The organism is Kitasatospora sp. NPDC101155 (assembly GCF_044768305.1).
Classification (GTDB): Bacteria; Actinomycetota; Actinomycetes; order Streptomycetales; family Streptomycetaceae; genus Kitasatospora.
In genome coordinates this window covers 1-57,671 of the sequence record NZ_JBIWPN010000017.1, presented here as the reverse complement: position 1 = coordinate 57,671, position 57,671 = coordinate 1, and the positions used below count along the sequence as shown (strand labels likewise).

Annotated in this window: 21 protein-coding genes (1 of these 21 running past the window's edge); 11 read left to right on the top strand and 10 right to left on the bottom strand. The window is 71.8% G+C overall.

Annotated elements, in window-relative coordinates; translation table 11 throughout:
- Positions 1 to 1,641: the 5' portion of a tetratricopeptide repeat protein gene (locus tag ACIRYZ_RS25120; RefSeq protein WP_402947890.1), read on the bottom strand. It extends 996 nt beyond the left edge of the window; the window shows 1,641 of its 2,637 coding nt (coding positions 1–1,641); it begins with the start codon at positions 1,639 to 1,641; its stop codon lies beyond the left edge, outside the window.
- Between the two features lie 142 nt (positions 1,642 to 1,783).
- Positions 1,784 to 4,867: an AAA domain-containing protein gene (locus ACIRYZ_RS25115; RefSeq protein ID WP_402947887.1), complete on the bottom strand. Its 3,084-nt coding sequence runs from the start codon at positions 4,865 to 4,867 to the stop codon at positions 1,784 to 1,786.
- 212 nt (positions 4,868 to 5,079) lie between these two features.
- On the opposite strand from ACIRYZ_RS25115, the gene ACIRYZ_RS25110 reads away from it, so the two are divergent.
- From ACIRYZ_RS25110 to ACIRYZ_RS25085, 6 genes are all read left to right on the top strand, one after another.
- On the top strand, positions 5,080 to 6,270 hold the full coding sequence (locus ACIRYZ_RS25110; protein WP_402947884.1) for a protein kinase: 1,191 nt from the start codon (positions 5,080 to 5,082) through the stop codon (positions 6,268 to 6,270).
- Between the two features lie 110 nt (positions 6,271 to 6,380).
- The gene (locus tag ACIRYZ_RS25105) at positions 6,381 to 9,221 is read left to right on the top strand and encodes a helicase-related protein (protein ID WP_402947881.1); all 2,841 of its coding nucleotides are present in this window, start codon (positions 6,381 to 6,383) and stop codon (positions 9,219 to 9,221) included.
- An 18-nt stretch (positions 9,222 to 9,239) separates the two neighbouring features.
- The gene (locus ACIRYZ_RS25100; protein WP_402947879.1) at positions 9,240 to 14,330 is read left to right on the top strand and encodes a class I SAM-dependent DNA methyltransferase; all 5,091 of its coding nucleotides are present in this window, start codon (positions 9,240 to 9,242) and stop codon (positions 14,328 to 14,330) included.
- Positions 14,327 to 15,547, top strand: coding sequence for a DUF262 domain-containing protein (locus tag ACIRYZ_RS25095; protein WP_402947876.1), 1,221 nt, complete (start codon positions 14,327 to 14,329; stop codon positions 15,545 to 15,547). Before ACIRYZ_RS25100 ends, ACIRYZ_RS25095 begins: the two co-directional genes overlap by 4 nt.
- Complete coding sequence (locus ACIRYZ_RS25090) at positions 15,540 to 16,673, top strand: DUF3696 domain-containing protein (protein WP_402947873.1); 1,134 nt, start codon at positions 15,540 to 15,542, stop codon at positions 16,671 to 16,673. The genes ACIRYZ_RS25095 and ACIRYZ_RS25090 overlap by 8 nt, the downstream gene beginning before the upstream one ends.
- Before the next feature lie 126 nt (positions 16,674 to 16,799).
- Positions 16,800 to 17,651, top strand: coding sequence for a hypothetical protein (locus tag ACIRYZ_RS25085; protein WP_402947871.1), 852 nt, complete (start codon positions 16,800 to 16,802; stop codon positions 17,649 to 17,651).
- 43 nt (positions 17,652 to 17,694) lie between these two features.
- Here the strand turns inward: ACIRYZ_RS25085 and ACIRYZ_RS25080 are convergent, their stop codons facing one another.
- From ACIRYZ_RS25080 to ACIRYZ_RS25065, 4 genes are all read right to left on the bottom strand, one after another.
- On the bottom strand, positions 17,695 to 17,907 hold the full coding sequence (locus ACIRYZ_RS25080) for a DUF397 domain-containing protein (RefSeq protein WP_402947869.1): 213 nt from the start codon (positions 17,905 to 17,907) through the stop codon (positions 17,695 to 17,697).
- Complete coding sequence (locus ACIRYZ_RS25075) at positions 17,904 to 18,716, bottom strand: Scr1 family TA system antitoxin-like transcriptional regulator (RefSeq protein ID WP_402947866.1); 813 nt, start codon at positions 18,714 to 18,716, stop codon at positions 17,904 to 17,906. The genes ACIRYZ_RS25080 and ACIRYZ_RS25075 overlap by 4 nt, the downstream gene beginning before the upstream one ends.
- Positions 18,717 to 18,848: 132 nt before the next feature.
- Complete coding sequence (locus ACIRYZ_RS25070; RefSeq protein WP_402947863.1) at positions 18,849 to 19,760, bottom strand: hypothetical protein; 912 nt, start codon at positions 19,758 to 19,760, stop codon at positions 18,849 to 18,851.
- Between the two features lie 130 nt (positions 19,761 to 19,890).
- On the bottom strand, positions 19,891 to 20,742 hold the full coding sequence (locus ACIRYZ_RS25065; RefSeq protein ID WP_402947860.1) for a hypothetical protein: 852 nt from the start codon (positions 20,740 to 20,742) through the stop codon (positions 19,891 to 19,893).
- An 809-nt stretch (positions 20,743 to 21,551) separates the two neighbouring features.
- Between ACIRYZ_RS25065 and ACIRYZ_RS25060 the strand changes: the two genes are divergently transcribed.
- The 5 genes from ACIRYZ_RS25060 to ACIRYZ_RS25040 all read left to right on the top strand — a co-directional run bounded on the left by ACIRYZ_RS25060 (position 21,552) and on the right by ACIRYZ_RS25040 (position 32,569).
- On the top strand, positions 21,552 to 22,001 hold the full coding sequence (locus ACIRYZ_RS25060; protein ID WP_402947857.1) for an ATP-binding protein: 450 nt from the start codon (positions 21,552 to 21,554) through the stop codon (positions 21,999 to 22,001).
- Positions 22,002 to 22,214: 213 nt separating this feature from the next.
- Positions 22,215 to 22,547 (top strand): metalloregulator ArsR/SmtB family transcription factor, encoded by a 333-nt coding sequence (locus tag ACIRYZ_RS25055; RefSeq protein WP_399867651.1) that lies wholly within the window; start codon positions 22,215 to 22,217, stop codon positions 22,545 to 22,547.
- The gene (locus ACIRYZ_RS25050) at positions 22,544 to 23,290 is read left to right on the top strand and encodes a DUF2071 domain-containing protein (protein ID WP_402947854.1); all 747 of its coding nucleotides are present in this window, start codon (positions 22,544 to 22,546) and stop codon (positions 23,288 to 23,290) included. The genes ACIRYZ_RS25055 and ACIRYZ_RS25050 overlap by 4 nt, the downstream gene beginning before the upstream one ends.
- Positions 23,291 to 23,396: 106 nt before the next feature.
- Positions 23,397 to 30,326 (top strand): DEAD/DEAH box helicase, encoded by a 6,930-nt coding sequence (locus ACIRYZ_RS25045; RefSeq protein ID WP_402947851.1) that lies wholly within the window; start codon positions 23,397 to 23,399, stop codon positions 30,324 to 30,326.
- Positions 30,323 to 32,569 carry a UvrD-helicase domain-containing protein gene (locus ACIRYZ_RS25040; protein ID WP_402947848.1) on the top strand — a complete coding sequence of 749 codons (2,247 nt, stop codon included), beginning with the start codon at positions 30,323 to 30,325 and terminating at the stop codon, positions 32,567 to 32,569. The genes ACIRYZ_RS25045 and ACIRYZ_RS25040 overlap by 4 nt, the downstream gene beginning before the upstream one ends.
- An 82-nt stretch (positions 32,570 to 32,651) precedes the next feature.
- Here ACIRYZ_RS25040 and ACIRYZ_RS25035 read toward each other — a convergent pair whose 3' ends face one another.
- The 4 genes from ACIRYZ_RS25035 to ACIRYZ_RS25020 are packed head-to-tail and all read right to left on the bottom strand — an operon-like array spanning position 32,652 to position 57,665.
- Complete coding sequence (locus tag ACIRYZ_RS25035) at positions 32,652 to 33,098, bottom strand: hypothetical protein (protein ID WP_402947846.1); 447 nt, start codon at positions 33,096 to 33,098, stop codon at positions 32,652 to 32,654.
- Complete coding sequence (locus tag ACIRYZ_RS25030) at positions 33,095 to 34,318, bottom strand: cytochrome P450 (RefSeq protein ID WP_402947843.1); 1,224 nt, start codon at positions 34,316 to 34,318, stop codon at positions 33,095 to 33,097. The genes ACIRYZ_RS25035 and ACIRYZ_RS25030 overlap by 4 nt, the downstream gene beginning before the upstream one ends.
- The gene (fabD, locus tag ACIRYZ_RS25025; protein ID WP_402947840.1) at positions 34,315 to 37,638 is read right to left on the bottom strand and encodes an ACP S-malonyltransferase; all 3,324 of its coding nucleotides are present in this window, start codon (positions 37,636 to 37,638) and stop codon (positions 34,315 to 34,317) included. Before fabD ends, ACIRYZ_RS25030 begins: the two co-directional genes overlap by 4 nt.
- Positions 37,635 to 57,665, bottom strand: coding sequence for an amino acid adenylation domain-containing protein (locus ACIRYZ_RS25020; RefSeq protein ID WP_402947837.1), 20,031 nt, complete (start codon positions 57,663 to 57,665; stop codon positions 37,635 to 37,637). The genes fabD and ACIRYZ_RS25020 overlap by 4 nt, the downstream gene beginning before the upstream one ends.
- Between the last annotated feature and the right edge of the window lie 6 nt (positions 57,666 to 57,671).

Sequence of the window (57,671 nt, the reverse complement as noted above, 5' to 3'; positions counted from 1 at the left end):
GAGGCGTTGCGTGGCGCGGGCCATCCAGTCGGCGAAGACCCCGTGCTCCGCCGAGAGCTTGAGGCCGGACTCAAGAGCCTGGGCGATGGCGGCCCGGCCGGAGGACGGTCCGAGACGCTCGCCGAGCCAGGCGAGCAGCCGGGCCGCGGCCTCGCTGCGGTCGCGGTCGGACCAGCCGTCCGGGAGTGTCCGGTCCGCCTCGCCGATGGCGTGGCGAAGCGCCGCGTGCAGCGCGTACGGCAGGACGTAGGCGTCGTCGTGTGTCAGGAACGGTCGGCGTAGGAACCGGGCCACGCTGCCGTCGGAGACGTTGGGTTGTCCGGCCCGCAGCAGATCGGCGCCGACCCGGTCGGTGAGCGCCGCGGTGCGGACGAGGTCGCGTTCCTCCCGTGGCAGGTCGCGGATCGACCGGGTGGCCACCGCGGTGAACGATCCGCCGAAGTCTGCCGCTGACGGCTGCCCGCCGCGGGCGAGGAGCGCGGCGAAGTGCGACACCGACAGGTCCAGATACAGGGGCAGACCCTGGCCGCCCGCGATGATCCGCCGACGGACCTCGGCGGGCATGGCGGGCTCGCCGTCCCTGGTGAGCGCCTCGCTGAGGTAGCTGTTGGCGTCGGACTCCGAAAGGTAGCCGACAAGGTGCTGGCGGGGCTCGACGGTGTCGTTGCTGAAGTGCAGGTTCGGCCAGTGCTGCGGACCAGTGAAGTCCAGCTCACCGCCCACGCCCGCGTCGGCCCAGTCGATGCGGTTTCGGCCGGTGATCACGAACAGTACGTTGGGCATCAGGTAGACACAGCGCTGGATCAGGCGCTCCACCGCGCGATCGGCGCTGCCGTTGACCACCTCGAAGGTGTCGAGGAACACGCACACCGTGGGTCGCCGGGCCGGTCGGCCCCGCAAGGACAGGTGGTCCAGGTCCCAGGCCAGCAGGTACGGGAAGTACGAGAGCGTCTCGTAGTCGGCATCGGCCTCGATCAGTTCGGGGAACAGCTCACAGTCGGCGAGCAGGCGTCCCTCGCGGACCCGGTCCCGGACGGCGCGATAGGTGGCCAGGGCCGCGCGCTGCGCCAACCCGGTCAGACCGCCGATCCCTGCGGGGTCGACCTCCCTCACGGTCTCCGAGATCTGCTCGCCGAGCCCGATGCTGCGGGAGGCTCGGCGCAGGGCCGGTGAGGCATCGAGGAAGTCCTGGAGGGCCTCCCCGGGGTGGGCACGGGCCCAGTACGAGGCGAGCGCCAGGTCGAAGGCGGGCCAGCGGCTGCCCAGTTGTCCCAGTCCGGACCGAAGACGCAGCAGCAGGCCCTCGATGTCGCAGGCGCCGTCCTCCGAGACATCGACCCGTACGGTCACGACGTCGTCGCGCCCTTCGGCCGCAGCATCGGCGAGCAGTCGGCGCTCAAGCTCGTGGGAAAGCGTCGTCTTTCCTATGCCGCCGACCCCGTAGAGGGTCAGAACGTTGCGGCGCCCCTGCGCCCGGTCCACGACCGGCGAGACATCGGCCTCGTCCAGGATCCGGCGCAGGCCCTCCACCGACCGCTTGAAGGCAGCCACTTCGTCGACCCGGTTGGTGAAGACCTGTTGCGCCGTGACGGTGGACGACAGCCCGCTCATGAACGCGGCCCGCAGGTTCACCCGTGCCATCCCGTCCCCTCTCCGTGCCTCCCCGGCGATGTCCTGTCCGCAACGCCCGGAGGGATGCCTGACTGAAATCGTGTCAGCTCTCAGTAAGGTGCCACAAGTTGCCCTGGCAGGACGGGAACGCCCAGATGCTCGTGTCCTGTTCTCACGGCAGCCAGCGGGCTGCCTGCTCCCGGGTGACCCGCGCGGCGTCGACGTGCCAGAGCCGGTTCAGCCCGTCCCACTGGGCCTTGAGGAGTGACTTGGCCTCGTTCTTCTCCCCGAAAGGGACCTTGAGGTAGAGCCGTCCGTTGACGGTGTCCCCGGGCCGGATCCTCGCCGCATCGGTCGCACCGGGCTCAGTGGGCTCGGACGAAGCGGGCCTCGTGCTGTTGGTGCTTCCGCCGGCAGCTCGCGGGTTCCATGCTGCCCGCTCCTTGCGGGCCCGGTCGATGACCCGGCTGACCCGTTCGCAGGATGCGGGGTCCGTGAAGCGCATCATCAGGTCGGTCGGCCCGCTGCCCGCGAGCAGGTTGAGCGAGCCGTGCCAGAGCACGCTGCTGTCGAGGATGAGGACCTTCTCGTGCATCCGTTCACGGAAACCCACCTGGCAGCCGGCCGCCCGGAGAATGTCGATCTGCTTCTGGTGACGGGCCGCTCCGGCCGCCTCCCGTTGCTCCTCCGGTGACCGGGTGTGGACGACGACACGCACACCGTCGGCCACGCGGGCGCCCAGCAGCGCCGACCAGCGGCGCACCGGCGCCGGATCGAGGAAGGCGCAGTAGACCTCGATACTGGTCCGGGCCCGCGCGATGTCCCACTCCACGGCCTTCTGCACCTCATCGGCAGGGAAGAAGGCCGGCCGCGCCAACTCCTCCTCGGACAGAACCGAGAGCTGAGCCGCGTCCCGCGTCGGGATCAGCTGGTCGGCCGAGATCACCTGGGCATGGCGCTCCAGGTGGTCGAGCATGGCCCGGGCCTCGCTGTGCACGCTGAGGTGCTTCCGCAGATGCTCGACGTCAGCGACGACGATGAGGTGGTCCTGGGCCCGACTGAGCGCAACGTTCAGCAGGCGACAGGTCTGGGAGGAGAGACCGGTCCCGGCGTAGAAGATGCCCGGGTCCTTTCCGGCACCGACGGCGGTGTCGAAGATGACGATCGGGCGCTGACTGCCCTGGAACCGGTGAATGGTGTCGACCAGCCCCTCATAGTCCTCTCCGAACCGGTACTTCAGGCTTCCCTTCAGCGCTTTGACCTGCGCGCGATAGGGCGCGATGACCGCCAGCCGGTCGGTCGCCCGCTCCCCCGCGCCGCTCTCGCCCCTTTCCCACTTACGGCCGGGGAGCACCCCCTCGTACTGGAGGCCGCGGACGAGCTCGTGGACGACGGCCTCGTTGACGGTGTTGGCCCGGTAGTCAGGGCCCGGGATGCGCTGCTTGGAGGTGTCGATGAGGATCACGGGGACGTCGACCAACGGGTTGGACGGGATCCGGCTGCCGTCAGCGCGGCCGGTGGCAAGCGGGGCGTCGGGATAGGCGACGGCGTTGACCAGTCGGCAGATCGGCTCGCGCATGCGGTACTGGGTGTCCAGCGCCACCAGGCGTGAATCCTGACGAACGGAGCCGTTCCCGCCCACCAGGCCGGCCGCATGGAAGGCGTCCCGGGCGGCCCAGTGCCGCGCATGCATGCGCTCATCCTCCGTGGCCTTCCGATCGCCGTCCCCCTTGGTGACTGCGGGCAACTGCCGGAAGTCGCCCGCCACGACGATCCGCTTGCCCGCCAGACCGGCGGCCAGCCAGGCCGAGGGCAGATCCACCATGCCCGCCTCATCGACCACCACGACGTCCACCCGGTCGAGCAGCTTGCGCGACTGAACCGCCTTGGCCACCGTTGCCCCCATGACCCGGCACCGGGACCGTACGGTGTGCTGGATGCGGGCGAGCTGCCGGTCGAGCTCCTGGATGGCCTCCTGCAGGTTTGCGGCCTCGCGAACCAGTGCCGCGTGCGCAGGAAGACCTTCGAGTCGGGGCCGGAGACCCGCGAGGCGCCCACTGGTCGTGCTGATCCGGGCGGCCAGTTCCTCTGCCTGCTTCCGGGCGGCCGCTCCGATGTACTGAGATGTGAAGGCGGCCTCAGTAGCCTGGGCGAGTTCCTCCCGCAGTACAGCGAGCTGCTTCTCCTTTCGCCCGGCGCGGAAGCCCTTCGGTTCCCCCACCTCGCCGATGGCCAACCGCAGCCGAGCCGCTTCGGCCTCCGCCCGCAGGGCGTCCCGTTCCGCGTTCCCGGCCGCATCTACCGCGCCCTGGTGGGCTTTCCGATCGTCGGCGAGGTGCTGCTCCAGTTCCCGGGCTTCGTCGTGCAGGGCGACACCGGCGCGGGCCCGCTGGAGGGCCTCCCGCGCCTCCCGCGCCGCCGCGTCCAGCTGCGCCGAGAGCCGACCCGCGATCCGGGCCGGGGCGACGAAATCTCCGTACCGCTCGCGCAGCGACGGCAGTTCGATCTCCCCGGCCCGCTGGACGAGGCCCTCGGCGAAGCCCGCCTCCGCCTTCAGGAGGTCGCAGATCCGCTCCAGGGCTTGGTCGACGGCGACCTTCGTCGGCGCCAGGAACAGGACGTTGTGCCCTTGGCGGACGTTGCCCTCCACGATGTGGCCGACGACGTCCGTCTTCCCGGTTCCCGGCGGCCCCCAGAGGAACAGCACCTCGCTCGCGAGGGCCTGCGCAACGGCGGTCCGCTGGCGGGGGTTGAGCTTCAGCCCGTGCCAGTCGGCCACCCACCGTTCGGGGTCCGCTGCCCGGCCCACCGCCGGTGTTCCTTGTCCGACGATCCACCCGGCGCTCTCGACCCGGATGCCACCGTCGTCCGAACCTGCCGCCTCCAGGCGCTCCGCAAGTACCAGCAGGCCTGCCGAATCGTCCTTCCGCACCTGCACGTTGCGCACTCCGGCTGCCAGGCCCTCGGCCAGTACCAGCCTGACCTTCCCGTCCGGCATCGGGGACGCCTCGCCGGGAATCCAGGCACCGCGCGCCTGGGAGGGGCGTACGAGGACGGGACTGCCGTCAAAGGATGCCGGCCACCTGCGGCAGCCGAAGAGGTACTCGTACCGCCCTTCCGATACGGATACCTGCCGCCCGTCCGACAGCGCCGCCTTCTCCGCGTCCTTGGCGTCGTCGCGACGTTCTGCCCGGATCTCCGCCTGCACGGCGGCCAGGAGTTCGGAAACCGGGTACGGCTGCTCGGTCTGCGTCATAGGTGCGCGCTCCCCCGTGGCGTGTGCGTTCTGCTTCGCCCACTGTACGGAGCGCAACCGACACCGTGGCCCGCTTCCGCCAACCGCTGCGCTGAAGGGCTTCGGAAGAGAACAGGACCCGAGACCACGTCTTCCGATCCACCCGCTTGACCGAGCAGGGTCCACTACGGTGGCCACGTAGGTCTCCGATCAGCACCACGACGAGGACGGGCGTGCACACGACGACTCCCCTGAGCCCCGAGGACCCGCCCGAGATCGGCGGTTTCGAACTCCTCGCCCGGATCGGTCAGGGCGGCATGGGCCAGGTGTACCTCGGTGAGTCCCCTGGCGGGGAGCAGGCCGCAGTCAAGGTGATCAAACCCTCCCTGGTCGACTCGGAGACCCGGCTGCGCTTCGCCCAGGAGATCGAAATCCTCAAGACCGTCTGGGGAAACCGGGTCGCGGCCTTCCTGGACGCGGATCCCGAGGCGGAACCACCGTGGCTGGCCACGGAGTACGTCGAGGGCGCCGATCTCCGCAAGCACCTGGACACGTACGGCCCGCTCCCCGCCGTCCTGGTGGCCTCGCTCGGCGCGACCCTCGCCGAGGCCCTCGCCCTGGTGCACAAGCAGGGACTGCTGCACCGGGACCTCAAGCCGGCGAACGTCCTGCTGGGGCCCAACGGCCCCAAGATCATCGATTTCGGCCTCGCGGTGTTCGCCGAGTCGGGTTCCTCCCTCACCGCCCCGAACACGGTCGTCGGCACACCCATGTGCATGGCGCCGGAACAGGCCAACGGCGTGAAGCCGCTCACGGAGGCGGTCGACGCGTACGCGCTGGGCGCGGTCCTCCTCTTCGCGTTGACCGGCCGGTACCCGTACCAGGCGGCCAACGTCCATGTGCTGTTCCACATGGTCACCGACCCGGACACGCCCCCGGACCTGACCGGCGTCCCGGCCGAGCTGTCACCGATCCTGGCCTCGATGCTGGCCCACGAGGCCAAGGACCGGCCGTCTCTGCCGTCCGTAGTCAAGGAGTTCCGTGCCGTCATCGAGGCCCAGGGCCTCAAGGTCGCCCAGGCCCGCCGACGGCTGACAGCTCTGACCGCAGGACATCCGGCTCCCGGGTCTGAGTCGACGGCCCGAACCGTGCAGCTCCTCCCGCCTGCCCCGGCCGACGCAACCACGGTTCCTGTCCCGGCTCTGGCCGTCGCCCCACCGCCGGGTCCCACACCGAACGAAAGCCCCGGCTACACCCCGACGCTCAAGGACGTCCCCGCAGCGGCAGCCGCACCCGCCGACGCCCCCGGACCGGCGTCTGCCCCGCCCTCGGCGTCAGCGCCTCGCGCACCCCGGCGATCGCTGCAGGCCCGTCGCACAGCTCAACAGCTGCGCGAGGTCTACGCGGCCAAGGCCCCGTTCTGAACGAGGCCCGATCCTCTCCCCTCACTCGCCGTAAGCTCTTCACCTGGTGCGCTGTCTCTTGGAGGACGGCCGCTACCACCGCACAGCACGATGAACACAGGAGGCAGCGGGTGACCCCCGAGCTGAGCAGCGCCGAACCGACCGGGACCGTGGAGGACCCGTATCCGGCGGGCGCGCAGGTCTTCGTTCGGGACGAAGTGTGGCTCGTGCGGAACAGCTCGCTCACCGAACACGACGGCGCCCGGGTCGAAGTGGTCGGCGTCTCGGACTTCGTCCGAGACCAGGAGGCGGTCTTCTTCACCGCCCTTGACGAGATCGAGCTGGTCGACCCCCGGCAGACGAAGCTGGTCGCCGACGACTCGCCGAACTTCCGCCGCTCCCGCCTCTTCCTGGAGGCCGTGCTGCGGCGGACCGCCCTGCCCCAGTCCGAGCGCGGCCTCGCCCTGGCCGACTCCTTCCTGCTGGATCCCCTCCCCTACCAGCAGCGCCCGGCCGAACTCGCGCTGTCCGGGCGCAACCTGCGGCCCCGGATGCTGATCGCCGACGTGGTGGGGCTCGGCAAGACCCTGGAGATCGGGCTCACCCTCGCCGAGCTGATCCGGCGCGGCCGCGGGGACCGCATCCTCGTCGTCACCCCGCAGCACGTGCTGGAGCAGTTCCAGCACGAGCTGTGGACGCGCTTCGCGATCCCGCTGATCCGGCTGGACTCGGTCGGCATCGAACGGATCCAGCGCGAGATCCCGGCCGGCCGCAACCCCTTCACCTACTTCAAGCGCGTGATCGTCTCGATCGACACCCTGAAGAACACCGACCAGTACAAGCACCACCTGGAACGGATCAGCTGGGACGCGGTCGTCATCGACGAATCGCACAACCTGATCAACCGCGGCTCGCTGCGCAACCAGCTCGCCCAGATCCTGGCCCCGCGCACGGACGCCCTGATCCTCGCCTCCGCCACCCCGCACAACGGCGACGCGAAGTCCTTCGCCGAGCTCATCGGCCTGCTCGACCCGGCGGCCATCCGCGACCCGGAGAACTACCGGGCGGACGACATCAAGCACCTCTTCATCCGCCGCACCAAGATCAGCCAAGAGGTGCGCGAGCAGATGAAGGGGCAGTGGGCGGACCGCGGCCCCTCCCGATCGGTCCGCTGCGCGGCCACACCGGCCGAGGAGAAGGTCTTCGAGGAGCTGGCCGAGGTCTGGCTGCCCTCCGACGGCCGGAAGTCGGTCAGCGACGTACCGCTCTTCCCCTACACCCTGCTCAAGTCCTTCCTCTCCTCGCCCGCAGCTCTCAAGGCGACGGTCGAGACGCGCATCAAGACCCTTGAGAAGAAGGAGATCCAGTCCGCGGTGGCCGCTGAGCGGGAGGCCCTGCTCCGGCTGCGCGACCTCGCGGGCGCGATGTCCGACACCGACTCGGCGAAGTTCGGCGCGCTCGTCTCCGAGCTGCGGGCGATCGGTGTGAAGCCCGGCTCCGACACCCGCGTCGTCGTCTTCTCCGAGCGCGTACAGACCCTGGAATGGCTGCACTCCGTCCTCCCTGCCGCCCTCGGCTTCAAGGGCCGGGCCGCCGAAGGCGCCGTCCGCCTCATGCACGGCGGCCTCAGCGACGAGCAGCAGATGCAGTGCGTCGAGGACTTCGGCCTCGCCGACACCCCCGTGCGCGTCCTGCTCACCGGCGACGTCGCGTCCGAAGGCGTCAACCTCCACCGCCAGTGCAGCCAGCTGGTGCACTACGACGTGCCCTGGTCGCTGATCCGCATCGAACAGCGCAACGGCCGCATCGACCGCTACGGCCAGGCCAGCCCGCCGGAGTTCCGCGCGCTGATCCTCACCAGCGAGGTCGAGGGAGCCAAGGACGACACGCTCGTCGCCGAGCGCCTGCTCGACCGCGAGCGCGAGGCCCACCAGAAGCTCGGCACGGCGGAGGCCGTCACCGGCCTCTACCGCGCGGAGGCGGAGGAGAAGTCGCTCATCCAGGACCTGCTGCGCGGCCGCACCGTGGAGGAGTCCCTGGCAGCGCACCGCCCGCAGGCCGACGAGGCCGACGGCATGGACGACTTCCTCGCCGACTTCTTCGACTCGGTCGGCGAGGAGCCCACCGGCGAGGACACCTCCGTGCCGCGCGCCGACGTCCCCCGTCTGTTCGCCTCCACCCGGGAGTTCCTGGACGAGGCCCTGCGCGAGGTCTTCCCGGACGCCCAGAGCAGCCTGGAGATGGACCGCGACGAGACCTCCGGCCTGATCTCCTTCCGCCCGCCGGCCGACCTCGTCCACCGGCTCAAGGCGCTCCCGCTCGACTACGTCCGAGAGCAACGGCTGCGCGAGCGCCTGCTCGTCACCCTCAACCGCCGCCTCGCCGAGCACTCCCTCCAGCGGGCCCGCGAGTCCTCCACCTCCAGCTGGCCGGAGATCTCGCTGCTCACCGACCTCCACCCGGTGGTGGAGTGGCTGACCGACAAGGTGCTGGTACGCCTCGGGCGCCAGGAGGCCCTGGTGGTCACCGCGGACGTCGCCGAACCCACGTACCTGATCCAGGGCGTCTACTCCAACGCCCTCGGCCGGCCGACGGTGGTCAAGTGGATGGCGGTCACGCGGGACGGCGCCGTCGACGACGACATGGTGGCGATACTCCGCCGCTCCGGCGTGGGCCCCACCATGGCCAACCCGCTGAAGCACTGGCCCGTCGACCGGCTGCAGGACGGCATCCCCGCCGCGCTGGAACGGGCGGAGGCCTTCCTGGAGCACCACCGGGAGGCCTGGGACGAGCCGCTGCGCGAACCGATCGAGAGCTACCGGCTCCGCCTCGGCGAGTGGGAGCAGCCGACCCTGGCCGGCGAGCGCACCAAGCAGCGGCTCGCCGGCATCGCCGACTCGCTGCTCACCACCGGCCGCCCGCTCCTGCGCGTCCTCGCCGTCCTCGCCCCCACGCCGCTCCAGGCCGTCTGACCCCGGAGAGAAGCAGTAATGACGTACGACTCCCTGGTGAACCGCGGCGACTACTTCTCCGCCCACTACCTGGCCGAAGTTCTGCCCAAGGACCTCAAGTCCGGGCTGCTGAGCGTGTGGAAGGAGCGCGAGGAGGCGGCAAAGGCCGCGGCCTCCTCCGACGATGCGGAGCAGGACCCGGACGCGCTGCCGGTCACGCCGAGGGCCGGTCTGCGGGCGCTGCGCCGCCCCTACTTCCGCTCGCGGGCCGGCTTCGCCGTGTCGGAGGCGGCGGATGACGGCCAGATCCTGGCGGACGACGACACCGCCACCTACGGCTCCCCTGCCTGGCGCGAGGGGGTGCGCACACTCAACGCGCGGGTGCTGCTGGCCCTCGGCTACGACGCCAAGCCCGGCACCATCACGGTCGAGCGGGCCGACCAGGCGCACCAGGTGCGGGTCGCGCACAGCGAGAAGGGCCTCATCGCGCTGGACTGCGGCTGGGCGGCCGAGCCGGACGCGGCCCTGGACCCTGACGGCCCGGGGCGCCTGCTCGAACCGCTGGCGCTCGACGGGCAGCACACCGTCGCCACCGGGTCGAAGCTCGCCTCGTTCCTGTTCGCCTGCGAGGACGCGCCCCGGTACGTGCTGCTGCTGGTGGGCGGTGTCGTCATCCTCGCCGACCGGATGACCTGGGGCGAGGGCCGCTACCTCGCGGTCTCGCTCGACGGTGCGCTGGAGCGCAACGACACCAAGGCCGGCGGCGAACTCGACACGGTGGCCGCGCTGTTCGGCGCGGACTCGCTGCGCACGCCGGAGGCGGGCGGCGAGAACCCGCTCGCGGAGCTGGTCGACAAGTCCACCAAGCATGCGGTGGGTGTGTCGAGCGACCTGCGGGACGGCCTGCGGCTGAGCGTCGAGCTGATCGCCAACGAGGTGCTGGAGCGCATCCGCGAGAACGAGGGCGTGCGGCCCGAGGACGTCATGGAGCTCCCCGAGTTGGGGAAGCAGCTGACGCGGGAGTCGTTGCGGTATCTGTACCGGATCCTGTTCCTTCTGTACGCGGAGGCCCGGCCGGAGCTGGGCATCCTGCCGGCGGACTACCCCGAGTACCAGCAGGGGTACGGGCTCGGGCGGCTCGGTGAACTCGTCGCCGAGCGGGACCTGGTGGACGAGAAGTCGCGGCGCGGGTTCTACCTGTACGAGTCGCTGGACCTGCTGTTCGGCAGGGTCCAGGACGGCTACCGGCCTCGGCGGACGCATGGGGTCGTGGAGGAGAAGGCCTCGGAGGATGTGGGGCTGCGGTTCGAGCCGCTGCACTCCAAGTTGTTCGAGCCCGAGTCCATCAAGCTGATCGGCAAGGACTCCGTCCCCGACCCGCGCTTCGACGCCGACGAGACGGGCGAGGAGCGCTACCTCGACACACGTCTGCGCAACGCGACGCTGTACAAGGTGCTGCGCCTGCTGATGCTCACCAAGGGCCGGAAGGGCGAGCGCGGCGGCTTCATCTCGTACGCACAGCTGGGCATCAACCAGCTCGGGGCGGTGTACGAAGGGCTGATGTCGTACAGCGGCTTCGTGTCGGACAAGGAGCTGTACGAGGTCGCGAAGGGCGGGGACCCGAAGGACGGGTCGTGGCTGATCCCGAGGTCGAAGGTCGACGAGTACCCCGACAACGTGTTCGTGCGCACCCGGGACGAGGACACCGGCGAGGAGGTGCCGGCCAAGTACGCCCCGGGCGAGTTCGTCTACCGCCTGTCGGGCCGCGACCGGCAGACCTCGGCGTCGTACTACACGCCCGAGTCGCTGACCAAGGTCACCGTGCAACTCACCCTCCAGCACCGCCTGGACCAGGACGGGACGACCACGGAGGCCCGCGAGCTGCTGGACTGGAAGATCTGCGAACCGGCCCTCGGGTCGGGCGCGTTCCTCAACGAGGCGATCAACCAGGTAGCGGCCGAGTACCTGCGGCGGCGGCAGGACGAGCTGGGCGTCGCCATCGACACGGAGAAGTACCCGGTCGAGTTGCAGAAGGTGAAGGCCTACATCGCCCTGCACAACTCGTACGGTGTCGACCTCAACGAGACTGCGGTCGAGCTGGCCGAGGTATCGCTGTGGCTGAACACCATGCACCCGGGCATGGAGGCCCCCTGGTTCGGCCTGCACCTGCGAAGGGGCAACTCGCTCATCGGCGGGCGGCGTGAGGTGTACCCGGCCGAGAAGCTCAAGAAGGGCGGATGGCTGGGCACAACGCCCGAGCGCTTCCCGTTGGCAGACGCAATGAACGGGACTCCGTTCCCGGAGGGTTCGGTCCACCACTTCCTGCTGCCGGCGAAGGAGTGGGGCGCGGTCGCGGCCGAGAAGGAGGCCAAGACACTCGCACCCGAGGCCGCAAAGGCGCTGGGCGCATGGCGCCGAGCGATCACCAAGTCTCCCAATGCCAAGCAGACCAGCCGTCTTCAGGGCCTCGCCCGACGAGCCGAGTACCTGTGGAGTTTGGTGGTGCGACGCCTGGAGATCTCCGAGCGCGACATTTCCCGCCGCATTGATGTGTGGGGCGCCGAGGCCGACTGGCTGCGCAGCCCCGAGGTTGCTGTACAGCGAGAAGAGGTGCTGGCAGATCTACTCGCTGTCGACACCCCGTACTGGCGTCTCAAGACGCTGATGGACGCATGGTGCGCACTGTGGTTCTGGCCAGTCCAGGAGGCATCTTTGCTGGACGGCACCGCAGACCGGTACCAGCGGGCCCCAGAGGCTCCAGTAGCTGTGGCAATCGAAGGAGACTCGTCCGAGATCCTCCTGTCCTGGGAGGCGGAGGACCTCTTCGGAGGCGTCAGTCAGTCCGGTGAACTGACCAGGCAGGCAGCCGAACGCCGCCGTAACACTGGCCGTCGCAAAGAGGCGATCCGCGAGGTACGCCGTTCGGTGATCGCCCTCGCGTCGTTCGACGATTGGCTCGACTTCGCTGAGGCACTGCTCGGCACGCACGAGGTGCCGCCCGAGTCTCTAGTGTCGGCGTTCGAGACCCTTGAGGAGCTGACCCCGTACGAGGACGGGCTGCCCGACCTCATGGGTATGGACCGCGCTCACTGGCTGGAGTCCCGCTTCCCGTGGACGTCAGTTGCCCGGGACGTGGCGGAGAATCAGGGATTCTTCCACTGGGACCTGGAGTTTGCGCAGGTATTCAAGCAAGGCGGATACGACATTCAGGTGGGAAACCCGCCATGGGTTCGACCCGACTGGCAGGAGGGCGCGGTTTTGGCGGAGCTTGAACCGTGGTTCAAGCTCACCGAGAAGCCAGCGCCCGACAAATGGAGCCAGCAGAAGCAGGCGACACTAGATGGGCCATCCGAGGGCCAGATTTATCTTCTGAACGAACTGGCCTCCAACTCCGGGCTAATGTCGTTCCTTGGCTCAAGGGCAACATATTCCCTACTGGAAGGAACGCAACCCGACCTGTATCGGGCGTTCATGTGCCGCATCTGGAGAGGTTTGGGCAGGGCCGGAACAGCTGGCCTAATCCACCCGGATACCCACCTGAGCGGAAGGCAAGAAGCACATCTCAGGGCAGAAACCTACCGACACCTGCGCCTTCACTCACACTTCTCAAATCAGCTGTACCTGTTTTCGGAAATTCGAGACAAGATTGAATATGGGATCCACATTTACGGAACCCGCCAATCCCCGAGATTCACGCACGCCAGCTGGATTTTCGATCCCAACACACTCATCGAATCGATCTCCCATTCTGGAGATTCACGCCTCCCAGGGATTAAGCACAACGGAAAATGGGATATTCACCCCCACCGAGAACGCCTCATCCACGTCAACGACTCACTCCTAACGGAATGGAACAACCTGGCCGGGACTTCCGGCTCCGACCCAATTGAGGCGCCCCTCCTATACCCTGTAACCACTGCCGAGCAGGTGGCGATCAGAGCCCTATCCAAGTGCAGCGTTCGACTCTCTTCGCTCAACCCTCGCATCAGCCTCGGATATAACGAGGCGCGAAGCAGTCGGGCGGGAATCATAAAATGGGCGACAAGGAAGTCGGAATCATTCAGCGAAGCAATTCTCCAGGGTCCACACTTTAGCATCGCAACCCCATTCAATAAGCAGCCAAATATCCCCTGCAGGAACAACCAGGACTACACCCCCTGGGATCTCGCTAACCTGCCGATCGATGCCACCCCGAACACAAACTACGTGCAGGCCTGCGACCCCGACCAGTACTATTCCATTCAAGATCAGTGGAATGGACGTCCGTACAGCAGCCACTTTCGACTCGCATGGCGCCGGATGATTCCGCTGTCAAATGAGCGCAGCCTCTTTGCGGCGCTCATCCCACCCGGCCCTGCTCATGTTCACACTGTTCTTTCGACATTCCTCGGCGACAACAGGACTACTGCACTGAATGCGGGATTCTGGGCCTCGCTTCCATTGGACTACCTTCTCCGCATTACAGGTCGGTCCGATCTTCAAGTTGCGGAAGCACACAAGATGCCCGCCGCTTCTTCCAATCATCCGCTCGCCGGACCACTTCTGCTCCGCACGCTCCGACTCAACTGCCTCACTAACGCCTATTCGCCCATTTGGGAAGAGTTGTTCAGTCCACTCTGGCTGGATTCCGAGGAATGGGCCTATTGCAACTGGCCGAACCTGCGACCTCTTGCAGAGCACTTGATTCCCGCATGGGAATACAGGACCCCCCTTCGCACTGAATACGAACGCAGAGCCGGGTTGGTCGAAATCGACGCACTTGTCTCTGTATGGCTTGGCATCACAGCCGACCAGATCGTCGCGATCTATCGCTCTCGGTACCCCGTGCTCTCCGACTACGAGGCGGAGATGTACTTCGACGCGAACGGCCGCAAGATCGCACGCAACCACAACACGTATGGTCACGGCCAAACCAAGGAGACCTACCCCGCTCTCCTAGCGCACCTGGCCAGTCCCGCCACGACCCCGCCGCCCGAGGGATACACCGCGCCGTTCTACAAGGCCGACCGTGAGATCGAGATGCGCGCCGCCCACGCGCACTTCCAGGCTCGTCTGGATGCGGAAATCGCTGCGGGCCGATGGTCCCCGCCGGAGCCGACTCCGCTGACGCCCAACGAGGATGGATCGTGACCGACACCGACAACACCAAGGGCAGGAAGTCCAAGCACCCCTTTTTGGAAACCCTCTTCGCGCTCGACGAGCCGGGGACACAGCTCCCCGTCGAGTTGGACGACGGCGGCAGGAGCTCCGGCGTCGAGTCCGAGGACATCGGTGAGCGGATCGCCAGTCCCTTCGATCCCAGCAAGATCGAAGTTCAGACCCGTACCCCCACGGTCTCGCTCCTCCTCAACCGCATCCGGCGCAACACCATGGACCTCGCCCCGGACTTCCAGCGTCGCGCCGGCATCTGGACGCCGAAGGCGCAGAGCAGGCTCATCGAGTCGCTTCTGCTCCGGATCACCCTCCCAACGCTGTATGCCGCCGAGGTGGACGACGACTCCTGGGCGATCGTGGACGGCGTGCAGCGGCTCTCCACAATCGCGCGCTTCGTCGATCCCGACGCCATCTGCGCCGAGCCTCTCGTCCTTACCGGCCTGGAATACCTCACCGAGTTCAACGGGTGCTCCTTCGCCGACCTTCCGGGTCGCCTTCAGACGCGGATCGAGGAGACCGAACTCGTCGTTCTCCTCATCCGGCGCGGCACGCCGGAGGAAGTCAAGTTCAACATCTTCGCCCGGATCAACACCGGCGGCCGCCCTCTGACCCGGCAGGAACTGCGCCACGCGCTCATCCCCGGCCGGGCCCGGACCTTCCTGTTCGAGCTCGCCAACACTGTGCCGTTCCTCAGTGCGACGTCCAACAGCGTCTCCCCGGAGCGCATGTCGGACCGCGAGATGTGCCTTCGCTTCCTGGCGTTCAGCCTCAACTCGCCCGAGTCCTACGCCTCACAGGACTTCGACGGATTCCTCCGGTCCGCTATGCACGAGATCAACACCCTCTCACCGGAGGAACTCGCCACCCTGGACGGCCAGTTCGCCCACTCGATGAGGGCGGCGGAGCGAATCTTCGGCGGACACGCCTTCCGGAAGAGGTTTCCGGGGTACAACCGGCGCTCGCCTGTCAACAAGGCCCTGTTCGAGATCGAGTCGGTCAGCCTGGCCGGCATGCGCCCCGACGAGATCGACCTGCTCGAAGCCCGCCGGTCCGTCGTGGAGAAGAAGTTCATGGAGCTCATGGACGACTCCGCCTTCGTGGGCGCGGTGTCGGCCGGCACCGGCGATGTCGGAAAGGTGAGACTTCGCTTCCGCGAGATGGACCGAATCTTCCAGGAGACGCTTGATGCTTGAGCACATTGGCATCACCAACTTCAAGGCCTTCGCCCACCAGGACATCGCCCTGGCCCCGTTCACGCTTCTCACCGGGCTGAACTCCTCTGGCAAGAGCACCGTTCTCCAGTCCCTCGCGCTCCTCCGCCAGTCCCACGGGCTTCTCCATCTTTACGACGACAGCGGCGGTTTCCTCCTCAACGGTGAACTCGTAGAGCTCGGCACTGGTCAGGACGTGCGACACGACACGTACGTGCGACACGAGTCGGCCGCCGTGGACACTCGCAGCATCACGCTCGCCGTGACGTCCGACGGAACCCGCTACGACTGGACTGCCGCATACGGCCGTGAGGACGATCTGCTGAGGATGATCGACTGTCCGATGGGTCCGGACGCTCATGACGCGGACGAGTGCTCGCTCTTCCAGCCCGGGTTCCAGTACCTCAAGGCCGACCGGATCGTCCCGGCCGTCAGCTACCCGCGCTCCCACCAGGCCACCGTGGGCCGTGGATTCCTCGGTTCCCGGGGCGAGCACACCGTCAACTTCCTGCGGGCCCACCAGGACGACCCCGTCGCGGCCGGTCCCCTCCGGCTCGACGACAAACACTCCGCATCGCTCCTCTCCCAGACCGAGGCCTGGATGCAGCGGCTCTGCCCCGGCGTCAACCTCCAGGCCGTGGGCATCGACGGGACGGACACCGTACGCCTCAGCTACGGCTTCGGCTCCGGCATCTCCGCCTCCAACCGCTACCGTCCGACCAACGTCGGCTTCGGGCTCACCTATGCCCTGCCGATCGTCGTCGCCTGCCTGTCGGCCGAGCCGGGTTCCCTGATCCTCCTGGAGAACCCCGAGGCGCACCTCCACCCGCAGGGTCAGACCTGGCTGGCCTACCTCGCCGTCGCAGCGGTCGCCGCCGGAGCACAGGTGATCGTGGAGACCCACTCCGACCATGTCCTCAACGGGCTGCGCATCGCCGTGAAGGACGGACGCATCCCGGCCGCGTCCACGGCCGTCCACTTCTTCCGGCGCCACGAGCAGACCGCCGAGGTGATCAGCCCTGTCATGGGCGAGGACGGCATGCTCTCCGAGTGGCCGACAGGGTTCTTCGACGAGTGGGAGAACTCCCTGGAGAAGCTTCTCGACTGACCTCCCGCAGTACGTTCCTGAAGACGATCCTCAACAGAAATCCCAGGGGTGGGAGTGTCACTGACACTGTTTCTCAACGAGCTGTCCTGCGAGTCCGAGTCCGGACCCAGGGAGGTGGACACGGCGATGGCCGGCTTCGTGGACACCTTGCGCCACCTCAAGAGCTGGCAGAGCGTCGCGTTGGTCACCAGAAACCCCCTCCTGACGTCCGAGCTTGCACGCGGGTACCTCTACCAGCAATGGGCGAACGCGAGCATGCGGAACCGGGATCAGCATCGATACCTTCTCGCCCTGCGCAGTCGCTCACCTTTCAGGGATGCCGTCCAGTTGACGCTCGACCCGGACGAGGTCGAGTACCAGCACGACAGCCGCACCGTCGAGGGCATCGCATTCGCGCACCTCACCGACGGGCTTGCCGTCAGCCTTCCAGTGTCGCCCAAGTGGGCGGCCTCGTGGCTCGACGTCGACATCCAGCACCTCACCGAGGACGGCATCGAGAGCAGCCGCGACCGCGCGCGGCACTGCTCCAGTCCGGACGAGGCCGACGAACACAAGACCTGGGCGCAGGACACCGGCATCGCCTCGCTCACCACCCCCGCCGCGATCCTCGACGCATGGGACGAGTTCTTCCCGCACCTTCAGAAGATCCCCCGCTTCGAGCGCTGCCTTCGCCGCCTCGACATGAAGTGGCATCGGCCGGTCCGCAAGCTGCTGATCGGCCTGGAAGCGACAGCCGCCGGCTGGGACCCTGCTACCTCGCCCGAGCCCAACTGGCAGCACCCGCACATCACGCCGGAATCCCAGAGCCGTCAGCACTTGTGCACCTTCACCGACCTTGACGGCAAGGACCGCTGCTTCTCGTGGCACGGCCGCTTCACCCCGGGGAAGGGACGGCTGCATTTCCGTCTCGTTCCCGAGGAACGGGCGATCCGACTCGGGTACGTCGGCGACAAGCTCGGTAGCGACGCGGAGTCTTGAGCGGGGAGGCCGCCCCGGGGCACGCCCGGGACGGCATCCCAGGTCAGACCTGACTCGCGGAAGCGAACCGGACGAACGCCGCCCAACCGGCCGACTCGATACTGAGGACCGGCCCCGCCGGATCCTTCGAGTCACGGATGTGGACGACCGCACCCGCCACAGCCACCTCCACACACTGACCGCCTTCCGCGCCACTGTGACTGCTCTTGAACCAGTCCAAGGCCTGCGATGTCGTGGTGCTCTCGTCGGCGTTCATAGCTCTCCCAGCAACTTCTCAATGTAGGCCAGCGACTCACGAGGAGTCAGCGCCTGGGCTCGGATGATCCCGTGGCGCGACCCGAGGGCGCGGACCTCCTCGCGATCAGTGACCAGTGTGCTATGTCCCTGCGTCTCCATGTAACCGATCTGTTCGCCGCCCTTGCGGGTGAACAGGGTGAAGCCGCCATCGATGCCCGCATTGTCCTCACGATCGAGGGGCATGACCTGCGCCTCCACGTTGCGTCTCTGCCCGACCAGGAGGATCTGTTCCAACTGACCGCGCATCACCGCCGCGCCGCCAAGTCGCCGCAGCAGCACGGACTCCTCCATTACGAAGCTCAGCAGCGGAGAGATCCGGGACGCGAACAGCTCTTGCCGGGCCAACCGGGCAGCCACTCGTTGCTCGATGACGCTTTCTTCCAGCAAAGGCCTGCGCATCGCGAGCAGCGCCCGCATGTACTCCTCGGTCTGAAGCAAGCCGTTCACCACGTGGATGTCGTACGACTGCAACTCCACCGCCTCCGCCTCCAGCTTGGCGGCATCCCGGAAGAACGCGGGGTACCGGGCCCGCGCGACCTCGTCCTTCATCGCGATCAGGACGCCGCCCGCGTTGAGCTCCTGATCCGCCTTGTCGATCAACTCGGGCCGGGGAATCCGCCTCCCGAGCTCCACCGAGGCGATCTGGTCCTCTCCGTACCCCAGCCGCGCGCCCAGCTGGGCCCGGGTCAGCCCCTCCCGCTCGCGCAGGAGCTTCAGCTGCCGCCCGAAGGAGCGCAGGAAGCCTGCCCCGTCGTCCTGTTCGGCCATGTCGGCCACCTCCGACCCACCACCCTCAACGGCATCGCCCACCGCACGACCGGGTGTCCGCACACGATCGGCACCGAAACGATACGGACCACAACCAGCCGATGTGTCCGGAATCCAGCGAAATTCACCCTGCTACGCCGCAGGCACGACCACCGCACCGCGCAACAAGCCGCGCGCACATTCGGCGCCTCGCCGGTTCCGTTCGACAGCGGCCGCATCCGGCCCGACTTCAGGAGGTACAACTCCCGTGCAGCGTCGGCAGATCACGCCTCCACCCGCCACCGGATCCGCGCAGCACGCGCATTCCCCTACGCCACCAGCAACAGCCCCAGGCGCAACCACCGCCACCGGCATCCGCCGCTCCAGGCGCGCTCGCACGAAGCCCGCCGGCGCCAGCACATGCGAGGGCAGACCGCCCAGCAACACTTCCCGCAGCCGCCCCACGTCCGGATCCCGGGCGAGCCAGTCCGCCACCAGCGGTGCGAGGTCCAGGACTTCGGCCGCCCCCAACCGCAATCGCCGGTCCCGGGCGGTCAGCCTCCCTAGCAGCCCGGCCGCAGCGGTCCGGGCCTCCCCGCCGACGTCATCACCCTCGACCGCCCCCGCCTCCGCACGGGAGGAGGTGTTCGCCTCGTTCTTCTCCCCCTCGGGGGAAGTGCCGACCTCCCGGCCCTCCCGCTCACCGAGTGCCGGGTTTCGGACCGCAGTGCGCCAGGCAGCCTCGATCTCGTCCGCCTCCGTCAACGGCACGCTGCTGACGAGGACACGAGTCGTCCACGTGCCTTTCGTCGGGTGCTGGGAGCGCCGAACGTGCAGGAAGCCCTCCTCGATCAGCTGCGCCCGCGCGCCGGCAACGGCCGTACGCCCCTCGGGCATGCGCTTGCCGATGGTGAGGATGGTGTCCCGGCTGCCGGGCGGCAGCGACAGCGCCCACAGCAGCAGCGTCTTCGCCGTGGCCCGCAGACGCGGGTGGCGGACGATCTCGTGGGACGCCCGTACGTAGCGTTCGGGCGCGATAAAGTGAACGTGCATGAGGAGCTCCAACTCCCTGTGCCTGACCCCGGGGTGTTTGCCGCACCGCCGGGGTCACCTATTGATCTGTAGTCGGACGGTAGCACGCGGTGACCACCCCCCGCCCCCGAATCCGCAAACCGTGAACGTGAACCGCCCCGCCTCAGCCCCCACCGCCGCAGACGGCGCCGGACTCCGCCGGTATCAGCCGAACCTGGCGTGCCGTCAACTTCAGAGGCTCGCCCGCCTTCCGATCCCAGAGCACGGCCATGCCCTGCGCGACCCCGAAGGAGACGTACGGCCGCTTCGGGTCGAACCGGGGCCCGTCTCCCGAGAGCCGTTCGGCCGGCTCAGCCGGTTCGACGCAGACCCACTTGGGCTCGACACCGAAGTACGGCGGCGCTTCCTCACCGCGCGTCGCAGCCGCGATCGTGCGATCGGCGGCCCGCGCCGCCGAGTGCAGCGCCAGGGTGGAGACGCCGGTCAGGATCGCGATCAGCAGCAGGACATAGATCGCCACGTTGAACCCCTCCCCCGTGCCCGCATAGCTGTGATGCCGGTGCCTGGCGAAGCCCCACCAGGCGGGGAGCACCAGCACCAGGCTCAGGAAGGTCAGCAGTTTGACCGCCGAGACGACCTGCCAGATCGGCGGAACGTCGAGATCCCCCGGGCTGAGCGACAGCCTGTCGGCGTACAAGGAGTGCAGCACCGAACCCGACGCCAGGAAGGTGGCACCGGCCAGCGACGCGACCAGCGGCACCACCCACGCCGCCCACTCGTGCCAGCTCCACTGCCGAACCAGGAGCCACAGCCCCGCCACCACCGCCACGATCCCCACGGTGACCAGCACTTGCTGCCCGGTCCGACCCTGGCCGACCGCACGGAAGGGGCCGAGACCGAGCAGCAGCATCACCCCGGCCGCGACCGCAGACATGCCTGCCCCGGCCGCCCCGCCCTCCCTGAACAGACGCGCCCCGGAGAGCACCGTCGCGACGCCGGCCAGCACCGCGAGCACGACCCAGAACCCTCGGACGCCTCCAGAGCCCCCGGCCGCGAACACCGCGGCCACTCCCACCGCGAGGCTCCAGCCGGCCACCCGGGCGATGCGTCGTGCCGTCTCCTCCTCCGGCCAGTACCGCACGGTCCCGCGCCACCGACCGTCGAGGGGCCGAACCGAGACCGGGGTCGGCGCAGCGCCTCCTCCGGCCGCGGAGGGTATGCGCGCGAGGCCCTGTGCCTCCCCTTGGGTCCCGATCACGCGCACCCCGGTGTCATAACGGCCCAGGCGGGACGCCAACCACCGCGCAGCACGCCGCAGTCGGGCAAAGCGGGTGATCGCTGGCGAGGACGCATCGTACGCCTGCCACTCGGTCAGCATCTCGCGGTCCCGCACCAACGGCTCGGCCCGACGCACGTAGGCCTCCAGGCGTGCCCTCCGCAGAGCCTTCTGTGCTCTCCGAGTCGCTCCCCGCTCGCAGTTGTGGAGGGAGCCCGGCAACCGCACCTCCACCTCGTACACGCGCGACGCCGGATCCGGATCCAGGACCCCCTGCAACGGTCCTTCCCCACACGCGTGGTGGCCGATCACCGGCCAGCCGTGCCGTTCGAAGACCTGCTCCGCCTCCGCCCAGTCCCGCTCACCACCACGGACTTCGACGAGCGCCAGAACCCGCTGGTCGTACAGACTCGTTCCCATGCCCGTGGCCCTACCCGGAAGGATCTTCGCGACACCCGCGTACACCACCGCCCCACCGCCGTACAGGCGCCAGACGTACGCGCGTCGCCGCTGGTCACAGCTCCTCCGCGGCGGGCACGCTCCTGCCCATGACATCCCTGCACAGCCCGAGCCCCGCCGAGACAACGGCTCCCCTCCGGGAGTTCGCCATGCGGTTCAGCTCCACCCCGCGCGGCGCCCGACTCGCCCGCCGGCTCGTCTCCCACCGCCTCGACGACTGGGGGTACGGCTACGACTCCCCGCTCAACGACGCCCTGACGCTGATCACCGCCGAGCTCGCCGCCAACGCCGTCCGCCACGGCCACATCCCCGGCCGGGACTTCGCCGTCCGGCTCGCCGAGCACCCCGGCGTGCTGCGCATCGAGGTGTCCGACACCCGCACCGAACGGACGCCCCCGACCACCCTCCCCACCCCGGCAGCCGACGCCGAGTCCGGCCGCGGCCTGCTCCTCGTCGCCGCCCTCGCCGACCACTGGGGCATCTCCCCGCGCCCGGCGGCTCCGGGCAAGACCGTCTGGGCGGAGTGCGAGCGAAGTTGATCCCGGAGTGTCCTCGGATCCCCGGAATCCCCAACCGTCGCGCCACGGGCTCATGGCCACGCTGGGCAACCGGCTGGTGGTGTGCGACTGGGCGCTTCAGTCGGCGAGTGAGCGGTCCAGTTGGTGGGCTGAGCCAAGGCGGTCAGCCGCAGCTGCCGACGGAGGTCGCGGGACCACTTGTTAGATACTTAGCCAAGGTGCTAAATATCAGGTATGACAGAAGCTCAGGACGAGGCGGGAGCCTTCCGTGCTCTCGCCGATCCGACGAGGCGCCAGATCCTTGAGGACCTCAGAGGCGGTGAGCTCGCGGCCGGCGAGATCGCCGCCAGGTTCGCGATCAGCGCGCCCTCCATCTCACGACATCTCGGCGTGCTCAAGGGAGCCGGACTGGTCACCGAGCGTCGGGAAGGCAACCGGATCTTCTACGCGCTGGCCGAGGATCGCCTGGCCACGTGCATCGGTCGGTTCCTCAGCGCCGTCTGCCCCGAGCAGATCGTGCTTCGCCACACCAAATGGCGTCCCGGGGCGCAGAGTGAGGGGTCATGAGGCAGCCGCGCCTGTCCAGCGTCGTTGAACGACGGCTACTGGTGAACTACCGAGTCGCCCCGGATGTCGCGGCACGCCTGCTCCCCGGGCCGCTGCGCCCGCAACTGGTGCACGGCTACGCGGTCGCGGGCATCTGCCTGCTGCGCCTGGGAAGTGTCCGGCCCGCCTGGGCACCCAAGGCGTTCGGACTGCGGAGCGAGAACGCGGCGCATCGGATCGCCGTCGAATGGGACGGACCGGACGGCGTCGAGACCGGCGTCTACATCCCACGGCGCGACACCGCCTCGCGGCTCAACGCCTGGGCCGGAGGCCGCGTCTTCCCCGGTGAACACGGCCGCGCCGACTTCGAGGTGCACGAGACGCCCGGTCAGCTGCGCGTCGCACTGGCGACACGGGACGGCGATACCCGAGTGGATGTCACCGTCGAGCTGTCCGACGAGCTGCGAGGCAGCGAGCTCTTCGCCGATCTTGCCGAGGCCTCCCGTTTCTTCCGGGGCGGGACAAAGGGCTTCTCGGCCACCAGCTCCGGCCGTCACCTGGACGGTATGGAACTGCGGACCAACGTCTGGCACATGGAAGCCGGCCGGGTTCGCTCCGTCACGTCGTCGTTCTTCGACGACCCGGACCGCTTCCCGTCGGGGAGTGCGACCCTGGACTGCGCTCTGGTCATGCGCGACATCCCCGCCCATTGGCGGCCACTCCAGGCCATGGCTACCGAGCGAGATGCTCAACTCGCCCACTGAAGTGCTCAATCACATGTGGCAACGGGGTCCGATAGGTCGGTGCCGCACTATACGGTGTGATCCATTGATCCACACTCCGTGGAAGCGCACGTCGAAGGAGTCCGCCGTGAGGCCCACCCTGGCCGCCGCGCAGCTGCGCGGCAGTCTGACGCAGTACCTCACGACGACGTACGCCCTCGCGGACGAGGACACCCGCGGCGCGCTCGAACGCTTCCTCGGGCACCCGGAGTCCGGCATCTTCCGCGGGCCCTACCTGCGGATCAGGACGCCGTTCCACGTCGCGGACGAGGGCTGGCAGCGGCACCTGGAGTGGCAGCCCGGCTTCCCGCCGTACCGGCACCAGGCCAAGGCGTGGGAGCGGCTGAGCACCCTGCGCGGCCCGGCCCAGCCGACGCTGGTGACGACGGGAACCGGCTCGGGAAAGACCGAGTCGTTCCTCGTCCCCGTGCTCGACCACTGCCGCCGGGAGAAGGCGCGCGGCCGACGAGGTGTCAAGGCCGTCCTGCTGTACCCGATGAACGCCCTGGCAACCGACCAGGCAGGCCGCATCGGGGACTACCTGGCGCAGCCGGAGCTGGCGGAGGTCACGGCCGGGCTCTACATCGGCGACCGCCCGGACACCGACTTCCGGCGGGTGATGACGCGTCGTGAGGAGATGCGGGTCTCGCCGCCGGACGTGCTGATCACCAACTACAAGATGCTCGACCTGCTCCTCCAGCGCGGCGAGGACCGCCCGCTGTGGGAGGGCGCCGAGATCACCCACGTGGTCCTGGACGAGTTCCACACCTACGACGGGGCGCAGGGCACCGACGTCGCCATGCTGCTGCGTCGGCTGGCCGCCACCGTCGGAGCCACCCGTCCGGGCCGCCCGCTCGGGTCGATCTGCCCGGTGGCCACCTCGGCCACCCTCGGCGAAGGTCGCCCCGGTGCGCAGGCCGGCGGCATCCTGGACGTCGCCGCCCAGGTGTTCGGGATGCCCTTCACACCGGAGACGCTCATCGGCGAGGAGCGGATGACCGCCGAGGAGTTCACCGGAGCAGTGGACTACGAGCTTCCCGAGCCTCCGACCCCGCAGGAGGTCATCACGGCCTCAGGCGGCCCGGGCGTGGAGTCGAATCCCAAGCTGCTCGACCTGAACGGGCTCGCGGCCCGCATGCTGGGGCGCTCCGGGCTCGACGCCTTCCAGATCGGCCGGATGCTCCGGCGCCACGACTTCACTCACGGGGTCCTGACCCTGCTCAACGGCGAACCCCTCGACGAGTGGGGTCTGCGGGACCGCTTGGCGCGCTTCGGTTACGCCTGGGGCCGTACCGCGCGGGAGAACCCCCGGCTCGTGCTGCAGGCGCTTTCCCGCTTCGTGGCACTGCTGTCCTCCGCACGGGACCCGGATTCCGACGAGCGACGACCGCGTCCGCTGCTGCACGTGGAGGCCCACCTGTGGGTCCGGCCGGTGACCAGGGTGCTGCGCGGCCTCGGCGGTGCACCGGAGTTCCGCTGGTACGAGGACGACCGGACGGCCGCCCGCCGGAGCGCGGCTGCCGCCCTGCCGGTGGACAGTGAGGACGGCGAGTCCTCGTCCGGCGGCTGGCCGTCGAGCGGGTCGCTCCGGCCCGCGGCGCTCCCCGGCGCGGACACCGCGGTGCGCCCGGCCCAGGTGCACCTCCCGGCCGTCTACTGCCGCAACTGCGGTCGCTCCGGATGGGCCGCGCTCTCCCCGGAGGCCGATCCGCAGCGGCTCGTGATGGCCCACGACAAGATCTGGCGGGCGGGCCTCGGGCGGGACAAGCGGCGCATCCGGTACTTCATCTCCGCCACCCGGGCGGAGAAGCAGGAGGCGCTCGCCGCCCTCACCGGCTCCCGGCCGGCGAGCGGTGGGGTCGATCCGCTGTCCGTCATCGTGCTCGACGGGTCGCAGGGCACCTACCGCATGCCGGTCGCCGCCGACGACGGTGACCTGCTGGACGCCTGGTTCGCGCTGGCGATCCTGGACAAGAAGACCGCCGACAAGGCGGCTACCGACGACCGCTGCCCGGCGTGCAACACCGACAACGGCATCCGCTTCCTCGGTACGGCTCTGGCAGCGCTCGCCTCGGCGACCGTGACCCAGCTGTTCACCGGCGGCGACATCGCCCTCGTCCCCGAAGAGCGCAAGACACTGGTCTTCAACGACTCCACCCAGGATGCGGCACACCGGGCCGGGTACATCGCCAACGCCTCCTACAAGTTCTCCCTCCGGTCGCTGCTGGCGCACAACCTGGAGGACTCCGGCGCACCGCTCCCGCTCAACGACCTGATCGGGAACGTCCTGGACTCGGTGGACGACCCCGGCACGCTCGCTGCCGTCGTCCCCCCGGACCTGCACGACGAGGCCGGCGTGGACCGGCTGCTGTCCGGACGCGGCACCGGTGACGCACGCACCTGGCGGCTGATCGGCGAGCGGCTGGCGTTCGCCACCGTCATGGAGTTCGGCCTGCGCTCAAGGCTCGGGCGCACCCTGGAGCTCACCCGGACGGCCGCCGCCGAGGTCGTCCTGGACGATCCCGAACGCGTCGCCACTCTCGCGCGTGATCTGCACCTCGCCCTGCCGGGCCAGTTGGTCGCCGCGGAGTCGATGCCGACCGCCGAGCGCTATGTCGCCTATGTGCGCGGCCTGCTGGAACGCCTGCGGCAGCGCGGTGGGGTGCGGCACCGCTGGCTGGAGCCGTGGATGAAGGACGCGGGCGTCGCCCGCTTCAAGATCTGGGGCGGCCGCCCCGACGGCATGCCGGCCTTCCCCGACGGGATGGCACCACCCCGGTTCCTGCTCGACGGACAGAAGGACAAGTCCCACTTCGACACGGTGTCGGGCCGCGGCGGCTGGTACCAGGACTGGACCCGGCGGTGCCTCGGACTGGACTCCGCGGGTGCCACCGAGTACCTGCGCCGGCTGCTTCCCGCGCTCGCCGACGAGCAGGTCCTGGCCGTCCGCACGGCACAGGACCGCACCACGCGCGTCTACGGGCTTCAGCCGGGCCACATCGAGGTCCGGCTGCTCGACGACTCGGTCGTCAACAAGGCCTTCGTCAGCTGTGCGGACTGCGGCTGGCAGCAGGTCGTGCCGCCCGAGCGGCGCACGCGCTGGTACGGGCACCCCTGCCCGCGCTACCGCTGCAAGGGAATCCTGACCCCGCCACAGGACGGCGACTCCCGCACGGGTGGCACCACGTCCGGCTTCGGCAGCGTCCAGGAGCGCGACTACACCGACGACTACTACCGGCGTCTCTACCTGACCGGCGGCACCTTCCGCGTGGTCACCGCCGAACACACCGGCATGCTCACCCGCCCCGAACGGGAGCGGGTCGAGCGGGCGTTCCGGTCCGGCACCCACTACACCGACCCGAACGTGCTGTCCTGCACGCCGACCCTCGAACTCGGCATCGACATCGGCGACCTGTCCGCCGTCCTGCTCGGTTCCCTGCCCGACGGACCGGCGAACTACGTCCAACGGGCCGGTCGCGCCGGCCGGAAGACCGGCAACGCCCTCGTCGTCGCCTTCGGCGGCCGCAGGGCCCGCGACCTGTACTACCTCGACGATCCGCGCGAGATGATCGCCGGCGACATCGTGCCGCCGGGTTGCTACCTGTCGGCCGTCGAGATCCTCCGCCGCCAGTACACGGCACGGCTGCTCGACCTGGCCGCCGCCGGGAAGCTGACCACGGCCGACGGTGAGCAACTGCCGCCCGTGCCCAGGCTGGTGTTGGCGCTGTTCGGTACCACCGGATGGTGCCAGGACCTGGCCGACGCGGCGCTCACCCACGGAAAGACCCTGGTGGAGGAGTTCCTGGCGCTCTTCCCGAGCGGCACCGGCCCGGACGACGACGCCGGCGTATCCGGCCATGCGGCCGACGAGTTGCGTTCCTACGCCACCGGTGGCATCGCGCGCCGCCTGCAGGAGGCCGAGGAAGCCTGGGTCCTCCGCCGCGAGGAGCTGAAGCGACGCCTCGCGGCCATCAACAAGGCCGTCGACGCCCTGGTACCGACCGACCCGGAACAGGACCGCGAACGGCGGGAACTCCGTTCCGAACTGCGCAGCACCGCCGTCCTCCTGGCTGCGCTGAACCGGGCAAGCGCCCACGGCACGCTGGTCGAACTCGGACTCCTGCCGAACTACAGCCTCGCCGACACGACCACCAAGCTCGAAGCCACCCTCTACTGGAGGGAGGACCCGTCCGAGGCGGACGGAACCACCGCGAACCCGGGGGGCGCGGCGGGCGGGGAATCCCGGGTCTACCGCAGCGAGGTCCGGAGCTACGACCGGTCCCGTCGACTCGCCCTCACCGAACTCGCGCCCGGCAGCAGCTTCTACGTCAACGGCTACCGGCACGTGGTGCGGGCCCTGGACATCGGCAGCCCCGAGCGGCGGGCGTGGTCCGTCTGGCGGCTCTGCCCGTCCTGCGGGTTCGTCCGCACCGAGAACGCGCTCACCGACACCGATCCGTGCCCGCGCTGCGGCGGTCGTGCGATCGCGGACGCCGGGTGCGTGCAGTACGTGCTCCAACCGCGGCAGGTGGTGGCCCGGGACAAGCGGGACGACGCCCGTGTCCGCGACGACAAGGACGAACGCGAGCGCCGACGGTACTCCGTCATCACCGCCGTCGACATCGACCCGGACCAGCTCGCCCCCGGCTCATGGCGCCACGACAAGGCAACCTTCGGGGTGGACTTCGCCCGCCGCGCAGTCGTGAGAACGCTCAACCTGGGCGTCGACCGCCAGGACGGCAGCAGCACCGTGCCCGTCGCGGGTGAGGATGTCCGTCTCAACCCGTTCTTCGTGTGCACGAGTTGCGGAGGTGCGACGGCCGACGGCCGCCCCGTCGCCGACGCACCGGCCGATGCTCTCACCCAGTCGCTCAGTGCTCCCTCCAAAGCCGGCGCTCATCACCTGCTCTGGTGCCCCCGTCGCAGGGCGCAGCAGCCCGCCGGGTCCGGCCGGGCCGAGCCGCAGGACGTACCCCTGCTGCTCGCCCACGAGTTGACCACCGAGGCCGTGCGGATCCTGCTGCCCGCCTCCGTGGCACGCGCGAAGGAGCGCTTGGCGTCCTTCACCGCGGCCCTGTTCGTCGGCATAGCCGCACGCTACGGCGGCGACCCGGACCACATCGACATCGCGGCCGCCTCCATGCCCGACGGCAGCGACTCCGAGTGGCCCCAGCGCTTCCTGGTCGTCTACGACCGCCTTCCGGGCGGTACCGGCTACCTGCACCGGCTGGCCTCGGCGGAGGGCTTCAAGGAGGTCCTCCTCAGGGCACGCGACGTCATCGAAAGCTGCCCCTGCCGGGAGAAGGGCCAGGACGGCTGTCACCGCTGCCTGCTACGCCGTGTCCCCGCCACGGACTACGACAAGGTCAGCCGCAGCGAGGTCCGTCAGATGCTCGACGATCTGCTCGGCGTGGACGGGGAACGCTGGCGGACCTCGCCGGTCACGAACACGCGTCACATCTCCCTGGAGCAACAGGCCGAGAGCGATCTCGAAATCATGTTCGTCGACACCCTCAGGGACTGGGCCCGGCTGCCCGAGTCCCGCGCGAGTGCGGACGCCTACACGACCTCGGCGGGGACCTACTCCCTCGAACTCCGCCTGACCGGCAACGACGGTTCCACACTGAGCTGGCGCGTCTCCCAGCAAAGGGCGCTGGACGGCACTCGCCCGGACGTCCTCTTCGAGCGGCTCGACGCCCCCGGCCCGCGCCTCGCGGTCTACCTCGACGGCTACGAGTACCACGCCGGCCCGCGGCACAACCGGCTGGCGGACGACGCCGTGAAGCGTGCTCGGCTCCGGGCGGACGGACTGCGCGTCTTCCAGCTGACCTACTTCGACGTCAAGAGCTGGCGCCGCCTGGTCACCGACAACGGCCACGCCCATGGCTGGCAGAACACCCCGGCCTGGCGGCCCTACGGGCCGGACGGCGACGGGGAGGAGAGGGCGCGGAAGTACTACGCCAACATCCGCGGCAGCCTTCCGGGCGAACTCTCCGAGGCCGTCTGGGTCAACCCGGCCGACCTGCTGCTCGCCTACCTGCGCTCGCCGGATGCCGCCCTGTGGCAGTGGCGCGCGGAGGCCGCCGTGGCAGGGTTGACCGGCGTCACCGGAGCACGCGCCGCCGCTCTTGCGGTCGACGCGGTCGGATCCCGAATCCGCGCGGCCCTTGATGGCGGAGCACCTGCCGGTCCCCGGGGGCCGGTGCAGGTCATCACTGCTCTGGACGGCTCGGGCCTTCGGCTGGTCCTGGCGGCCGACGGGCGCCGCAAGCCACCGGTCTGGAGCGCGCTCGCCCTCCTCGACGACGACGAGCGCGTCCATGATGACGAACCGACGCACAAGCAGCGCTGGCGTTCCTGGCTGTTCTGGACCAACCTGCTGCAATTCCTGGAGCACGGCGGCGGCGACAGCGTCCAGCTCACGACGAGCCTCCTCGACGGCTTCTCCGTCGAGGCCCTGGCGGCGAGCGGCGGCGAGGGATGGTTGACGTCCACCCGGCAGACTCCGGCACGGCAACCGCAGGGCCCGAAGGATGTCTCTGAAGGTCCGAGTCCTGCGGCTCCGGCTCCCGTGGCACCTCAAGTCGGCCCGGAACTCGCTCCCCGGACAGCGGTTCCTGCCGCGACCGCCGGTCCCGATGCGGAATGGATCCGGGTCCTCGAATACCTCGACTCCGACGAGGCCGGCCTCGCTGAGCTCGCTCATCTCCTCGCCGAGGCAGGTGTACCCGCCCCGAAGGACGGCTACGAGCTCGACAGCAACGGCTGGCAGGCCGAACTCGCCTGGCCCGAACGCCGGATCGGCGTCGTCCTCGCTCCGCGCGGGCCTGGCGGGGAGCAGGACTACGAAGCCCAGGACCGTGACAAGGCCTTCCGTGCCGCCGGTTGGGACGTCCGCCCGGCCGTGGGCTGGGACGCCCAGGCACTCGCTGAGCTACTCGACCCGCGGGCCGGCGCCCGGACCACACCACAACACCGACGAGACGGCACGAGCACCGACGGAGAGTCAGAGCGATGAAGACCCCGGGAATCACCCTTCGCCTGCTGGACAAGGCGGACAAGGAGATCCTCAAACTCCCCCGCTCGGTCAAGGGCGCCCTCTACGACTTCCAGCACAAGTTCAAGGCGAACCCGCACGCCACCGGCCTCAAGCTCCAGCAGCTCAAGGGTGACAGCAGGCTCTGGTCCGCCCGGGTCAACGACGACCATCGCGCCCTGCTGCTGCGCCTGGCCGACGACGACTGGCTGATCGTCGCGGTCAAGCACCGCAAGGACGTCTACGAGAACCTCGACCGACTCGCCTACGGAATCAACCACATCACCGGCGGGATCGAGTACGTCGACCTCCAGGTGGTGGAGGAGAGCATCCTTCGCGGCCTAGCCCCGGCACCGCCCACGGCAGCTCCCCACCCCGTCGAACCGGCCATGCCCCAGGCGCTCTTCGCGGCTTGGTCCGACGAGCAGCTGAACGACCTCGGTGTCGCCGCGCCGCTCCTTCCCGTCATCCGCACGCTCACCACCGAGGACCAGCTACTCGGTCTCGTCGAATACGCCCCGCAACTCACCGGGGAAGTGCTCCTGGCCATCGTCGACGGCAAGGACTTCGACAGCATCCTCGACCAGGTAACGACACCGGTTGCGGCCCCTGAACCGGTCGACCCGGAGGACTTCCAGGCCGCTGCCGAACGACCGGCCACCATGGTCACCACCTCCGACGCGGCTCTGGAGGAGGTCCTGAAGGGCGGCGACTTCGGGCGGTGGAAGGTCTTCCTCCACCCGACCCAGTCCAAGTTGGTGGAACGCACCTACTCCGGGCCCGCCCGAGTGAGCGGCGGCCCGGGAACGGGGAAGACCATCGTCGCCCTCCACCGCGTCAAGCACCTGGTCGACCGGCTGCCCCCGGGACACACCAAGCCCGTCCTCCTCACCACCTACAACAAGAACCTCGCCGCGGACCTGCGTTCGCGTCTGCTCGAACTCGGTGGGGAGGGGCTGCTGGCCAGGGTGGACATCAGCCACGTCGACCAGCTCGCACTCCGGATCGTCCGGGAGGCCGAGCCCGGCAACTCCAAGCAGACGATCGACGACAACCAGGCCGTGCGGGAGTGGCAAGCACTGCTGGACGAACTCGGTGAGACCGCATGGGACGCCGAGTTCCTCCACGACGAGTGGACACAGGTGATCCTCGGGCAGGTGATCGGATCGCGCGCGGACTACTTCAGGGCCCGCCGGGCCGGCCGCGGCAACATCGGTCGTGCCGAACGCGCCGAAATCTGGCAGCTCGCCGAGCGCTTCACCCAGCGGCTGGACCGCTCTCGACGACAGACCTGGGACCAGGTGACCGAGCGGGCGGCGCGTCTGGAGGTGGAGCGCGAACGGCGGATCGCAGCGATCGACGTTCATCGCGACGACGCGGGCGGTCTGGACAACATCCATCGCCAGGACGGCTCCGCGGGCTGGCTGCGGTACCGGTACCGGCACATCGTGGTCGACGAGGCGCAGGACCTGCGGCCGGCTCACTGGAAGATGCTCCGAGCGATGGTCCCGAGCGGCCAGGACGACATCTTCCTGGTCGGTGACACCCACCAGCGCATCTACCGAAATCAAGTGACCCTCGGAAGCCTGGGTATCCACATCCGAGGCCGCTCGTCGAAGCTCACTCTCAGCTACCGCACCACCCGCCAGATTCTGCGCTCGGCCCTGGACGTCCTCACAGGAGAGTCCTACGACGACCTCAACGGTGGTGAGGAGACCTTGGCCGGTTTCCGGTCCGTGCTCAATGGCGCCGTTCCCCGGCTGCATCCCTACGCCGACTGGAGCGCAGAGCGCGTCGCCATCGCCGAACACATCGCGGCCTGGGGAGCCCACCCTGACGAACGGATCCCCCTCGAACAGATCGCGGTCTGCGTCCCCACCAATCAAATGGCGGGAGAGGTCGCCTACACCCTGGCGCAGCACGGAATTCCCGCAGTGGAGATCGGCCCCGACGGCCCCAGGAACGGCAGCGGAGTGCACATCGGCACGATGTTCAGGTTCAAGGGCCTGGAGTACCAGCGGATGGTCATCGCCGGGGTCCGCAACGGATTGGTGCCGCGCGACAACGTGAACCGCCTGAAGGGCACCGACCTCGCCCGGTACCGTCGGGAGATGCAGCGAGCCCGCTCGCTGCTCTTCGTCGCCGTGACCCGCGCCAGGGACAGCGTCGACATCTTCTGGCACGGCGAGCCGAGCCCCTTCCTGAAGCCCGTTCTCACGCCCTGAGCCACCTCACGACGCCGGGCAGGTCGGCGGCCCCGATCTCGGGGCCGCCGACCGCTCACCAGCCTGGCTGGCCACAGACCCATCAGGGCAGCTGCTTCCCCTTGGAGAACAAGGCCGCCTCGATCTGATCAGGCAAAACACCGCGACTGTGCGCGTACGCGTGCACCCCCGCCAGGTACTGCCGGTATTGATCAGTTGTCCAACCGTTGTCGGGCCAGTCGGGAGCGACGGCGCCATGGTCCTTCAGGGCTCTGGAGACGACGCGGTCCAGGATGATCGGCTGGTACGGCCCTTTGGTGCTGTCACCCCCGGCGAAGTAGAGCACTTTGGTGAAGAACGCGGCTCCCGAATGTGGAATCCGCTGGTCATTGTTGAAGGCCCGGTAAGCCTCCACAGCCCCCGTCTCCTGCACCACGCCAAGTGCCGCGTCGAGTCGACGCGAATCGGCACGCGCCGTGGGCGGGGTCGCGACGCAGGCGTTCCGGGTGACAGTCCGGGCTCCTACGCCGCGGCCCCGCGTCGCGGTCACACGGCGACCGGCAGGTGGGTCACGCCACGCAGGCTGACCAGGCCGTTCCACTGGACCTTGCCGTCCAAGGCCATGGTGGGGAAGCGGCGGACGAGTTCGCCGAGGGCGACCCTGCCCTCGATCCGAGCCAGGGCCGCGCCCAGGCAGTGATGCATGCCGCCGCCGAAGGACAGATGGCGGCGGGCGTCCTCGCGTTCGACCTTCAGTTCCTCCGCGTCGGGGCCGAAGACCTCCTCGTCGCGGTTGGCGCCGGCCAGGTTGGCGAGGATGAACGAGCCGACCGGGATCTCGTGGCCGCCGACCCGGTAGGGCTGGAGGGTGACGCGGCGGCTGAAGTGCACCGGCGGCTCGTGGCGCAGCACCTCCTCCACCGCGTTCGACACCAACTCGGGCCTGGTGTACAGGAGTTCCCGCTGGTCCGGGTGGCGCAGCAGGGCGTGCGCGCCGGCCGAGATCAGGTTGACGCTGGTCTCGTAGCCCGCGACGTAGAGCATGGTGACCTGGGCGACCAGCTCGTCGTGGGTGAGCGTGTCGCCGTCGTCCTCGGCGGCGATGAGGGCGGTGAGCAGGTCGTCGCCCGGTTCGCGCCGCTTGCGGGAGACTGCGTCGCTCACCACCTCGAAGATCTCCGCGTCGGCCGCCTCGATCACCCTCATCACCTCCCGGTCCGGGGTCAGTTCGACCGAGCGCATCAGCAGCGTGGTGAGCATCCGCATGTGCCGGGTGTCGATCGGCGGGATCCCGAGCATGCGCGAGATGACCGTGAACGGCAGCGGGAACGCCAACGACTCCACGAGGTCCCCGCCGCCCGCCTCGGCGACGCCGTCGAGCGCCTCGGTGACCAGGCCGTGGATCATCGGCTCCAGCCCGTTGACCGCGCGCACCGTGAACGCCTGGGTGACCAGCTTGCGCAGCCGGGTGTGGTCCGGCGGGTCCCGGTCCAGCAGGGCCAGCCCCTTCAGGCGCGGCTTGTCCGTCACCCCAGCCTTCGCGTAGGCGTCGCGGAACGGGCCCGGGGCGACACGGCTCTGCTCGACGGACAGCCCCGAGCGCACCAGCGCGGCCACGTCCTCGTAGCGCGAGACCATCCAGAAGCCGCCCGGGTGCTCGTGCACCGGCGCGTGCCGGCGCAGCTCCGCGTAGTGCGGGTACGGGTCGTCCTGGAACTCCCGGGTGAACGGGTAGAAGATCACGGGTTGGTCCTGCGAAGCGGTGCTCACGATCCGGTGTCCTCCTTCGTGCGTGGTCGGTTGTCCTGGTTCGGTCGGATGTCCTGCAGGGCCTGGATCCGGGCGGTGACGTGGGCCGCCGCGCCCGCCATCAGGACCTCGCCGACGGCCTCGACGGTGCGCGCCCGCCAGGGTTCCAGCTCGGTGCCGGCGACCGCCTGGTTGAACGCGCCCATCGCCGGCCCGCAGTGGACCAGGTAATCCACGGTGTGGTCCGGGTCGCCCGCCAGCGCCAGGCGCAGGCCGCGGTCGAAGTAGCGGCGCAGCGGCTGCGCCGCCTCCGACCGTGCCCCCGTGCCCGGTGCCGGAGTCGTCCGCGGACCGGTCGGGGGACGGTACTCACCGCCCAGGTAGCGCTCCAGGATCCGGGTCCTGGTCGCCTCGTCCAGGTCGGCCGGCGTGGTGTTGCGGCGCCACAGCTCGTGCAGCGCGGACGCCCGCGCCGGGAAGAACAGACCGCGCTTCAGGAAGCGTGCCCGCACGCCGAGTTCGAACTGGTACGGCGACGGCGCGGTGTCCACGTCGTACTCGTCCGCCTGTTGCAGGAGGTCCTTGACGCGGTCGCTGGTGGCCGCCTCGACCGAGCACTGGTTCACCGACCCGGTCAGCACGAAGTCCGCGCCCAGCAGGAACGCCGTGGCCGCCGCCTCCGGTGTGCCGATGCCGCCGGCGCAGCCGACGTGCACCCGGGGGCCCGGTGGCGCGATGGCGTCCCGCAGCCGCAGCACCGCCGGGAGCAGCGTCAGCGGGTCCGCGCCCGTGCACAGCCAGCCGCCGTCCGCCGCCACGCACAGGTCATCGGCCATCGGGCGGGAGGCGGCCGCCGCGGCCTCGGCCTCGGTGACCGCGCCCGCCGCCAGCAGCCGTGCCACCAGGGGCGCGGGCGGCGGCGCGAGGAACGCCGCGGCCACGTCGGTCCGCGACACCTTCGCCAGGATCCGCCCGCCCTTGAGCCGGAAGCGCACGAGGTGCTCGGTCACTCCCGGGAAGCCGGACACCTCCGCCAGCGTCACCCCGTGGCGCAGCAGCAGGTCGATCAGGGCGGCCTCCTGCTCCGGCGCGCCGGGGTGGTGCAGGACGTTGACGCCGTGGGCGCCGCCCAGGTCGAGTTCGCACACTCGCCGCTCCACCTCGGCGAGGGCGAGCCCGCCGGTCCCCAGGAAGGCGAGCAGGCCGGCCTTGGTCGCGGCACGGACCAACTCCGGGCCGGAGACGCCACCGTACATCGACCCCAGCACGTAGGCGCGCCGCAGGCCGTAGCGCTCGCGGAACGTCCGGGCCCCCAGGGCCTCAGCGGTGACGGCGGACCCGGCACCCCCCGGGGAGGTGGCAGCCACGGGGGTGACGGCCGGGGAGACGGCGGCCGGGGAGACGGACGCGGCCTCGCCCGCCGGCGCGGGCGGGGGGACCACCGCGGCCTGCGGTCGCGAGGAGGTGACGGCCGGGGCGGTGGCGGCCCTGATGCGGGTGACGAGCTTGGTGAGCACCTGGCCGGGGCCCAGCTCCACGAACTCGAAGTCGCCCTCGCGCATCAGGGCGCGCACGGTGTCGGTCCAGCGCACCGGGGAGGCGATCTGCGCCGTCAGCCGCTCCTTGAGGGTCGACGCCGTGTACGGCAGGGCGTCCACGTTGGCGAGCACCGGGACGGTCGGGGGGCGCAGCGTGACGCCGTCCAGGAAGCGCCCGAACTCCTGGGCCACCGGGCGCATGTAGCGCGAGTGCAGCGGCGCGCTGACCGTCAGGCGCACCGTGCGGGCGCCGGCCGCCTCGAACGCGGCGCAGGCCGCGTCGAGCTCCGGCTGCGGGCCGGAGACCACGAACTGGTCCGGGGCGTTGTGGTTGGCGAGGTCCAGCGCCTCGAACGCGGGGTCGGCGAGGGTGCGGGCCACGTCCTGCTCGCCGACGCCGACCACCGCCGCCATCGAGCCACCGGAGGCAGCGGCCATCAGCTCGCCGCGTCGGTGCACCAGCCGCAGTCCGGTCTCGAAGTCGAAGACCCCGGCCGCGAACAGCGCGGCGTACTCGCCCAGGCTGTGCCCGACGAGGTGGTCCGGCGCCACCGGGTCCTGTGCCGCGCGGTCCAGGTAGGCCAGGGCGCTCACCACGTAGAGCGCGGGCTGGGTGAACTCGGTGCGGCCCAGGCGGCGTTCGGGATCGCGTACGCACAGCTCCTCGATCGAGTAGCCGAGCACCTCGTCCGCGATCGCCGTCTGGGCCGGGAACCGTGCGAACAGCTCCCGGCCCATGCCGCGACGCTGCGAGCCCTGCCCGGGGAAGCCGTAGACCTTCGGACGAGCGGTGCCGTGCACGCCCTGTCCCTCCCTCGGTGCCGCTGCCTCCACCCGGCGTGGCGTCGTACGGGCGGCGCGCACGCGGACCTGCTCGAACAGGGCGGTGTCCTGCTCGAAGGGGCTGAGCAGCGGCAGCGACTGTGCCCGGCCCGCCTCGGGCAGCAGCATCCGGGCGAAGTTGTGCAGGGTGCCCGAGGGCCCGAGGTCGAGGTAGAGGAAGTCGTCACGCCCGCGCAGCCAGGCCATCGCCCGCTCGAACTCGATCGGCCGCCGGGCCACCTGCGCGAAGTGGTCCGCGTCGACCCGTTCCACCGGCTCGCCGGTCACGCAGGACACCCACGGGATCCGCGGCACCGCGAACGCCACGCCCTCGAAGTCGGCCCGGCACGCCTCCAACGCCCGGTCCATCAGCCGGGAGTGGAAGGCGTACTCGACCGGCAGCGGCAGGTGCAGGACCCCGGCCGCGCGCAACGCGGCCTCCGCGCGGTCCAGTTCGGCCTGCGGGGCGGTGACCACGAAGCACTCCGGGTGGTTGCGCGCGGCGATCTCGCAGGCCCGCAGCTCGGGCACCCGCTCCAGCACCTCGGCTCCGGCGAGCACGGCGATCATCCCACCGGGCGCGCTCGCGCGCAGTGCACCGGCCTGGCGCACCAGCAGCCGCAGGCAGTCGACCGGGTCCAGCGCGCCGGCAACGACGGCCGCCGCGTACTCTCCCAGGCTGTAGCCGAGGACGTGGTCCGGCTCGATGCCCTCGGCGCGCAGGGCGGCGGCCAGCGCGAGCTCGATCATGACGATGCCCGGGTGGGAGACCGCGGTGTCGACGAGGGGGTGGTTCCTCGGCTTCTCCTCGTCGAAGATCCGGGCCAGCACCGACACCCCGGACGCCTCGGCAACCACCGCGTCGTAGCGGCGCAGCTCGGTGCGGAAGACCTCGTTGGCGTCGTAGAGTTCTCGGCCCATCCCGTAGTACTGGGAGCCCTGGCCGGAGAACAGGAACACGGTGGGCAGGTGGCCACTCATCGGTAGCCGTCCCAGAACAGGCCGCCGGCGGCGGAGTCGGATGCGGTGGTGCCTCGGATGACGATCCTCCGGTTCAGCGCGGGTTCGGGCAGGGGTTCGCGGGTGGGGCGGGCGGCTTCGGGGGCCGGGGCGAGCAGGACGTGGGCGTTGGTCCCGCCGTCGGCGAAGCAGTTGAGCGCCGCCAGTGGCGCGCGGTGCGGCCACGCCACGACCTCCCGGGGGAAGTACAGCGGCGAGGCCGCCAGGTCGAAGTGCTCGAGCGGTTCCTGTCCGGAGCCGAACGGCACCTGCTCCCCGTACTGCAGCATCAGGACGACCTTGATGAACGCGGCGATGCCCTCCGCGCCCAGCGGGTGGCCGATGTTGGGCTTGACCGAGCCGAGCGCCACCGGGTGCGCCGGATCGGTGCCGTAGACCGCCTGGATGGCCTTGAGTTCGAGCAGGTCGGTAACGGTGGAGCCGGAGCCGTTGACCTCCACCCAGCCGACCTCCCGAGGGGTGTGGCCGCTGCGGGCCAGCGTCTCGGCCATCACCTCCTTCTGCGCCTGGAGGTTCGGGGTGGCCGGGCCCGCGGTGCGTCCGTCGTTGTTGACCGCGATGCCCCGGAGCACCGCGAGCACCCGGTCCCCGTCGGCCTGCGCCTGCGCCAGCGGTTTGAGGACGACGACGCCGACCCCTTCGCCGAGAACGAGCCCGGCGGCCCGGCGGTCGAACAGGTGGAACTCGGGGCCGGGGTTGAGGAGTCCGCGCTGGGCGAAGAGCCGGTACGCCCGGCCGTCGGCCAGCAGGTTCACCCCCGCCACCACGGCCGCCTCGACGGCGCCCGCCCGCAGGGCGTACACGGCCGTCTCCATCGCCACCAGCGCGGAGGAGCAGGCGGTGTCCACCACGACGCTCGGGCCGCGGAAGTCGAAGAACTGGGAGAGGTTGGCCGACAGGTAGTTCTGGCCGGTCACCATCACCGGGTTCTGCGCCCGCTGGACCAGCGTCTCGTCCGGTGTGCCGGTGGTCCGGCCGCCGACGTACACGCCGATCCGCCGTCCCTTGAGCTCGGCGGGCCGGTAGCCCGCATGGTGCACGGCCCGGTCGACCTCCTCGAGCAGCAGCAGGGCCTGCGGGTCCAGGGCGGCGACATCCGCCTCCGAGAGCAGGAACGCCTCCGAGTCGAAGCGCAGTTCCTCGGGCAGCAGCCCTGCGTGGAAGCCGCCCAGACCGGCGAAGCGCCGTTCCGGGACGGGCCGCAGCGCGCTGCGGCCCTGCCGCAGCAGTTGCCAGTACTCGTCCGGGGAGCCCGAGTCCGGGAAGCGGCAGGACAGGCCGACCACCGCGATGTCCTCGCCCGCCCGCCCGTGCGGTGCGGCGGCCGGTGCGGCGGCCGGTGCGGTGACACGCGCGGTGACGTCGACCGTGACCACCGGGGCGGCCGGGGCCTCGGGCGCCGGGGTGCCGAAGGCGGCGGCGAGCTCCGCCGGGTGCTCGGCAGCGAGGTAGTCCGCGAACTCCCGGGCCGTCGGGTACTCCAGCAGCGAGGACGGGTCCAACGGCACGTCCAGCCGCTTGCCGAGGGTCTGCAGCAGCTGGGCCACCAGGATCGAGTCGATGCCGAAGTCCTGGATCGGCACGTCATCGGCCAGCACGGCCCGGTCGAACCGCAGCTCCTCCGCGAGCCGGTCCAGCAGCCACGAGGCCACCGCCTCACGCGCACCCTGACGGTCGCCGGACGGTGCCACGGCCCGGTCGGGGGCGCTCGCCGGCGCTCGGCGGGCGGCCTCCGGCACGGCGGATCCCGTGGCCGGCTCGGCGCCGGCCTGCGGGCCGCCGTCCGTCAGCCGCTCGGGACTCCAGTCGGTGTCCGGCCGCACCGCGGCGGCCAGGACTACCCGCTCGCCGGCGGCGAGCGCGCGGTCGAGCAGGGCGAGCCCCTGCCGGTCCGTCAGTGCAACGAGCCCGGTGGCCCGGTAGGCCTCGCTGCGCACCTCCCCCATGCCGGTGTCGCGCCAGCTCGGCCACTGCACGCTGACCAGCGGCAGCCCGTACCGGCGCTCCTCGGCCACCGCGTCCAGGTAGGCGTTGGCCAGCGCGTAGTCGCTCTGCCCGACCGCCAGCCGGGGCACCGCGGCGGTGACCGACGAGTACAGGACGAAGAAGGCCAGCGGCTCGTCCCGGAAGGCGCGTGTCAACGCGTCGAGGCCGAAGACCTTCGGGCCGATCACCCGCGCCGTACCCCCCACCGGCTTGCGGACGAAGGCCGGGTTCTCCGAGTCCACGAACCCGGCGGCGTGCACCACCCCGCCCACCGGACCGCGCCGCAGCCTGACCTCGGTCAGCGCCTTGGCCAGCGCCCCCTCGTCCTCCAGGTCGACGGCGAGCACCTCCAGTTCCACGCCCTGGGCGGCGAGTTCGGCCAGCGGGCGCAGCTTGCGGCCCAGCCGGGTGTCCGCGCCGACGTGCGTGGCCCACTCGGCCTGTGGCGGCAACTCCTCCCGGCCGGTGAGGACCAGCTTGCGCACCCCGTACCGGGCGACGAAGTGGCGGGCGGTCAGCAGGCCGAGGCCGCGCGTGCCGCCGGTCACCCAGAGCACGTGCCCGTCCGCGAAGCGCGGCGGGCGCGACGCGCCGTCCGGCACCTCGCGCAACTGCGCCCGGTGCCGGGCGCCGTCCCGGTAGGCCACCTCGGCCTCCGGCCCGGCGGCGGCGAGTTCGTCGAGCGCCCAGGCGACCGCCTGCTGGTCCGTGCAGGTGCCCAGGCCGACGTGGCGCGAGCGCACGTGGCGGTACTCGCTCTGCAGCATCCGGTACAGACCCGCCCGCTCCGCACCGCCGCCTGTGCCGACACCGGCCGGTGTCTCCCGGGAGACCAGCAGCGCGCGCAGGTCGCGCGGGCCCTGGTCGACCAGCCGCTGGAGCCAGCGCCACCAGGTGTAGAGCGCGGTCCGGTCCACCGGCAGCCCCTGCTCGGCGCACCCCGCCAGGTCCAGCACGGCGTCGAAGCGGTCCCAGTGGGTGTCGGCCAGCGCCAGGTCGGCGTCGAGCGCGGCGGTGGTGAGCACCTCGGCGCCCGGCAGCGCGGCGGCCAGAGCGGCGGCCAGCGCCTCGGTGCCGGGGACGGCCAGGACGGCCGTGCGGCCGGGCAGGGGCAGCCGCGCGGCGGTCCCGGCGGGGACCCACTGCCTGGTGAGCAGCCGCTCCTCGGCCTCGGGGGCGACCGGTACGGCCGCGGTGGGAACGGCCGGGGCAGAAGCGACCCCGGCAGGAGCGGCGTCGAGCGCGGCCAGTTCGGCGTCCGCGGCCGCGAGCCAGACCCGGCCGCCGTCGAAGGGGTAGCCCGGCAGCGGCACCCGGCCGGGCCGCCGCCCGCCGTGCAGCACGGACCAGTCCACCCGCCGGCCCGTGGTCCAGGCCTCGGCGAGCGCGGCCGGATCGGCCGTCAGGGCGCCGCCCTCGGTCGGCCGGCGCGGATCGACCACGCCCGTCCAGCTCCGGGACGGCAGCCGGCCGGCGGCGAACTCCTCCAGGCGGTCGGCCAGTTGGCCCAGGTCCTCGAACTCCACCGCGAGCCGGTGGGCCATCGCCTCGCGCCCCGACTGCAGCGTCCAGGCGACCTCGCGCGGCGCCGCCCCGGCGGCCTCGGCGCGCAGTCGCGCGGCCAGCCGCCGGGCCTGCTCGGCCAGTCGGTCCGCATCCCGGGCGGAGAGCACGGCCAGCTGCGGACCGGCCTCGGCAGCGGACGGCGCCTCGGCTCCCAGGTACTCCTGGAGGATGACGTGCGCGTTGGTACCGCCGGCGCCGAACGCGCTGACCCCCGCGGTCCGGGGCCGCTCGGCGCCGTCCGCGCCGACCCGGCGCGGCCACGGCTCCGGCTCGCGCTGGACCACGAACGGCGTCCCCGCGAAGTCGATGTTCGGGTTGAGCTCCTGCGCGTGCAGCGAGGGGGCCAGCTCGCCGTGCCGCATCTGGAGCAGCACCTTGGTGACCGACGCGATGCCGGCCGCCGACTCGGCGTGCCCGATGTTCGACTTCACCGAACCGATCGGCAGCCGCTCGGGCAGGTCGTCCCCGAAGGCCCGCAGCAGCCCGGTGATCTCCACCGGGTCGCCCAGTTCGGTGCCCGTACCGTGCGCCTCGACGTAGTCCAGGTCGCCCGGGCGCAGGCCGGCCCGGTCGAGCGCCGAGCGCACCAGGTCGCCCTGCACCCGGGGGTTGGGCACGGTGAACCCGCGGCCCGTGCCGCCGTGGTTCACGGCCGACGACTTGACCACCGCGAGGATCCGGTCGCCGTCCGCGAGGGCCGCGTCCAGCCGCTTCAGCAGGACCGCGCCCGAGCCCTCCGCGGGGACGTAGCCGGTGCCGCCGGCGCCGAAGCTACGGCACCGGCCGTCCTCGGCGAGGAAGCCGCGCCACGCCAGCTGGAGGTACTTGGCAGGGTGGCTGGTGATGTTGACGCCGCCGGCGACGGCGACCTCGCAGTCGCCGGCCCGGATGGCCTGACACGCCTGGTGAATGGTGACCAGCGCGGAGGAGCACATGGTGTCCACGGCGACGCTGGGACCGGTGAAGTCGTAGAAGTACGAGACCCGGTTGGCCACCGAGGCGTAGGACGAGTGCGGGGGCAGGCCCTCGCCCCGCAGCGCTTCCTGGACGCCGTACAGCTGGTACTGGCCGTACATCATGCCGACGAAGACGCCGGTGCGGGAGCCGCGCAGCCCCTCGCGGGTGTAGCCCGCGTCCTCCAGCAGGTGCCAGACCGTCTCCAGGAACACGCGTTCCTGCGGGTCGGTGTGCTCCGCCTCGATCTGCGACATCCGGAAGAACAGCGGGTCGAAGCGGTCGGCGCCGCGCACGAAGCCGCCCCACTTGCCGTAGGTCTTGCCGATCAGCGACTTCCGCTCGTCGTGGAACCGCTCGTGGCGCCACCGGTCGGCCGGGACCTCCTCCACGCTGTCCCGTCCGGCGCGCAGGTTGCGCCAGAACTCCTCGACGTCGTCGGCCTGCGGGTAGCGGCCCGCGACGCCGATGATCGCGATGTCGTCGGCACCGGCCGGGAGAGCCGGCGCGGCGGACGAGGCGGACGGGGCGCCGTCCGGGACGGGACGGGACCGGTCGGCTTCGGCTTCGGCTTCGGCTTCGGCTTCGGCTGCCGGGGCCTCGGGCGCGGTGAACGCCTCCGGGTGCTCGGCGGCCAGGTGGTCCGCCAGCTCACGGACCGTCACGTACTCGAACAGCAGGGTCTTCGACAGCGGGCCGACGACCTCCTCCAGCCGCCGGGTCACGCTCAGCGTGATCAGCGAGTCCACGCCGTAGTGGTCGAAGGGGTCGGTGACGACGATCTCCGCCTCGGGGAGCTTCAGCTCCTCCGCCGTGATCCGCAGCACCAGCCGCTCCGCCCGCGCCCGCGCGTCCGCCGGGTCGGCCGCAACTGCCGGAGCTGACGCAGTGGCCGTAGCGGCCGGGGCCTCGGGCACCGGGCTCGGGCCGCCGCCCAGGGCGGCCAGGATCCGGGCCGGATCCCCGGCGGCGAGCAGCAGCCTCGGCCGGTCGTCCGCCAGCGCCCGCTCCATCCCCTCCAGCGCCGCCCGGCTGCGCAGCGGGCGCAGGCCCGCCACCCGGGCCGCGTACTCCTGCGTGGCGGCGTCGACGTGCATGCCGCCGTCGGCCCACACCGGCCAGGCCGCCGCCAGGGTGCGGCCGTGCCGCTGCCCGGCGCGGCGCAGCGTCTCCCGCTGCTCGGCGAAGTGGTCGAGGAAGGCATTGGCGAACGCGTAGTCGCTCTGGCCGGCGTTGCCGAGCGCGGCGGCGGCGGAGGAGAAGGCCACGAAGTAGTCGAGCGGGTCGTGCCGGGTCTCCTCGTCCAGCAGCACCGTGCCGTGCACCTTCGCGGCCAGCACCGCCTCCGCGTCGGCCCGCTGCTTGCCGTGCAGCAGGCCGTCGCGCAGCACGCCGGCCGCGTGCAGCACGCCGCTGACCGTGCCGTGCGCGCGCCGGGCCTCGGCGAGCAGGGCCCGCACGTCGGTCGGCTCGGCCACGTCGGCCCGGACCACCCGGGCGCCGATGGCCTTGATCCGGGCCAGCGCCTGCGGTGTGGGGGCGGTCCGGGCGGCCAGCACGATGCCGCCCGCGGTGACGCCCGCCGCGCGCCGTGCGGCGGTGATGTGCTCGGCCACCAGCAGGCCCAGCGCACCGGTGCCGCCGGTGATCACGTGCGCCCCGTCGCCCAGGAAGGCGCTGCGCGCGCCGGCACCCGGCAGGCCGACCCGCCGCCAGGCGCGGTGGCTGCGGCCGGCCGCGCCCACCCTGGTCTCGGACGCGCCGGCCTCGGCGAGTTCGGCCACCACCGCCTCGGGCAGCGGGCCGTCCGCCACCGCCAGCACGCCGATGTCGATCGCCGGGTGCTCCCGGCGCACGGAGCGGGCCAGCGCGGCCATCGCCGGGTGGGCCGGCGAGTGCGCCGGGTCGCGGTACACGTACAGGTAGCGCAGCGCACCGCGCCGGTCCCGCTGCCAGGCTTGCAGGAGAGCCACGGCCGAGTGGAAGCCGTGCTCCAGCGCGCGGGTGGGGGCACCGTCCGCGCCGCCCAGGTGAACGACGTGCACCGGCCCGGGGCCGACGGCCCGGATCGCCGCCGCCGGGTCGAACCCGGCGTCCAGTGCGACGACCCGGGCGCTCAGGCCCGCCCCGGTCAGTGCGGCGGCCACGGCCGGTCCTTCCTGTCCGGCGTCCAGGACCAGGACGGTCCCGACCGGCCGACGCCCGGCCGCCGGGGCGTCCTGCCAGACCGGTTCGAACGCGACCACCTCGTCCGCCCCGGCGTGCGGGCCCACCGCACGCAGCGTGAAGGACTCGATCGCCGCGACCACGCCGCCGGACGGGTCCAGCAGCAGGACGTCGAAGCAGAGCGTCCCCGCGGCCGCCGGGCGGGCGCTGGGCGCGGCGTAGGCGTACGGCTGCTGCGGCAGCTCGCCGTACAGCCGCACCGAGCCCAGGGAGTACGGCAGATAGTCCGGCGAGGGCGCCGAGTCCCGTGCGCCGGGCGCGAGTCGACCCGCCGTCTGGAGCGCCGCGTCAAGCAGCGAGGGGTGGAACACGTACGCGTCCCGATCGGCGAGCCGCGGCTCGGGGAGCCGCAGCCGCGCGAGCGCCTCCCGCTCCCCCACGGCGATCTCCTCGACCGCTCGGAAGCTCGGACCGTAGTCGAAGCCCAGCCGGGAGAACGCCTGGTAGCAGCTCTCGCCGCTGCTCACGGTGGTGCAGCGGGCGCGCACGGCCGCCAGGTCGACCGGCGCGGGCCGGGGCCCGGGTTCGCCGAACAGCAGGGTGCCCCGGGCGTGGGCGGCCCCGTCCTCGCCGGCCGTGACGGCCTCGAAGGAGGTGCCGGTGAGCCGGACGAGCAGTCGGCGCGAGGTTCCGGCGGGCAGCCGCACCGGCGTGGCCCACACCAGGCCGTCGACACCGCGCACCGGCCCGCCCTCGGCGAGTTCCCCGGCCAGCCGGGCCATCTCCAGGTACGCCACCCCGGCCAGCAGCATCTCACCGCCGGCCACGTGGTCGCGGAGGAAGAACTCGTCGCCGGTGAGCGTCTTGACGTACACCCGCTCGGTGCCCGTGGAGAGGTCGGTGTCCAGCAGGGTCGGGTGCAGCGGGGCCGGGGCCTGCCGCGGCGCCGTACCCGTGGGGAACCAGTGCCGGGATCCGCCGAAGCGGTAGGCGGGCAGGTGTACCCGGCGCCGCCGCGCGCCCCGGTGCAGCGCCGTCCAGTCCACCTCGGCGCCGGCCACCCACGCGTCGGCGAGCCGGTCCGGGTCACCCGTCGCGGCGGCCGCCCCTGGGACCGTCCGCCCCGCCTGCCCCGTGCGCACCCGCGAGGGCCGTCCGTCGAGGTGGGCGGTCAGCTCGGCCCGCAGTGCGGCGGCCCCGTCCGCCACCACGGCCAGGCGGTACGCCATCGGCTCGCGGCCCAGCAGCAGGGTGTACGCGAGGTCGCCGGCCGGGACCGGGTGGTCCGCCAGGTGGTCGGCGAGCCGCTCGGCGGCGCCGCGCAGCGCCTCGGGGGTGCGGGCGGACAGCACGAACAGCTGCTCGCCGCTGTCCTCGTCACCTGCGTCGGGCATGTACGACTCCTCCAACACGACGTGCGCGTTCGCCCCGCCGAAGCCGAAGGAGCTGACCCCGGCTCGACGCGGCAGCTCACCTCCCCCGGCGTCGCGGAGCCGCGGCCAGGGCCGGGCGGTGTCGGCCAGCTCGAACGGGCCGCCGTCCAGCTCCAGGTACGGGTTCGGTTCCTCGATGTGCAGGCTGGCCGGGATGACGCCGTGGCGCACCGCGAGCACGGCCTTGAACAGTCCGGCGATGCCCGCCGCGGCCTCCAGGTGGCCGATGTTGCTCTTCACCGAGCCGATCGCGCAGGCGGGCCCGGGCTGCGCCCCGCGCTCGGCGCGCAGCCGGCGGAAGGCGGTGCTCAGGCCGGCGGTCTCGACCGGGTCGCCCAGGGCGGTGCCGGTGCCGTGCGCCTCGATGTAGCCGACGGTCTCGGTCGGGACGCCGGCCGCGCGGTAGGCATCGACCAGCAGGTCCGCCTGGGCGTCCGGGCTCGGTGCCGTCAACGAGGTGGTCCGGCCGCCGTGCCCGGCGACCGCCGCCTTGATCACCGCGTGCACGGCGTCGCCGTCCTGCCGCGCCCGCCCGCCCGGCTTGAGCAGCACCGCGCCGACGCCCTCACCGCGGACGTAGCCGTCGGCCCGGCTGTCGAAGGTCCTGCACCGGCCCTCCGGGCTGAGCATCCGGCTCTCGGCGAGCACCTCGTACACGCTCGGCGTCAGGATCAGGTTGACCCCGCCGGCGATGGCCAGGTCGCAGGTGCCGTCGCGCAGCGCGGCGCAGGCCTGCTGCACGGCGGTGAGCGAGCCCGAGCAGGCGGTGTCCACCGCGACGCTCGGGCCGCGCAGGTCCAGCAGGTAGGAGACCCGGTTGGGGATCATCGTCAGCGCCGCGCCCGTCCCGGTGTGTCCTTGGGGCGGGCAGCCTTCGGCCCGCTGCGCCTCCAGGTAGTCGGAGTTGGCGACGCCGATGAACACCCCGACGCGCTTCCCGGCCAGGTCGGAGGGCCGGTAGCCGGCGTCCTCGACGGCCGACCAGACCACCTCCAGCAGCAACCGCTGCTGGGGGTCCATCAGTTCGGCCTCGCGCGGGGAGATCCCGAAGAAGGCGGCGTCGAAGCGGTCCACGTCGGTCAGGAAGCCGCCCAGGAGCGGGCCGGGGCCCGTCCGGTCACGCAACCCGCGGCGGTCCGCGGGCGCCCCGCCGACCAGGTCGTGCCCGGCGAGCAGGTGGGCCCAGAACTCCGCGAGGTCGGCCGAGCCGGGCAGCCTCCCGGCCATCCCGATGATCGCGACGTCCTCGCCGTGCGGCGGGCCGACCGGCGCCTGCGCCGCCGGGAGCAGCGGCGCGGCGGTGGACTCCCGGGGGCCGGTGCCGAAGTGTGCGGACAGTGCGGCGGCGTGGTTGTCCCACAGGTACGCGGTGAGCGCGGCCAGGGTGCCCCGGCTGTAGAACACCGTCGGATAGACCTCGATGCCGTAGGCGGAGCGCAGCTCCACGCTGAGCGCGGTGAAGCCCACCGAGTTCATGCCCGCCTCGCCGAACGGGACGTGCGGGCCGAGCTCCTCGGGGGCGATCCCCGCCAGGGGGCCGATCAGGCCGGCCAGTTCGGCGGCGAGTGCCTCGGTGCGGTCCGTGGGCCGCGCCGGGGCACCGGCCCGCGCCGAAGCCCCGGACCCGTGCCCACCCGCGGCGCCGAAGCGCGCGCGCAGTTCGGCGAGCGGCAGCGAGGCCAGCGTGGTGCGGTCCACCTTCCCGTTCAGGGTGTGCGGGAAGCCCGTCACCCGGACCAGCGCGTCCGGGACCATGTGGGCCGGAAGCCAGTCCGCGAGCTGCTCCCGGGTGGGTTCGGCGGCCCCGTCGGCCGACACGTAGCAGGCCAGCAGGGAGCGGTCGCCGCCGTCGCGGCCGCGCGCCACCACGACGGCCTCGCGCACGCCGTCCAGCCGCCGCAGGGCCGCCTCGATCTCCTCGGGCTCGATCCGGAAGCCGCGCACCTTCACCTGCTCGTCGATCCGCCCCAGGTACTCGTACCGCCCGTCGGCGAGTCGGCGGGCCAGGTCGCCGGTGCGGTACAGGCTCGCGTCGGCGCCCGCGAAGGGGTCGGGCAGGAAGCGCTCGGCGGTGAGCTCCGGGCGGTTCAGGTAGCCGTCGGCCACCCCGTGCCCGCCGATGTACAGCTCGCCGGGCACCCCGGTGGGCAGCGGGCGGCGCGCGCCGTCCAGCACGTGCAGGGTGGTGTTGGCGATCGGGGTGCCGAGGGTCACCCGCTCGCCCGGCGCGAGCCGGGCCGCGGCCGACCAGATCGTGGTCTCGGTCGGGCCGTACAGGTTCCAGACCTCGCGGTTGCCGGCGAGCAGTGCCTGCGCGAGGTCCTCGGGGAGCGCCTCGCCGCCGCACAGCACGGTGAGGCCGGCGTTCCCCCGCCAACCGGCGGCCAGCAGCATCCGCCAGGTGGCGGGCGTCGCCTGCATCACCGTGACGCGGCCGGACTCGAGCAGCTCGCGCAGCCGCAGGCCGTCCCGGGCGGTCTCGCTCGGCGCGATCTCCACGGTGCCGCCGCTGATCAGCGGCAGGTACAGCTCCAGCCCCGAGATGTCGAAGCAGACGGTGGTCACGGCCAGCAGGGTGTCCTGCGGTCCGAACCCGGGCTCGCGGGCCATCGACCAGAGCAGGTTCACCAGCGCCCGGTGCGGGATCCGGACGCCCTTGGGCAGGCCCGTCGAGCCGGAGGTGTAGATCACGTAGGCGGCGTCCGACGGTCCCGCGGGCCCCGGGGAGGGGGCGGCGGGCGCGGCGGCGTCGTCGTCCAGCAGCAGGCGCGGCACCGGCGCGTAGCCGCTGGGGATGCCGGAGCGGGTGAGCATCAGGTGCAGCCCGGCGTCCTGCGCCATGTGGGCGAGCCGCTGCTCCGGGTAGGCGGGGTCGAAGGGCACGTAGGTGCCGCCGGCGGCCTGCACGGCCAGCAGCGCCACCGGCAGGTCGACGTCGCGCGGCAGCAGGACGCCCACCGTACGGCCCCGGCCCACGCCGGCGGCGGTCAGCCGGGCCGCCAGGTCCGTCACCCGCGACCACAGCTGCCGGTACGTCAGTTCCACTCCGGCGCAGCGCACCGCCACCGCGTCCGGGCGCGACTGTGCCTGTCCGCGGACCAGCTCCCAGACCAGCGTGTCGGCCGGGTAGTCGACGCGCGCGGCGGACGCGGCCCGTTCCTCCTCGGCCCGCTCCGCCTCGGTCCGCAGCTCCAGTTCGCCGACCGGCGTCCCCGGGGCGCCGACCGCGCGGGCCAGCAGCGCGGCGAAGTGCTGCCCGAGCCGTTCCACCGTCCGGGCGTCGAACAGGTCCGGGTTGTACTTGAGCGTGTACCGGCAGCCCTCGGGCGCGTCCACCAGGTCCAGGGTCAGGTCGAACTCGCCCTCCTGGTGCACGCCCTCGACCCGGCCCCGGACCGTTCCGGCCCCGGTCAGGTCGCGGGCCCAGTTGTGGAAGTAGTAGGCCACGTTGAAGGGCGCCGCCGACGCCGACGGGTCCAGCCGCCGCAGTTCCTCGGCGAGCGTGAACAGCGGGTAGCTGCCGTGCTCCAGGGCGCCCAGCACCGTCCGGTGCAGCCGGTGTGCCAGGGTGCGGAAGGCCTCCTGGGCGTCGACCCGCTCGGCCAGCACGACCATGTTCATGAAGTAGCCGAGCACGTCGTCGTAGCCGCTCGGCGGGCGGCCCGCCGTCGGGGTGCCGACGGCGATGTCGTCCTGGCCGCCGTAGCGGTGCAGGAGGGCGAAGAAGGCGGCCAGCATGACGCTGGAGAGCGAGGTGCGCTCCGCGGCGGCCAGCGACCGGGCCCGCTCCGACACCTCCGCCGGGATCCGCCCGCTCACGCTCTCGCCGCGGAAGGTGGGCAGCGCCGGACGCGGGCGGTCCAGCGGCAGCGCGACCGCGGTCCGCCGCTCGCGCAGCCGCTCGACCCAGTACGCGCGCAGCCGTTCCCCCTCCGGCCCGGCGAGCTGTTCGCGCTGCCAGGCGGTGAAGTCGCCGAAGGTCCGGGCGGGCCGTTCGGTCGGCAGCGGCCGGCCCTCGGCGACGGCGCGCAGCCCGCGCTCCACCTCCTGGAGCAGCAGCGGGATGGACAGGCCGTCGAGCACCAGGTGGTGCACCGTCAGCAGCAGGGCCTGGCGGCCGTCGCCGAGGGTGTAGACGGTGGCACGCAGCAGCGGGCCCCGGGCCAGGTCGAACGGCCGCCGCGCCTCGGCGTGGATCCGCTCCCGCAGTGCGTCGTCGGCCACCGCCGTCAGGAAGACCTGCTGGAAGGGCAGTTCGGGTTCGGCCGCGATCCGGACGTACGGTTCGCCGCCGTCGGTGCGAATCGTGGCCCGCAGCTCCTCGTGCCGGTCCAGCGCGTCCTGGAGGACCAGGCGCAGGGCGGGCACGTCGACGGCGGGGTCGAGCCAGAAGGCGAGCGGGAGGTTGTAGGCGTGGTTCCCCGGGGCGATCTGCTCGATCACCCACAGCGCGCGCTGGCCCGGCGAGGCCGGATGGGTGCTCAGCGTGGTGTCGGACCGGGGGCGCAGCACCCGCGCCACGTCCGCGGGGACGGGCGGCGCGGACGGCTCGGCGGGCGTGGGCGTGGGCTCGACGCTGACGGGGGTTGGCTCGGCGGGGACGGGGGCGGGCTCGGCGGCGGGCGCCTGCGCGCTGGGCAGCCAGCCCTCCACCAGGTGCGCGGCCAGCTCGCGCAGCGTCGGTTTCTCGAAGAACTCCTCCAGCGGCACCGAAACGCCGAACGCCTCGTCCACGGCGGACACGATCTTCATCCCGCTCAGCGAGTCGAAGCCGTAGTCGGCCAGCCGACGGTCGGGGTCGATGCACTCGTCCAGCTTCAGGACCCGCTCCAGCAGCTCCCGCAGCCGCTCGGTGGCCGCGCCGGACGCGTCCGGCCGAGCCGGGCCCACGGCCGTCACGGCGGCGGTGGCAGCATCGGGCGCCGCCGTACGCCGGTCGCCCGCCGGGCCGTCGCTCTGCGCGACCAGGACGTGCTGGCCCAGCTCCGTCGTTGCGTCGCCGAGGATCCGGGTCCGGGCGAAGCCCTCCTCGGCCAGCAGCCGGCGCCAGGCCTCGGGGGCGACCAGCGGGGAGCCGGGGACGCGCAGCTCGGCGTCCTGGAAGGCCCACCAGCCCTCCATCACACCGCCGGTGACGGTCAGGTAGGGCCGGATCGCGGTGAGCTCGTTGAGCAGCAGCAGACCGCCGGGCCTGAGCAGCGCCCTGGCCTTGCGCAGGGTGGCCCGCAGGTTCCTTGTCGCGTGCACCACGTTGGTGGCGATCACGATGTCGGCCGTGCCGTCGGCGAAGCCCTGGTCGGGCAAACCGCGTTCCAGGTTGAGCAGGTCGAAGCGGACGAACGGGTAGCGAGCGGCGAACCGCTCGCGACCGTGCTCCAGGAAGCGCGGCGAGACGTCCGTGAAGGTGTAACCGACCCGGTCCGGGTGCCCGGCCAGCACGGGCAGCACCCGCTCGCTGGTGGCGCCGGTCCCGGCGCCCAGCTCCATCACGTGGACGGTCTCCCCGTCGGCGAGCCCTGGCAGACGGGCGGCCAGCGCCTCGCGGACCTCGTCCGCGACCAGCAGGTTGAAGAAATCGGTGAGCGAGTTGCCCTTGTAGAGGTTCTCCACCAGCTGCATCGATGTGCCGGGGAACATCACCTCCGTCCCCACCAGTTCGCCGCGCAGGAGCTGCGGATAGACCCGCAGGAACTCGCGGTTGAGGGTGACGGTGGGCGCGATGTCCGGGTAGGTGTCCGCGAGCCGGTCGAGCTCGGCCTCCCAGCGGTCCGTGCCGCCGGCCGGGTCCGTCCGGTCGTCGGCCACCTCGGCGGTGGTGACGAGTTCCTCGCCCTCCCGGACCAGGAAGCCGGCCTGGACCAGCAGGTCGAGCAGCGCCTCGTGCAGCCGCCGGAACTTGTCCCTGATCCGCAGCCGGGCCCGCAGTTCCTCACTGCGGTAGCGCTCGCCGGCGCCCAGGAAGACGCCCATCCGCCGGTAGGCGCCGAAAACCCCGGACTTGGAGGCCTCGTCCAGGTCCGCGAAGCCGGCCAGCACGACGGCGACGTCGGAGCCGGTACCGGACGGGGCCTGCGGACCGGGGGCGCCAACCGCGGCGGTGGCGGCGCGCGGGGGCTCGGGCCGGGCCGGCGGGACCGGGATCCAGTGGCGCTTGCGGGCGAACGGGTAGCCGGGCAGCTCGATGCGGCGAGCGGTGGCGGGGGTGATCCGCGACCAGTCGACCTCCGCGCCCGTCACCCAGTGCTCGGCCACCGCCGTCAAATCACGGCCGGTCAGCGCCGCCTCCAGGGCCTGGGCCTCGGCGGCCGGCGGCTGCGCCGGGGTACGGATCACGGTACCGGTGGCGATCCGGTCGACGGCCTCGCCCGTCGCGTACGCGGCCAGCAGCCGGGCCGCCTCGGCGACCGAGCCCGCGGGCAGTGCGAGGCGGAACTCGTGCGCGGTACGGCCCGACTGCAGCGTGTGGGCGACGTCGGCGAGCCGCGGGTGGCGGCGGGGTGCCCCCTGCTCCTCGGCTTCGGTCCGGTGCCCGAGGGCGGCCACCGCCTGGGCGACCGCGCCGATGGTCTCCGCCGTGACCGCCGCCGTGGGCAGCCTGGTGCCCAACTCCTCGGACAGCAGGGCGAAGTAGCGGGCTCGCTCGGCCAGGCCGAAGCCGCAGTCGATCAGGTCGGTGGTGAGGTCGAGGGAGTCCGGCGCCACCCCGGCCAGCTCGGCGGCCAGCCGCAGGCACCGGCTGCGGGCGTCGGCCAACGGGTCCGGGAGGGCCGCGTCCGCACTCACCGCGCCCGCGCCCGCCGGAGCCGGGGTGCCCCGGCGCAGGTGGTCCGCCAGGTCGCCGGCGTAGGCACGCAACCGGTCCTCGGTCCTCGCGGACAGCACCAGGAGCTGCTGCGCCCCGTCCTCGGTCTGCTCCGGCTCGTCGGCCATCGGGTATTCCTCCATGATCACACAGGCGTTGGCGCCGCCGGCCCCGAACGAGCTCACCAGGGCCCGCAGCGGAAGGCCGCCGGACACGTTCGGGCGCTCCGGACGGGTCCAGGGCCGTACGGCCTGCGGCACCTCGAACGGCGTGGTGGTGAAGTCGATCTCCGGGTTGGTCCGCGCCGAGTTCAGCGAGGGCACCAGCGTCCGGTGGCGGAACTGCAGCAGCACCTTGGTGAGGCCGGCGATCCCGGCGGCCGACTCCAGGTGGCCGATGTTGGTCTTCACCGAGCCGACCGCCACCGTGGGCCGCTGGGCGCGCTGCGCCGGGTCGATCCGGCCGCCGAACGCGTCGACCAGGCCGGCGATCTCGATCGGGTCGCCGAGCATGGTGCCGGTGCCGTGCGCCTCCACGTAGCCGACGGTGTCCGGCGCCACCCCGGCGCGCTCCAGCGCGGTGCGGACCAGGGCACTCTGCGCGGCGGGGTTGGGCACGGTGTAACCACCGCTGTTCCCCCCGGAGTTGACGGCCGTGGCCCGGATGACAGCGAGCACCCGGTCGCCGTCGGCGACCGCCTTCGCCAGCGGTTTGAGCAGCACCGCGCCGACGCCCTCGCCGTCCACGAAGCCGTCCGCGTCCGCCCCGAAGGCCCTGAGCCGGTCGCCGTGCGAGAGCATCCCCGCCCGGGCCAGCCCGTGCAGGTGCTCCGGGTGCAGGATCAGGTTGACACCGCCCGCGATCGCGGCGGCGCACTCGCCGTCGCGGATGCTCTGGCAGGCCAGGTGAACTGCCGTCAGCGAGGCCGAGCAGGCGGTGTCCACCGCCAGGCTGGGCCCGGTGAAGTCGAAGGAGTACGAGACCCGGTTGGCGGCCGACCAGTGGCGGGAGTGCGCCTCGGTGCTCGCGCCGAACGCGTTCGCCTCGCCGGCCAGCCACTCGTAGTCGCTGTTCATCACCCCGACGAACACCCCGACCGGACCCTGGGCGGCGAGTCGGGCCGCCGGGTAGCCGGCGTCCTCCAGGGTGGCCGCCGCCGTCTCCAGGAACAGCCGCTCCTGCGGGTCCATCGCCTCGGCCTCGAGCGGCGAGATGTGGAAGAACAGCGGGTCGAAGGCGTCGACGTCGTCCAGGAAGCCGCCCCACTTGCTGTAGGCGCCGCGCTTGCCCTCCGGGTCGTAGTGAGCGTCGGCGTCCCAGCGGTCGGCGGGCACCTCCCGGATGCAGTGCCGTCCCGCGGCCAGGTTCTCCCACAGCTCGCCGACCGTCCCGGCCAGCGGGTAGCGGCCGGCCACGCCGACGATCGCGATCCGGTCGTCGGCCTGCTCCGGCGCGGCGGCCGGCGCCGCGGCCTCGCTCGCCGCCTCGGGCACGGGCCCGGGACTGTCGGCGGACAGCCGACCGGTCAGGTAGGCGGCCAGCGCCTTCGGCGTGCGGTGCTCGAAGACCATCGTCGCGGGCAGCCGCAGGCCGGTACGGGCGCTGAGCCGGTTGCGCAGCTCCAGCGCGGCCAGCGAGTTGAAGCCGAGCCGGAGGAACTCCGCGCCGGGATCGACCTCGGCCGCCGAGCCGTACCCCAGTACCGAGGCGCTCTCGCGCAGCACCAGCTGGACGACGACCTGCTCGCGCTCGGTCTCGGGCACGGCGGACAGACCGGCGGACGGACCCGCGGACGCGGGCCCGGCGTGCGGCGCGTCCGGTCGGCCGCGCCGGGCCGGGGCCGCCTCGCGGAACAGCCGTGGCGGCGTGCCGCCGGTACGGAGCGGGAGCAGGTGGGCCCGGTCGGCGCCGAGGGCTGCGTCGAACAGCCGCAGGGCGTCCCCGGTCTCCAGCGAAAGCACCCCGGCGTCGGTGAGGCGGGCCAGGTCGGCGCCGTCGAGCCGGCCGGTCAGGGCGCTGCGCTCGGCCCACAGGCCCCAGCCCAGCGACAGGGCGGGCAGGCCCGCGCCCCGGCGCAGCCTCGCCAGCCCGTCGAGGAACGCATTGGCCGCGGCGTAGTTGCCCTGCCCGGCGGTGCCGAGCGTGGCCGCGACCGAGGAGAACAGCACGAAGGCCCCGAGGTCGAGGTCGCGGGTCAGCTCGTGCAGGTGCCAGGCGCCGTCGGCCTTGGCCGCCAGCACCGACCGCAGGCGCTGCGGCGTCAGCGAGCCGACCACGCCGTCGTCCAGCGTCCCGGCCGCGTGGACGACCGCCCGCAGCGGCCGTTCCGTGGGGATCGCCGCGAGCAGTTCGGCGAGCGCCGCGCGGTCGCCGACGTCGCAGGCCGCCGAGGTCGCGCGCGCACCGGCCGCGGTCAGTTCGGCGGCGAGCTCGGGGGCGCCCCGGCGGCTGACCAGCAGGAGGTCGCGCACGCCGTACGCCTCGACCAGGTGACGCGCCACCAGGGTGCCGAGGGTGCCCGACGCGCCGGTGATCAGCACCGTGCCGCCGGTGGGGAAGGCGGGGGTTCCGGCCTCCTTCGACCGCACCAGCCGGGGCACCCGGACCTCACCGGCGCGGACCAGGAACTGCGGCGCGTCGCCGACCGGCAGCGAGGGGAGCAGCTCGGGCACGCCCTGCGGGTCGTCGGTGTCCACAAGTACGATCCGGCCCGGGTGCTCCGTCTGCGCCGAGCGCACCAGCCCCCACACCGCAGCCTCGGCGGGATCTGCCTCGGCGTCCGTCCCTACCGCCCGCTGGGTCACGACCACCAGGCGCCCGTCGCCGGCGTCCTCGTCGGCGAGCCAGGCCTGCAGGTCCGCGAGCACCGCGGAGGCCGCTGCCAGGGCCCGGGCGGGCGGCGCACCCTCGACGGGCGGACGGGGCAGCAGGGTCGCGCCCGCGTCTTCGGACCGGGGGGTACCCGGCCGCGCCGGGACCCAGTCCAGCTCGTGGAGGGTGCCGTCGCCCTGGCCGGCGAGGAGTGCGGCGTCGAACGGACGCAGCGTCAGGGAGTCGGCCGACAGCACGGCGCGGCCGGTGTCGTCCGCGATCCGCACCGCCACCGAGCCGTCGTCCAGCGGGGTGAGCCGGGCGCGTACGGTCGACAGCCCCTCGGCCGCGTCGGGGTCCAGCCACCGCACACCGCGCCAGCAGAACGGCAGGCCCGGCTCGGTCTTCAGGTCCAGGGCGTGCAGGACCGCGTCCAGCAGCGCGGGGCGGACCGCCTCCGGCAGCGAGGCCTCGGCGAACAGCTCGCCGTCGTGGCGCCACAGCGCCCGCAGGCCCCGGAAGCCGGGCCCGTACTCCAGGCCCTGCTCGGCCAGGTCCGGGTACCAGGAGGCCAGGTCGACCCGCTCGGCGGCCGGCGGCGGCCACGACCCGGAGCCGATCGCGGTGTCCGGCTCACCGGCCGCGACGAGGGTTCCGGTGGCGTGCAGCTGCCAGTCGGCCTGCGGCCCGCGGGCGTACAGCCGCAGCGGCCGGCCGCCGCCGTCCGCCGGGTCCACCACCAGCTGGATCTCGACCCCGCCCTGCTCCGGCACCACCACGGGGATCTGCAGGACGAGCTCGTCCACGGCGTGGCCGCTCTGCAGCGCCATCTCCAGCAGGGCGGTGCCCGGCACCACCATCCGGCCGAGTACCCGGTGGTCGGCGAGCCAGGGGTGGGTGCGCCGGGACAGCCGGCCGGTGAGCACCGTCCGCTCCCCGTCGGCCAGTTCGAGCGGGGCGCCGAGCAGCGGCTCGGGCGCGCGCAGCCAGTAGGGCTTCGACTGGAAGGCGTAGGTGGGCAGTTCGACGATCCGCGCGTCGGTGCCGTCGAACGCCCGCGTCCAGTCCACCTCGACGCCCTGGGCGTGCAGCGCGGCTGCGGAGAGGGCGAAGCGCCGGGTCGCGTCCTCGTCACGGCGGAGCGTGTCCGCCACCACGGCGTCGCGGGCGGCGGCGTCCACGGTGTCCTGGATCGCCATGGTGAGCAGCGGGTGCGGGCTGACCTCCAGGAACACGCCGTACCCGTCCTCGGCCAGGGCACGGACCGTCTCCTCGAACCGCACCTGCTGCCGCAGGTTGCGGTACCAGTAGGCGGTGTCCAGCTCCGGGCCGTCGAGGCGGCCCGCGGTCACGGTCGAGTGGAAGGCCACCTCGGCGGCCCGCGGCCGCACCCCGGCGAGCGACTCCTGGAGCTCCTCGCGCAGCTCCTCCACCTGGGCGGAGTGGGAGGCGTAGTCCACCGGCACCCGGCGGGCCCGCACGCCGTCCGCCTCGCACGCGGCGAGCAGCTCGTCCAGGGCCTGCGGTTCGCCGGAGACGACCACGGCGGAGGGGCCGCTGACGGCCGCCACCGAGATCCGCTCGCCGAACGGCGCGATCCACTCCCGCACCCGCGCCTCGGGGGCGGCGATCGACACCATCCCGCCCCGGCCCGCGAGCGCCGTCAGGGCCCGGCTGCGCAGCACGGACAGCAGCGCGCCGTCCTCCAGGGTGAGTGCGCCGGCCACGCAGGCGGCGGCGATCTCGCCCTGCGAGTGCCCCACGACCGCCGCCGGCTCGACGCCGTACGAGCGCCAGAGCGCCGCCAGCGACACCATCACCGCCCAGAGCGCGGGCTGCACCACGTCGACCCGTTCCAGCCTCGCCTCGTCGGTCAGCACCTCGCGCAGCGACCAGTCGACCAGGCCGTCCAGCAGCCGTTCACACTCGGCCATCCGGTCGGCGAACACCGGTGCGCGGTCCAGCAGTTCGACCGCCATCCCGGCCCACTGGGCACCCTGACCCGGGAACACGAACACCACCCGGCCATCGGCCCGCCGGTCCGCACCCGCCACCACCGACGAACCGTCCTCGCCGGACGCCAGCGCCGCCAACCCCTCCAGCAAGCCCTCACGGTCACCCGCGACCACCACACCCCGGTGCTCCAGCACCGCCCGCGAACACACCGACGACAAACCCACGTCCACCACACGCACCGACGGGTCCGACTCCACCCGCACCCGCAACCGCTCGGCCTGCGCCCGCAACGCCGCCGCACTCGCCCCCGACACCACCAC

Bases quoted from the DNA above. Each gene is read 5' to 3' on its own strand.
- ACIRYZ_RS25115 (WP_402947887.1), bottom strand. From the start codon at position 4,867: ATGACGCAGACCGAGCAGCCGTACCCGGTTTCCGAACTCCTGGCCGCC.
- ACIRYZ_RS25100 (WP_402947879.1), top strand. From the start codon at position 9,240: ATGACGTACGACTCCCTGGTGAACCGCGGCGACTACTTCTCCGCCCAC.
- ACIRYZ_RS25090 (WP_402947873.1), top strand. From the start codon at position 15,540: ATGCTTGAGCACATTGGCATCACCAACTTCAAGGCCTTCGCCCACCAG.
- ACIRYZ_RS25085 (WP_402947871.1), top strand. From the start codon at position 16,800: ATGGCCGGCTTCGTGGACACCTTGCGCCACCTCAAGAGCTGGCAGAGC.
- ACIRYZ_RS25080 (WP_402947869.1), bottom strand. From the start codon at position 17,907: ATGAACGCCGACGAGAGCACCACGACATCGCAGGCCTTGGACTGGTTC.
- ACIRYZ_RS25075 (WP_402947866.1), bottom strand. From the start codon at position 18,716: ATGGCCGAACAGGACGACGGGGCAGGCTTCCTGCGCTCCTTCGGGCGG.
- ACIRYZ_RS25060 (WP_402947857.1), top strand. From the start codon at position 21,552: ATGACATCCCTGCACAGCCCGAGCCCCGCCGAGACAACGGCTCCCCTC.
- ACIRYZ_RS25055 (WP_399867651.1), top strand. From the start codon at position 22,215: ATGACAGAAGCTCAGGACGAGGCGGGAGCCTTCCGTGCTCTCGCCGAT.
- ACIRYZ_RS25050 (WP_402947854.1), top strand. From the start codon at position 22,544: ATGAGGCAGCCGCGCCTGTCCAGCGTCGTTGAACGACGGCTACTGGTG.
- ACIRYZ_RS25040 (WP_402947848.1), top strand. From the start codon at position 30,323: ATGAAGACCCCGGGAATCACCCTTCGCCTGCTGGACAAGGCGGACAAG.
- fabD (WP_402947840.1), bottom strand. From the start codon at position 37,638: ATGAGTGGCCACCTGCCCACCGTGTTCCTGTTCTCCGGCCAGGGCTCC.